Below are 41,690 nucleotides of genomic sequence, written 5' to 3'. Positions count from 1 at the left end.
CCTAATTTAAAGGCTAAGGTGTAATCTCGTTGTGTGCGCTTACGGCTTGAGTTAATTGATGTTGTCATAAAGAAATCCTCTTTATGTCAACGTATTTCAGGACGAGACAATAGATAGAAAAAAGCCCCATCTTTCGATGAGGCTTATTCTATTTGGCGGAGCGGACGGGACTCGAACCCGCGACCCCCGGCGTGACAGGCCGGTATTCTAACCAACTGAACTACCGCTCCAAACTTTTTTATTATACCGCTACTACAGCACTATAATTTTAACTTTCAACAACTTGACTGGCGGAGCGGACGGGACTCGAACCCGCGACCCCCGGCGTGACAGGCCGGTATTCTAACCAACTGAACTACCGCTCCACTCAAGTTGCGGTGAATAATACGGTTGAGCGTTCGAAGCGTCAACCGTTTTTTTCACTCATTTGCATCGTTTAGTTAAAATTTCGCCAAACTTAACAAAACCCCATGATAAATGAACAAAATATCTTCAAACTGGCGTCTAAAATGCCTGACTGTTGGCCATTGATTTAGCGACGATGATCCGGCTCGTCTGGCATGGTCAAATCAATCTCATCGAGCGATGGCGCCTCTGCCTTACTCTGCCCTGCTTCGTCTAACATCCGTTGCTCTGCGGCGGCCAGTGCCTGCGCGAGACTTTGACGCTTACGCCAGACTATCAGCCCCACAACCCCAAGCAGTAGTAACACAGCATTGATGGTGATGATCCAAAACAGTGCATCCTGTTTTGCCACGGCTTCTTCTTCAGCGGCCTTTTGCGCTGCAACGGCGGCTAACTCCTCGGCACTCGGCGGCGGTTCGGGTGGCTGCACTAAGTTAAAGAAGAGTTCTGGCAAATCGAGCAGGATTTCACGGCCTGTGACTGTGGTGGTCGCCACAGTGCCTTTAATTCGATAACTGCCAAACTCGGTCACAGGCGGTATTGGCAGTTCAGTGTCGCTCTCTTTAAGCCCATGAACGACGAGGGGAAGTTGCAAACCAGCTGGTCCAACAAGCTCGAATGAAAAATGGGTTTCAGCCAATTGCAGCACATTGCTATCGGCGTGCAACATTATTTTCCATCGCCCCGTTAACGGATCATCTGGGGTGATCACTTCGGCATTCACTGGGCGTGGCGATAAGGTAAAGGGAAAAGAAACCTGTCGTTCAAACACATTATTACGGGCTTGGACCACAAAGTCGTACTCGCCCCAGGGCTGTTTTAGATTGATGTCGCTGGTAAACATGCCATCGTCGGGTCTTTCATCAAACTTTTCGCCATTATCTTTGTAAGAGCCAACAATAATGTCACCGGCGGCAAAGTTTTCATCCCCGGCGCGATGTTTACTCACAAAATGCGCGGTCCACTCAACAAGATAATCGAGCCCCGGCATGCGCACCCGCTCCGCATCCCCCATCAATTGAGCAACGACTTTGGTTTCTTCACCTTGGAATAACGGCTGCGGCAGTTGCTGCACTTCAATCTCAAGTTTAGAGACACGTTTGAGTTGCGAACCTGGAACCACCTTACCCACCAATTGCCAAGGGCCAGGCTGAGGCGATTCGATATATATAATGTCGCCTGTAATGCCATCGACCCATTTAACCGTTTCAGGATGACGGTTGGCGTACCACTTGCTGCCGTCGGGCAATACGATGACCACAGGCGCAGAACCGTACTCCCGCTGGATCAACAGCGTCATGCTGCTGACCATATGATCCACCCGAAAGCGATTTTTAAGCTCAGAGGCGGTATCGACAGGGACTACTTTTCGAGTAGCAGGCTTGGTTGGCTTGGCTTGAGTGGTTTGACTCGGCTTGGCATCAACTGGCTTTTCGGCGCTCGCTTTCACGTCAGCCGGCTTATCTGCATTCGCTCTAGCCTCAGTGACTTTTGGCTCACTGACTTTGGGCTCACTGACTTTGGGCTCACTGACCTTAGACGCACTGACTTGAGCATCATCGGGTTTTACGGCACTGGGCTGCGCCTCTTGGGCCTTTGGCGCCATAGTGGCGGGCGGCTGAGCGGTATTAACGGCAGGTTCGGTATCGGCCGCCAGCAAAGAGGTGCTCAAGCAGAGGCCGCCGAGCACTAACGTGGTATTTCGTAGGGATTTTCGCAGCGACATCGTCATAGGCAATAAATTATCCTCTCCAGAGGCATTTTCCTGATTTTGCGACTAAATCAAGACGCTTTTCATGCATAACGAGTTCATCGGCCGATGCGCTGATCACTTTAAGATTAAGTGATGCGGGATCAAAGCGTTGGATCCCCCCCGCCTCTTGACCGACTTCATCATTAGAGAGATTGAACTTGGTTTGTCCGCCTGTCATCGCCAAATACACATCGGCTAAGATCTCGGCGTCGAGTAATGCCCCGTGGTACAGACGGCGGGAGTTATCGATACCGTAGCGCTTACACAGCGCGTCTAAGTTGTTCTTTTGCCCGGGATGCAAAAATTTTGCGATATCGAGGGAGTCTAAGATCTCACAGATTTCACTGGTCTTTGGCCCTAATGGCTGCAACAGCGAAAATTCATGGTCCATAAAGCTCACGTCGAAGTTTGCGTTATGGGCCACAATTTCGGCGCCACTGATAAAATCGATAAACTCTTGCGCTATCTGATGGAACCTAGGCTCATTGGCAACGCGCTCATCGGTGATGCCGTGAACCGCAATCGCTTCTGGGTCAATCGCTTGGCCGGGATTAATATATTGATGGAAATAACGGCCCGTTAAACGGCGGTTGATCACCTCAACACACCCTATCTCAATAATTCTGTGGCCTAAATACACTGCACCACTGCCTTGGTTCATACCCGTGGTTTCAGTATCCAAAATAACCTGACGGCTTGCGTTTGAGATAATATTCATACTTTTATGCGCTTCTTATGACATTTTTTGGTTATACTCGCCAGTATTTACGCTGCGGATAACCATTTGATGACTGAACTAAAACTGATCCACATCTTCACCGATGGCTCTTGCTTAGGCAACCCTGGCCCCGGTGGCTATGGCATTGTAATGAATTATAAGGGCCATACAAAGGAGATGTCCGATGGTTTTGCCTTGACGACCAATAATCGCATGGAATTATTAGCCCCCATCGTTGCCCTCGAGGCGTTAAAAGAACCTTGCAAGGTTATTTTAACCAGCGATAGCCAATATATGCGCCAAGGGATCACCACTTGGATCCATGGTTGGAAGAAAAAAGGCTGGATGACCTCGAATCGTACACCGGTGAAAAATGTTGACCTCTGGAAACGGTTAGACAAAGCCGCCCAGCTGCATCAAATTGATTGGCGTTGGGTTAAAGGCCACGCCGGACACGCCGAAAACGAGCGCTGCGATCAACTCGCCCGCGCCGCCGCTGAAGCAAGCCCTACCCAAGTCGATGAAGGCTATCAGGCAGAGTCCTAATACCTGTAGCCACTTCGGCGCTCATTTCGCCGCTTAACGTTGCGCCGTTTATTCCCGAGATAAATGGAAAAAATTACCGCAAAACTGCACAAAGGCTAGACCTAATGATGTGGCTTGGCGGCTCTTGTGGGTAATGCGATAAAACTGTCGCTCCAGCACAAGGCCTTCAATGGTGACTAGGGCCAGCTCTTTTCGGCTGATGTCTTTATCCAGTGCCAGTTCAGAGAGCACACCCAATCCAGCGCCTTGTTTAACCGCAAGCTTAATGGCATCGGGCGTGGTAAAACAAAATTTTGCCTCGGGCTGCATACCTAATTCATTGGCTGCATTGACAAAATATTCACGCGTGCCGGAGCCTTCTTCCCTTAATACCCAAGATTGGCCTTTGACCGCTGCGGGTTTAACCGTCTGCCCCGCGAGGGGATGCGCCGGATGACAAAAGACTAATAGTCTGTCCTTATGCCAAGGCTCAATATTCAAGCGGTTATCGGTGCAATGTCCTTCGATAAACCCCATTTCGGCGCGAAATTGCGCGACCGATTGGATCACTTCTTGGGTATTGGTAATGGCCACATCCACATGGGTCTGCGTATGTTGCTGACAAAAGGCCACCGCCGCTTTTGCTAACAAATAGTTACCAATCGTGGAACTGGCGCTCACGCTTAAATGCCCGACTAAATCGCCGTCTTGGCGCGTGAACGCTTGCTCGATTTGCTCGACTCGATGTAACAAGTCCGTCGCCAGTGGCAGTAACAAATTCCCTTGGGAGTTGAGCTGTAATCGATTGCCAATCCGCTCAAATAAACGGGCGTTGAGCTGCTTTTCTAATTCGGCCAAGGCCATGGAGGTCGCAGGCGGCGACAGATTAACTTGCTCCGCCGCTTTTGCCACTTGTCCACTGCGTGCAACGGCTTCAAATACCGCAAGTTGCCTTAAGGTTATTCGCATAACAGACTCATCAATGAATGAAATTATTTGGTATGTTCGGATAAATGCCCAGTTCGACCCGCGCTCGGGGCCGTGGTCCAATTCGGCTGTAACACTTTACGTTTGTCGCGGATGGGCGTTAATGGCGACTCTAATTTACGCGCTACAATTAAATATAAGCTGCCTGCACTGGGTAGCCATGAGGCCAAGGTTTGCTGCATAAAACGGCCGTCATTAAACTCACCAATTAACGGGTGGTAGACTAAACGTTCATCGCTGACCACTTGATAGCCCAATAATCCTAACCAGTCTCGTACTCGAGAGGGCATGAAAAAACGCCCACACCAGGGTAGATTATCCTGATACTTTGGCCATAACTTACCGAGAAACACTGGGCTTAAGGGATTAAAACCTACAATAAATAAGTATCCGCCAGCGATCAGCACCCTGTCGGTTTCCCGCAGGATACGGTAAGGATCGGCTTCAAATTCGAGCAACAGACTCATCAGCACGGCATCGATCACCCCATTCTGTAGGGGTAAATGGCAAAAATCGCCAATTAACGAGGCATTAGGTTCTGAGCACAGAGAGAAATGGTGCGCAACGGGGGATGCCATACTCGAGAGATCGGCGCTTAAAGGGCCGAGTTTGAGTAAGTGGTAGCCAAACACCCTTGGCCACCAATCGGCAAGCTTATCGGCAACGGCTTGTTGGAGTGCAGGACCATTGGGCAAATCGTCCCATTGTTCGGGTTTGCGCATAGCACTGTTATACGACACAAGTCTCCTCCCTTCCCGTTACTCTTAACTTAATGGTGGATACAATCACCCATCTTACCCTTTGCCGCCTTAGCGTTGTCCCTAATGTTTGTCATGAGCAATTATCATGCACTGTCGCCAAGTGAGCCCCTCTTATGGATAATAACCTTATCTTCAAAACGAAATACAGCGATCGGCGGTGCTATGCTCACTATATCAGCGATTAATGCCTTTAATGACAATTATATCTGGGTGTTGCGACAAGACTCCCAGGAAGCCGTGTATGTGGTTGACCCGGGCGATGCCAATGTCATGCTCGACTACTTGCGCGCCCAGCAACTCTCACTAGCGGGTATTTTGATCACCCATCACCATAAGGATCACACAGGTGGGATCCCCGCCCTCGCGGCCCATGTTAAGCAGACCACAGGCCATGACTTAACCGTTTATGGTCCACGAAGTGAAGATATTCAAGGCATCAATCTGCCAATTGACCCAACGCTGAGTGATACACTCGTCCTGCCTTTTGTTGAATCGCCCGTACGTATCCTGTCCGTTCCCGGGCATACCGCTGGGCATATCGCCTATCTAGTAGATGACGCACTATTTTGCGGTGATACGCTTTTTAGCGCAGGCTGCGGCCGCTTATTTGAGGGCACGCCAAGCCAAATGTGGCAATCCTTAAGCCAGCTCGCGGCGCTGCCCGATAAAACCCGAGTGTATTGCGCCCATGAGTACACCCTCGCCAACCTGAAATTTGCCCAAGCAGTCGATGCGGATAATGAAGCGCTCAACGCCTATGTGGAGCAGGCAAACAACCTTCGCGCGCAAGGCAAAGCCACCATTCCCTCCACGATCGGATTAGAGCGAGCCATAAATCCCTTCCTCAGGCCGTTGGCGCCCGCCATAGTCAACAGCATAAAAAATCAGTTTTGTGATCAAGATCTGACTAAAGCAGACGAACTGACCTGTTTTACCCTACTCAGGCAGTGGAAAGATATTTTTTAGTAAAAAACGATCTATTTATGGCTGAAATTTATACAGTTTTTTCCATTTTTGATGATGTAAATCAAAAGTGACCCTACAAGATGTACGATAATTTAGGGACAAGATCAAAAAGATCCCATAGAATGGCTCGTTTTTGCGTGAATACTTTGCGCTCTGTGTTGCCACTATTTACATAATAATCAATTCGTTAGCTCATTATAGCTAGATGAGATTGTGCAGTGGCAATGCACTAACAGAGGACTATCGTTTTCCATGAGAGTATCACTTTATGTTGTAGTAGGGGGATTTGCCCTACTCACAGGTTGTCAGACTTTAGACAACCATCAGGTGACCAAACCTGAAGCTGAAACCGTCACAACCGAAAATACCGTCCCACAGTATTATCTCGCAACCGAACCCGAGACGGCGCAAATTACTGATGTGTGGGAGCGAATTCGTCAAGGAATGCAACTCCCCGTTCCTGACAAAAAATTAGTTAATTATTATCGCGATTGGTACATCAAGAACCCTAAACACCTCGAAGTAATTTCTGAGCGTGCGGCACCTTACATGTATTTGATCGTCGAAGAGCTTGAAAAGCGCCATCTGCCGATCGAGATCGCGTTGCTGCCGATTATCGAAAGCGCTTTCGATCCCAGTGCATCTTCTGCCAGTGCCGCCTCCGGGCTTTGGCAATTTACAACCCCAATGGCCAGCCATTTTGGGTTAGAGATGAACTGGTGGTACGACGGCCGTCGTGATGTGCCCGCCTCCACGGTGGCCGCGTTGGACATGCTCGAATACCTGTACGACAAAACCAATAATAATTGGCTTTATGCGATTGCAGCCTATAACTCGGGCGAGTCTCGCGTCCTCAATGCGATTAAACGCAATGAAGATAAAGGCCTTAAAACCGACTTTTGGTCACTGGATCTGCCAAAAGAGACAGAGCGTTATGTGCCACAATTATTGGCCCTCGCCGAAGTGATCAAACATGCCGACGAGTACGGCATTACGCTAGCGCCAATTGAAAACAGCCCTTCTATCGAAGTGGTTGATATCGATAGCCAAATTGACTTGGCCATGGCGGCAGGGCTCGCCAATATGACGACCCATGAGCTATTAAAACTCAATCCTGGATACAACCGCTGGGCCACTGCACCGACGGGACCCCATACGCTGGTATTGCCGATTGATAAGTCAGAAGAGTTTAAAAAAGCACTGGCCGAAACCGAGAGTGAAGCCCGTGTAAGTTGGCTCAGATACACCATTAAATCCGGTGATAGTATCGGCGCCATTGCCAAGAAACACCATACCACGGTCAATGCGATCCGTGCGGCTAATGGTATGAAAAATAACACTATCGTTGCGGGTAGACACCTGATTATTCCGGTCTCTGCCGACGATAAACAGCTGTATGCGATGTCAACCAGCCAGAAGTTACCTAAAAAAGCGGCAACTTCGACCTCCGGTAATAAGTTGACTTACCAAGTGAAATCCGGCGATACCCTGTGGCAAATCGCACAAAATCATAAGGTATCGGTGAAACAGCTCACCGCTTGGAACCATTTAAGCAAAGACAGTAAATTGCAGATGGGCCAAAAACTGACCATAGTTGCGCCGCCAACCCAAGCGGAAGTGGAGCAAATTCGCACCGTCAGCTACAAGGTGAAATCAGGCGACTCCTTAGCGCGTATTGCTAGCAAATTTAAAGTGACGGTTGCAGAGCTGCTCGAGTGGAACAGCTTAACTTCATCGCAATACATTCAACCCGGCCAAGTGTTAAAGCTGGTGGTGGATGAAAGCAATTTAAATGCCTAATGCCGAGTTTGAAAACGGCTTAGATATTGAGTAAAGCCCGACTTATCGGCGAAAGAGCCACAAGCATTCACATTTAAGCCTGTTCTTATAAGGCAAACAAAAAGGCAGTAACCCTGGGTTACTGCCTTTTTTATTCGCAAAAAAATCGTCCTAAATAGCCTCGGTACTCGCCCTTGTAGCCCGCTGTCTTTCAATCTGCAATCTTAAATACACTGCAGTTTACAAGAATCACGCAATCTTTAACTCGCATTACTCAAGGGTTAGCAAGTACACGACGGGCGCCATTGCTGGCAATTCGCTTTCCAGCGCCTTAGCGGCAAATTGCGCCTCAAGATGGGCTCCTTCATTTGGGATCCCTGCCAAGGCTTTTGGCGGGATCGCAAACTTGACCACCAGCTCCTCACCGGAGGCTAACTGAGTATCACGCAGAGCTTGAGTAAACATCATATCGTCAGACCAAGCCCAAAGACGCTTTCCTTGCACTGTGGTCAGTAACAAATCGGCAGTCATGCCCGAGTGATAACGCAGTGCAACCGCCTGAGTCGAGGGATTGCGAACCGTTAATGTCGCCTTAAGCGGTTGTTTAAAATCCACAAAAGTATCGAGGGAAAGCGTCCCCGTGAGTAAAGCCTGAGACGGTTTGTTCGATACCTGTTCCACTTTTAAGCTGGATTTTGCTTCAATTCCCTGTAGTTTCGCCGCTAAATCGGCGGTCTGTACCACTTCAGGTTGTTTAGCTGCCTCGGTACGAATATCGGTTTTTGGCACATTAGTCTGGGCTTGCGGGGCAAAGCAGCCAAACAGCTGCCCCGCCACCAATGCCATCCCAAGCGGGCGCGCAATACGCGTTAATGCCTGCTTAGGTTGAAGCTTACTCCCTGACACTTGCTTAGCGGTGTGTTTTCCCATGCCTAAAAACCACCGAGTTTTTTCAGTAGGGAGTCCTTTAATTTATCTTTGGCTTTATCCGTTTCTTCCTTCAACTGATTGTTCAGCAGCGCTTGGGTATCTAAAGCATATTCAGGTTTTTGGAAGGTGCCGGTGATCGCAAGTGGAATATCAATGCCAGCCAAGGCATTTTTCTCGCTACCGCCCTGACCTTTGAGGGAGTTCACTAAGGTCGTGGTCAATCGGTAATCCAAGCCTTCGGTCAGCAGGTTTGCACTGCCCTTACCCGCCACCCGTAATAGCGGTGATGACATGGCAAGATCAGGATTTGTCGCCACACCGTTCTCTAGGCTGAAGTTACCCGTCAGGCTCGAGAAGTCGGTTTTACGCTCTTCTTTGGTGTCGGCGGACATATCCCCCTTTAACTTGGCCTGCGCGCTACGGATCATTTGCGGAATATTCACCCCGTAAAGGGCACCGTCGGTAATATCAAAACGGCCATTAGCAAGTAGGTTTTTCTTCAACTGCTCGGGAATTAAACTCTTACCTTTACCCTTAACGTTGAAATTGGCTGTACCGGCCAGAATTTCCAGCTCGGCGGCATCCTTGAGTAATGGACGGATCTGAACACCCGAGATTTGCTTATCAAATTGATAACTGGCAACTTTTGAGCGGGCATCAACCTGCGCATTTAGCATCAACTTACCTTGGTAAAGATCCGCAGTCAGTTGCTTAAGATCAACCACACCATTCTTAATGCCTAAATCCATCAACCAGTTTTGCGTTGATAAGTTCGCCACCTTGATGGATTTGACCGCTAATGTCAGTTTGGCATCTAAGCCATTGAGCGCGGTAAGGTCGGGCTCTACCGCCTGAGCCTGTGAAGGCGTGGCAGCAGCTTGCTTTTCCGCCGTATCAGATTTTGGCAATAAGGCATCGAGGTCAATGTCACCCAGTTGGAAATCCGCGTTAATTTGCGGCACTTTACCGCCGTAATTCACCGCCAACTTACCCGCTGCATTAATATCCATCGCCGTTAATTTACTGATGTCTGCCGACAGCTGCTTTTTATCTAATGCGATTTGGCTGTTTAGGCTAACCTCAGCAGTCAATTTTTTATTGGGGATCCCCTCGCCTTCAACTTGAGTCTCAATATCCAGCTTCTCAATCACCAGCTGATTAAAATCATGGCTTAAATTGATTTGTCCTTCGCCTTTGCTGCTCACAGTCATATCCGGCAGGGTCGCGGCAAATTCGTAGGCCATAGGCGCAAATTTATCGAGTGAAAATGCCCCCAGCGTAAATTGCTTCAAGGTTAAGGTTTGGGTTTGTCCCTTGGCTTCATCAATCAAATTGATTTCGGTGTTGGTAATCGAAACGCCGCCCACATCAATGCTCGTTAATTGTGCTTTGGCGCTTGGCTCGGCAGGCGTTGCTGGTTTTTCAGCGCCCTTGCCCGTTAAGCCATCGAGGCTCGAACTGCCATTTTTACGGGTGACCAGATTGATTTTTGCACCATCAAGGCTTAGCTGCGCAATTTCAATTTGCTTGCTAAACAGTGGCATAAGCTCTACTTCTGCCACAGCCTTATTCACTTCAAGCATAGATTTGGGTGTAAATCCATCGGGATTAGAGAGTGAAATCCCCCCAAGATTAATCCCTACCGTCGGGAAAAATGTCCACGACAAATCATCACCGATGACAAGCTCACGCCCTGTCTGCTTTTTAACGGCGTTGACTATTTCTGGTTTAAAATCATTAGGGTCGAAAAATACGGTGAGATATAAGGTGACTGCAACCACTAAGGTCACCAGAAGAGCTAAAAGCCACTTAATGAATTTCATAGAAACATCCTTATCAATAACATCTTGAATTTTTGATAACACTTAACTTAGAAAGGCAAAGTTTAATGACGCCTCGCTAATGGCAATGCCATTCTCATCGGCATAAAGCATCATGCCGGGTTTTACTGTCACAGCGCCAAACTCAATCGGCACATCGATTTGACCTTGGTTTAATTTTTCGGTCTTGATGGGCATAGCCCCTAAGGCATAGACGCCAAGATTAAAAGTAGAAAGTCTTGCCACATCACGGACATAGCCATTAATCACCACACCTTGCCAACCGTTATCGAGAGCACTTTGCGCAATCAAATCCCCTAATAACGCCCGCCGGGGTGAGCCGCCACCATCAACGACCAATACTTTTCCATGACCGGGCTGGGCCAGCACTTCTTTCACTTTGGAGTTATCTTCAAAACATTTGACCGTTACAACTTCACCCCAAAACAAACGCTTACCACCAAAACTGCGAAATTCGAGCGGTAACAGCGACAGTTTTGTAGGGTAGTGATCGAACAAATCAGGCAATAGATCAAGCATTTGGATCTCCGCGAAGTGAAAAGTTTAGACTAACCATTATTGTAGACCCCTACAAGCCTAATGCGAAACTCGACTTTTTAATGAGGTTTACACTTTAAATAGTTTATGAGCATTGGCATAAACATGATAATCTGCGATAGTTAACCTCCTATGACACCCGCTTGGGTACGTTAATTCATTATTTAGCTTCTCAACTTCTTGTAATAAAGTGAACACCAAATGACAACAGATCTTGATTTGCAAAGCGCTATTGCCGCGCTGGATGAATATGGATATGAGAAAAAAGCCTCAACGGATCTTGAGCAAGCCCGTAATAAACAACAAATGGGGAAATATATCAAATCCCTAGACTACAGTTTACGTCGATTATTGATATTGCAAGAAACTGTTAACGAATTAGTAGAAGAAAAGAAACATCAGCTCGCACAACAAGAAAACATTCAAACCTATAAAACCAAAATCATCAACCTCTCTCGCGAATTAAACCTTTCCTACGAAGAAGTTTTAGCCATCATGGCAGAGTCTAGCACTAAGAAATAACCCTCTTCGATAATCAGCACTTCTTACCCTTTCCGCGAACATCTCGATTCAGTACGGAATATCAGGATTTTTGCTTGAGTGATTTTGGCGGTCTTAAGGACATCATGAAATATCATTCATGATTAATGCATGATGTTAGCGAATGGCGTTTAGAGAACAGATATAAGGCGCTCAGTTAGCGCCTTATATCTGGGTGATGGATTACTGCTCTAACATTAATTGGCGAATATATTTCACCGGTGCACTGCCATAACTTAAAAACTTCTCATGGAATGCTTTTAGGTCAAAATCCTTGCCTTTGAGCTGCTTATATTCTTCGCGGAAATCGTAAATTTCGCGGTATCCCGAGTAGTAACTTGTCAGCTGCACTTGGCTTAGGGTGGCACGGCGCCATTTACCTTCCGCCTCAGCACGTTGCTGGAACGCTTCATCCATCATCAGACTAATGGCTTGCTCTTCAGTCATGCCTTTAACATGAATGCTGTAGTCTAAGATGGTGTTACAGATAACACGTAAATTCCACTTGTAATACATCAACCACATTTCAGGCTCGAAATTACCATAGCCCTCTTCAAGCATCATGCGTTCGGTATAAACGGCCCAACCTTCAACCATAGCGCCATTACCAAATAAGCTTTTCACTAAGCTTGGTGACTCATTGGAATAAACTAATTGGGTGTAGTGTCCAGGAATCGCCTCATGGATATTTAAAATCTGTAATATCCAGTGGTTATATTCGCGTAAATAGCTTTCTGCGGATTCATCACTCATACCATCGAGTGGCGTGACGTTATAATAGGTATTGCCTAATTTATCATAGGGGCCAGGCGCACTAATCGAAGCTCCCGCATAACCACGCATATACTCCGGGGTTTCACGCACGACTAATGGTTTTTTAGGATCTAAGGTCACTAAGTCTTTTTGATTTACAAATTCAATCAACTCAGGAATTTGTTTACGGACTTCGCTCACAAAGTCATCACGTTTAACGTGCTCTGTCGATAATTTATCAATCAATTGGCGAATGGCGATTTTATTATCACTTGGTTTTGGCGTAGTGAAATATTTTGGCCACAGCTTGTCGGTGATCTTCGCCATTTCACCTTGCACTCTTTCTTTATCCGCCATGGCTTTTTGATAGAGCTGTTTTGCTGTCATGCCCGCTTGGATATCAAAGGCAAACTTTTGCTCGTATAATTCTTCACCAATTCTAAAGCTGCGAGCACCGTCTTTTTTCAGTTGGCTAACCTGTGCATTTAACCAAGTAATATGTTCGTTAATCGCTTTGGTTGCCGTATCGAAACGGGATTTAAACAGCGATTTTTCCGCATCTGACAGACCAGAATCCGCCACTTGCTTCAATAAATCATCGGAGAAGACCGAAAACGCACCTTGGTTTTGCATCACAGCCAATTCAGTGTGTTCTAGGGTTGGCTGCTGAATATTGCTGCGCGCCGCGGCGTAATAAGCAGGGATATTTTCCATTCTGGCCAATACGGAACGTAATCTGTCATCCAGTGGCGCAAAGTTTTCATTGATGATTTGTGCAAAACCGCCCGCCACGTTATAGCTCGAGGGATCCCATTGCCATGATTTAAAGTCGGTGATTTCCCACGCCATGCTGTTTAGCAGATTATCAATCAAGTGATAATCGATGGTTTCGTTAGAGCTCAGAGACTTAAGTTCAAACTGTTTCAGCTTTGCCTGCTGGGCTTTTACAAAGGCAAGCGTCTTAACACGGCTGGCTTCATTGGGGATTTCTAAATAGCCATCATTAACGTGTTTGCCGCTGTAGAGCGCCCAAGTTGGCGCTAATTGCCACAGATCATCGATAAAAGTCTGGCTAAATTGTGCAAAGGCGCTGGTCTTCACATCAGCACCGACCACGCTTGATTTGGCGGTATCGGCTGACGCTTGAGTTGATTGCGATTGGCAACCCGCAAGGCCTGCGAGCGATAACAAGATCGCAAGAGAGATGGCGGTTTTCTTCATTCTTTTTCGTCCTTTTTATATTTATGCGTTAATTCCAGTGCCTCGAGGCGACCGTAAGCGTCTAAAAACTTAACTCATCAGACGCCAATAAAAGGACTTAAGTTAATCATATCAGCCGCCTAATTGCAGCTGTGTTGCAAGCGAATACATGCCCAGTTACAAATTTGTAAGCTCGAGTGCCGATAGCGCTCAGCTATCAACCTGCGTGAGATAATCCCCTATTCCACTATTGCTACTGCTATAATAGCGACCTGCTTCGCTGTTCGCCTCAGGCCTACAGTTTGCCAATAAATCATTTAGTTGAGACTCTCAATGCCATTCTCCCAACTTGGATTACACAGCGCGCTTGTCAAAGCGGTGACTGAACTGGGTTACACGAACCCCACGCCGATACAGACAAAGGCCATACCCAGCATTTTAGCGGGCAAGAATGTGCTTGCCGCAGCGCAAACGGGCACAGGTAAAACCGCCAGTTTTGTGCTGCCGCTGCTACACAGATTCGCCGATGCCCCCAAGATCCGCCCTAAGCGAGTGCGCGCCATCATACTCACCCCGACACGTGAGTTAGCGCTTCAGGTCGAAGAAAATATCAACCAATACGCCAAGTATTTACCTTTAACAGCCATGGCCATGTACGGTGGTGTCGACGCCGCGCCGCAAAAGAAACGACTGATTGAAGGCGTGGATTTACTGGTGGCCACGCCTGGGCGTTTGCTCGACATGTATACCCAAAGGGCCATCCGTTTCGATGAAGTCTCAGTATTGGTGCTCGACGAAGCCGACCGCATGCTCGATATGGGCTTTATCGAAGACATTAATAGCATCATCGAAAAGCTGCCCGAGCAGAGACAAAACCTCTTATTTTCTGCCACTTTATCAAAACAGGTGAAAGCGCTGGCGAAATCCGCTATTCCGGACGCCATCGAAATTGAAATCAGCCGTAAGAGCGCGGCGTCGACTCATATTGACCAATGGTTGACCACGGTCGATAAAGATAAAAAGTCGGCGCTGCTGAGTCATTTGATCCAAGAAAATAACTGGTCACAGGCATTAATTTTTATCCAAACCAAACACGGCGCAGCCAAATTGGTTAGCCAGTTAGAAAAGCGTGGCATTGTTGCGGAGGCTTTTCACAGTGGTCGTAGCCAAGCGGTACGCGAGCAACTGCTTATCGATTTTAAAGCGGGTAAAGTCTCCTTCTTGGTCGCCACAGGCGTGGCCTCACGCGGTATTGATATCGATGCCTTAGCGCGGGTGATTAACTACGACTTACCCGATGAAGCCGACGACTATATTCACCGCATTGGTCGTACCGGACGTGCGGGTAACCAAGGTGAAGCGATTTCCTTTGTTTCTAAGGATGATTTCAGAAACCTATGTGCCATCGAACGTCGCTTAGGTCATGTTATCGTACGCAGGGAGATAGCAGGCTTTGAGCCGAAAAAAGTCGTGCCGATTTCCATACTCGATTTTGTGCCTAAATCGGCATCGACAACAGAGCGTAAACCCCATAAACCCGCCGACACAAGTGCTCAACCCCGCCCCTATTCGAGTGGCAAGCCGGGCACCTTTGAGGCGACACAAGCCAAGAAGCATCGCAGTGCCAAAGCAACTCCTGCGCCTAAAGCCCCAAAGACAGGGACGGATAGTCGCTCAGGTACTCGTTCTGATAGCCGCCCTGCGAATCCACTGCAAGCTAATCCATGGCAAAACAGCATCAAGTCGCAGGGGGATAACGAACCCCAAGCAAATCCTTGGTACAAAAGCACTAAGTGAATTAGCAGCGTATTAACGAATTAACTCAAAATAGCAGAAGCAAATATGACGATTATTTTTACAACCAACCTCGGTGATATCAGTATCGAACTCGATCTGGAGCGCGCGCCCGTTACCGCCAAAAACTTTATCCGCTACTGCCAAGAAGGTTTTTATGAGCACACGATTTTCCATCGAGTGATCAAAGGCTTTATGATCCAAGGCGGTGGTTTTACCGCCAAAATGAAGGAAAAGCCCACCCACGAACCGATTGTCAACGAAGCCAACAAAGGCCTATCGAATGTGTTTGGCACTATCGCTATGGCCCGTACCGATGCACCGCACTCGGCGACCGCGCAGTTTTTTATTAATACGGCCAACAATGAGTTCCTCGACCACACAGCAACCACGAACAACGGTTGGGGTTATGCGGTATTTGGTAAAGTCACCGCGGGACTCGAGGTCGTGCTGCAAATTGAAGGCGTAAAAACCACCCGTGTTGCAGGCCATGAGGACGTGCCCCGTGAGCCGATTATTATCGAAAAAGTAACTATCGTTGAAAAATAGTGATTATCGTTGAAAAATAGTCATTCTGGTTGAATAAGTTACTTTATCTAATCGAGGAATAGTGTGGTGTTACTTAGCTGTGGTACAGCTATCCCGCCAACATACATTGATAGATAAGGCTTTGGTTTTAAAGCCTAGAGAGAAAAAAGGAGCACTCAACCCAATGGTTAGTTGCTCCTTTTTGTTTATTAACGTCAGTTATTAGAGACAAAAGCTGCTGCAATGGCGTTAATCTAGATCTTTCAGTGGCCACAGCACGATATGATCTTCAATATCTTTCACCCTGCGCTCATCCACCACTTTGCCTTGAATCGACATACCCGCAAGGTGCATAGCTTCTTTAGACCCCGTAAGTAATGGATGCCAGCTTGGCAATTCTCGACCGGCGGCTAAACGACGATAGGCACAGCTATCGGGTAACCACGTCAGTTCATGGACGTTTTGCGGTGTGATCACTGTACATTGGGGAACATGGCTAAAACGGTCACTATAATGCTTGCAGCTGGCACTTTGATGATCGAGCAATAGGCAAGCCGCATTGGTGTAATACAACTCTTCAGTTTCATCATCGATCAACTTGTTTAAACAACACTTACCACAACCATCGCAGAGGGACTCCCACTCCTGCGATGTCAACTCGGTTAACGCTTTATTCTGCCAAAATGCCATGTTTACGCTTATCTTCATAATAAAAAACCCGCTTAATGCGGGCCATTTTACACCAATTTACTGGGGAGTCTTAATTCTCTCCGATAAATGCACCACAGAGATGCCAAAATAATCGCCCTCGCCTAAATAATTCACCGCTTGCCAGTGCATTAAGGCGCGGTAATTACCATAGACCAGATATTTTCGGCCCTTGGCACCGTCGGGCATGATAAGCGAAGCGTGAATATCCTCACGATTCGGTAAATCCGTATTATCGAAACGCCTGACACCTAGCTGTTGCCACTTGGCCAAGGTTTGGGATTGATTGAGTCCGATAAACTCGGCCTTCAGATCCGCCGGTGCTTGAACCTGACGTCCCCAGGTATCCTCCCCATTCCAGCCCTGCTGCTTAAGCAGATTCGCGGCAGAGGCAAAGGCATCGGCCACATTGTGCCAAATGTCTTTTTTACCATCACCGTCGCCATCTTGGCCGTAGGCTAAATATTCACTCGGTAGCAATTGGGTTTGCCCCATAAAGCCTTTGTCATTGCTTTTAAGATCATCAAACTTAAGATGCTCTTTATCCATGATGGAAAGCGCAGCCATAAACTCCCGCTGGTAACGCGCCGTATCTTCGCCCGTAAAGGCTAACGACGCCATCACAGACAGCACAGGATAATCCCCCGACGCATCACCAAAGTTAGACACTAAGCCCCAGAGCGCCACTAAAAACCGCGGCTGCACTTGATACTTATCAGCAATATTGCTCAATAGCACCTCATGCTCGTTAAAGAGCACGCGCGCCGTATCCACCTTCCATTCTGGAACGACTTCTGGCAAATAGGTTTCAAGGGTTTTAGATTGGCTTGGCGCTGCGGCCACATTGGCTTTTTTAAAGCGTTTTATCTGCGGGAAAGCGGCGTTGATCGTCGCTTGGCTAATGCCTTGGGCACTTGCCTCTTGTTTTAGCTTAAGGAGGTAATCGTTGAAGGAAGCATCTTGCCCTAGCGTGCTATGGCTTATCAAGGGCAAGAAAATCAATGTACATGCTGCAACGCGTTTAAGGAGGGTCTTTGGCATATACCTTTGTCCGCAGTTTATGGGCTAGTCTTTAATCCCAAGACTTTCTCTGTGTTCGGCCAATAAATTAACCTGCGGTGGCGGAATTTGTAAATAAAAACCCTTTTCCTCGAGTGCTGCTCTGACCTTTTGAATATCGGCGATACCGAGGGATTCACGCTTAGCAATGGGGAACACCATCACTAACTGAGGCACGCCAAACATATCCAACAGCGCTTGGGGAACATCATCAAAGCAGTCCCTTTTGTTCACAAATAAATAAGTTTCAGCCTTTCGACTACTTTTATAAACCGCACATAGCATAAGAGTATAAATATCCAATAGTTCAAACTTGCCAGTCAATGGGGCACACTATAACATGGTCGCCTAGTAATTTAATTGTAAAATCAGCGAACCGACTGATGATTTCTGGAGAATAGTGCCGGGATGTCAAAACCTAGCTTAGAGTTAAAAGGCGCTTCTTTTACTCTTTCAGTGCTTCATATCAATAGCAGCGACTTAAATGCTGTCATGGCTGAATTAGATAGCAAATTGGCACAAGCCCCTCAATTTTTTCTGGGTGCCCCTTTAGTCGTCAATCTCAGCGCCATCCAAGATAACGATTTCAATTTACATGGCTTAAAAGAGTTATTACTTTCCCGCCAGTTAGTTATCGTGGGGATCACTGGGGCAACAACCGCCCTCAGCAATCAAGCCAAAACCTTAGGACTTGCCATTGTCAAAGCCGGCAAACAAAGCGTGACGCCCCCTCCCGCGCCGCGTCAAACGAAGGTTTTGAAGCAAAATATCCGCTCTGGCCAGCAGGTCTATGCAAAAAATGGCGATTTAATCATATTTGGTGCCGTAGGTAATGGCGCTGAAGTCATCGCCGATGGTAGCATTCATATTTATGGCGCATTACGAGGAAAAGCCATGGCGGGCGCGGCCGGCGACAGCAGCGCGGTGATCATCGCCCATTCCCTCGAGGCTGAATTAGTTTCAATAGCAGGGCAATATTGGCTCGCTGAAAATCTACAACAACATAGCTCAGATAAAAGCGGCTGCATTCGCTTAAATGGCGAGTCGCTTATCGTTGAATCATTGCCCCTCTAAATGGCATAAAAAAGGATAGAGAGAAACATGGCACAAATTATTGTTGTCACTTCAGGTAAAGGTGGTGTTGGTAAAACCACATCCAGTGCGGCGATTGCAACTGGACTTGCAATACAAGGGCATAAAACTGTTGTTATCGATTTCGATATTGGTTTACGTAACTTAGATTTGATCATGGGCTGCGAGCGCCGCGTCGTCTATGACTTTGTCAATGTGATCAACGGCGAAGCCAATTTAAATCAGGCACTGATTAAAGACAAACGCTGTGAAAAACTGTTTGTACTGCCTGCATCGCAAACCCGCGATAAAGATGCACTGACCAAAGAAGGCGTGGGTCGTGTGCTCGATGATTTAGCGAAAGAATTTGATTTTATTATTTGTGACTCTCCCGCAGGGATCGAGCAAGGCGCAATGATGGCACTGTACTTTGCCGACATCGCCATTGTGACCACCAACCCTGAAGTGAGCTCGGTTCGCGACTCTGACCGTATTCTGGGCATGTTGCAGAGCAAGTCACGCCGCGCCGAACTGAATTTAGAGCCGATAAAAGAGTACTTACTGCTGACTCGTTATTCGCCGAGTCGCGTAAAATCGGGCGAAATGTTAAGTGTTGACGATGTAAAAGAAATCCTTGCCATTGAATTACTTGGTGTTATCCCTGAATCACAATCTGTACTCAAGGCCTCTAACTCGGGTGTGCCTGTGATTATCGATCAAGAGAGTGATGCAGGTGCGGCTTACAGTGATACAGTCGCGCGTTTACTGGGTGAAGATGTGCCAGTACGCTTCATTACGGAAGAGAAAAAAGGTTTCTTACAACGGATATTTGGTAGCTAATTATGTCTTTACTCGACTATTTCAAAAGCAAGAAAAAGCCTAGCACTGCGGTAATGGCAAAAGAGCGACTACAAATTATTGTGGCCCATCAACGTGGACAACGGGATACCCCGGATTATTTTCCACAGATGAAACAAGAAATTATCGCCGTTATCCGCAAATATGTGCATATTTCTGATGATCAAGTTTCTGTGCAGTTAGATCAGAACGACGATAACCTGTCGGTACTCGAACTTAACGTCACATTGCCTGACAGATAAGTCGAGCGTTGGCGTCATCCTCATCACGGGGATGACGCTTTCTGCTGCGTGTTTGTCGAATCTTAGGCGAAATAAGCTAAGCCTTGATATCAGAGGGAAAGGCCTTAACAACGCGCCAAGACCTCAATATTACTGCAGATTATGTATTAATCAGCCCTCAAATTAGACTTCAAGCTTTGCCAACGACTCGGCGGCAATGTGTCCACGCCAGCCACTTAAGACCGTCGGTAACTCACCCTGCTGTTTATCCCAACGCCATTGTAAATACTCATGAATATGACGTTTAGAGCCCAGCATCTCCATCGGGATGGCATGCTGCTCACACAGTTCAGTTAAGCAGGTTTTAATATTCTTAAAGGCCGATTTGTAGCCAGGTTTGAGCGCTAAGACATCCACTAATTCGGGTGGATTGCTTAAATCCGCGGTCTGCATCACCCGTAAAATATCTTTACCGTGAATGCGTTTCTCTTGCTCGGTCAAATCGTTCAGTTTAAGCAAATCGCCCATGCTCTTAGGCTGCTTCTTCGCTAGCGCGATCAGGCCGTGATCTTTAATCACAAAACCCAAGGCTAAATCCCGCGCTAAGGCTTTTTCTAAGCGCCACTTAGCCAACACTTTAAGGTAGGCCAACTGATGTTCAGTGAGCTGAAAGGCATTCTTCACTCTCAGGTACGCAGTATCTATATCTGGCGCAGCTAAGCGCCCTTCTGTCATTCGCTCGCCTTCTTCATACAGCCAGCCTAAGCGATCTTGCGCCTTAAGCTTGTCGGCAAGTTGCGGATAGAGTTGATACAGATACAACACATCGTTGGCGGCGTAGCTCAGCTGCGCCTCAGTCAAGGGGCGGCGCATCCAGTCGGTGCGCGACTCACCTTTATCAATCACTTCACCTAAGCAGGTTTCAACTAACTTGGCATAACCTAGGCCATGGCCCATGCCACATAAAGAGGCTGCGATTTGGCTATCGAACAAAGGCGTAGGTTGACGCTGACCATAGTGGGCGAAGACTTCTAAATCCTCGCTGCACGAATGCACCAATTTGATGATGTTGGGATTATCCAGCAAAGACCAAAATGCACTGAGATCTGGCAGCGCGACAGGGTCAATTAAGGCTAAGGTTTTACCATCATAGGCTTGAATGAGGCCAAGCTTAGCGTAATAGGTACGTGTGCGCACAAACTCGGTATCTAACACGAGTAGCGGACTCTGTTGATATTGAGCGACGAGGGCATTGAGGCTAGCTTCGTCGCTCACATACTGAAACACTGACAAATTCTTCTCCAGTTCCTGTGGGTTAAGCACCGTCCATAAAAACAAAAGCCGGCTCATTGCCGGCTTCAATCTTACGCGCGCTTCACTTCGTCTCGAAGTTCTCGTCGCAAGATCTTACCCACGTTGGTTTTAGGTAACTCGTCCCTAAATTCTACCAGCTTCGGTACTTTATATCCCGTTAAATGCGCGCGGCAATGCTTAATGATGTCATCAGCGGTTAAAGATTTATCTTTTGCCACCACAAACACCTTCACTAATTCACCGCTGGCGTCATTTGGCACGCCAACCGCAGCCACTTCAATCACTTTAGGATGTAACGCAACCACTTCTTCGACTTCATTGGGGAAGACGTTGAAGCCCGAAACCAAAATCATGTCTTTTTTACGGTCGACGATATAGAAGAAACCTTGTTCATCCATATTGCCGATATCACCGGTGGCAAGCCAGCCGTCTTTATCAATCACTTTGGCTGTTTCCTCTGGACGCTGCCAGTAGCCTTTCATGATCTGTGGACCTTTACCAAACAGCTCACCTGTCTCGCCCTGTGGCAACACATTACCCGCATCATCACGCACTTGAATTAAGGTTGATGGCGCAGGGAAACCGATAGAACCGTTGTAGCCATCTAAGTTATAGGGGCAGCATGTTAGTAGCGGTGACGCTTCGGTTAAACCGTAACCTTCGAGTAAACGGGTTTTAGTGATACTTTGCCATTTATCGGCTACGGCTTTTTGTACCGCCATCCCGCCACCAATGGATAATTTTAGGCGAGAAAAATCCAGTTCCGCAAAATCGCTGCTGTTCACCAACGCATTAAACAGGGTATTGACGCCAGTCAGCGCCGTAAAAGGATATTTTTTCAGTTCGGCCACAAAGCCTGGAATATCCCGCGGATTGGTGATTAACAAGTTTTGACTGCCCTTATGTAAGAACAATAAGCAGTTCACTGTTAAGGCAAAAATATGGTAAAGCGGCAAGGCTGTTACCACAAATTCGTTGCCATCACGCAGTGCCGGTGAATAGGCACCATTGGCCTGTAATACGTTTGCGACCACGTTTCTGTGGGTCAACATGGCGCCCTTTGACACCCCAGTCGTTCCACCTGTGTATTGCAAAAAGGCTAAGTCGTCGCCCGTAATAACGGGTTTGACATACTGCATTCTGCGCCCTCTGGAGAGGGTTTCGCGCATTGAAAGTGCATGGGGTAAGTCGTATTTAGGCACCAGTTTTTTGATGTATTTGACCACAAAGTTAACTAAGGTGCGTTTTGGCGCGCTCAGCAGATCCCCAAGCCCGGTGATAATCACGCTTTTAACTGGCGTCTGGTCGACAACTTCTTCCAAGGTACGGGCAAAGTTTGATACGACCACAATGGCCTTAGCGCCAGAGTCGACTAATTGGTGCTTTAATTCGCGGGGAGTGTAAAGCGGGTTAACGTTCACCACCACCATGCCTGCACGTAAAATACCAAACAGTGCAATGGGATATTGCAGCAGGTTCGGCATCATCAGGGCGACACGGTCACCCTTTTGTAGCTTTAATTCATTTTGCAGATAAGCGGCAAACGCACGGCTGCGTTCTTCAAGTTTACGGTAAGTTAGCGTGGCACCCATGTTGATAAATGCCGGTTGATCCGCATATTTGGCCACCGCCGTCTCGAACATATCGACGAGCGATGAATACTGATCCGCATTAATCTCAGCAGGTACATCTTTTGGCAAATGATTAATCCAAGGCTGATCCACTACTTTCTCCTAAATCCCCACAACTGCGGACACGGTATCCCTACTACCGTCAATACTCGACAAATACCGAGTTAAAATACCGACTTACATTTTATTGTTATTGATTGACCCGCATAAATCATACGGGCGTTTTAATTTTGATCATCATCACATAAAAAAAACAAAAAACCTAGCGTCTTTTTTATGTAAGCAAAAGCGATTATTCGACAAACTGCTGGATCAAGTGCGCGACCCCTTTGGCGTTATCCATGTGCACATGATGGTCGCCCTCGAGCATATGTTCCGACAAGTGTGTGAACCATTTCCTCGCCTTAGGCAGCGCCGCCTGCAACTGGCTAAAGCCCTGTTTACCGCAGATTAATAAGGTCGAGACCGAAATATGCTGCATCAATGCATCGACCTGCTCAAAGGTCAGCCGCATGGGCGAGTCGAGCCTTAATCTTGGATCACTGCGCCACGCAACACCATCGGTGGTAGGTTGCATATTGCGCTCGAGTAACAAGCGGCACCAAGGCTCGGCCAGCCCCGTTAAGTGCACTCTGGCTTTTACTGCGGTGTCCATGTTGTCGTAGACTTTTAGCTGTTTATGCTTTTGGGCTAAAAACTTCTCGTGCTGATAAAAACTCTTTCGCAGTCGCGTTTTCGCTTGAGTCACCGACTCAAATAATGGGCTTAACGCCTCAATCAAAATCAGTTTGTTGACCTTTTCAGGAAAGGTTGCGGTATACGCCGAGGCAATAATGCCCCCTAACGAATGCCCTATGATGGCCAACGGCTTTTGTGGCAACATCGCCAGTAACGCATCGAGATCGTATAAATAGTCAATCCAATGCAATGGATAATGTCCCGGCCGATGCGCTGAAAAGCCATGACCGGGCCAATCTATGGCAAGTATTTGATAATGAGGCAAATACTCAGCGAGAGGCTCAAAGCTGTTCGCATTGTCTAACCAGCCATGCAACGCGAGCAATAACGGCTTATCTTTCGCTCCCCACAATCGACCACTCAGCTTGATATGGGGTAACACAAACTCGACTTGATTTTTGGGGGCGAAAGATTGCCACATATTGCCTCTAATGTCAGGTGATTAGCGCGATTTTTTGATAAATTTAAGCGTCATGCGATCGCTCTCACCAATTGCTTGGTATTTTTCCTTATCGGTATCGCCTAAGGCAAACGAAGGTGGCAGCGTCCAAACTCCCTTCGCGTAGTCCTTAGTGTCTTTTGGATTGGCGTTGATTTCAGAGCTTTCGGCTAAGGTAAAACCCACTTTTTTGGCCAGCGCGATCATCTCGTCTTGGTCCATGTAGCCCGTGCTCATATTCATGCCTTTATTGGCTCTATGTTCGACCACGCCAAACACACCGCCATCTTTCAGCACTTTATAGGAGGCGGCAAACACGTTTTCGAGCTGATCGCTTGAGGCCCAGTTATGTAAGTTACGGAAGGTTAATACCAAGTCCGCACTGCCATCGGCACCTAAATTCATCTTGGCCGGAGGGTCGAGAACCACCATTTTTGCATTACCGAATAAGGCTTTATTGGCCGTCATCCAAGTATCGAATTTCACGCCCGCATTGGCGCGATAGCGATTACCTGGGGTGTCCGTGCTGGGGGTCGTTTCGAAACTGGCGGCAATATACTGCCCCTTAGGCGCTAAATAAGGGGCGAGAATTTCGGTGTACCAGCCATTGCCAGGCCAGAGTTCAATGACGGTTTGTGTCGGGGTGATACCAAAAAATGTGAGGGTTTCAGCGGGATGACGGTAAATATCACGGCTGGCGTTTTTCGCTTGGCGAAATTCGCTCTTAATGGCCTTATCCAAGCCTTCATCGGCATAGGCCATACCTGAACATAAACCAGCAATCAGCATACTGGCGACGAGTGTGACTTTTTTCATAATAATTCTCCTTGGATACCGAAGACTTAAGCTAGCAGTCTATATAAAAAAATCCAAGAATTAGCCGCATAAGTTGACTATTTAGGCTGTAAATATTTGTGAAGTCATAGTGGCAGGATGCCGCCATAGATTAGCGAGAGGTAGCGGAGTCCACCCGGCGCCAAGCCATGAACAAGGCGCAGATACTGCAAAATAGCCAAATGGCGACCCAAATCCATGCCGGGATCCATGAACGCTCGGCCAACAGTACCGCATCGCCCTGCCCTTCGAGCCCGAGCAATACCGTCGGGCTTGCCAGCGCATTGAGCATGATCATCAGGCCAATAATGCGTAAAAATTGCGTGAGGAGTTTATTTTTGCTGAGTTTTAGCGGCAGTAATAACACTATCGTCAGCAAAGCTAAAATGGCTAAAGTCAGTAAATCCCGCCCCCACAGCAGGCCACTTAACACCACTAAACCGCCTAAAAACGCAAAGCTTAGGCGAATGCCCTTAGGCCAAGTTGCTAGCAGATAAATAAGGTATCCCCAACAGGCTGCGCCAAAATAGCCCGCAAATCCAATCACCAGTGGCGAGCCTCCTTGGCTAAAGCAAAAACCCGCACCATTGGGAAAGAGTTGTATATGACTCACTATGCCGCCACTGAGCACTGTCGCTATCCCATGGGACAACTCGTGAAAATAGCTCTCTAACCACTTAAAAGGCACGCTAAGGTAAGGAATGCGCGTCAATATGAGTGCCAGCATCAGTTCGATGATAAACAAACCGCGGCTAGGAAGACCGCCAGTTAGACGAGGAGTTAAACGGGATTGAGAAGACACGGGCGCACTATCAGGCATAAATATCCACGCCGACCATCTGCTGAATTTCTTCACGTTTGGCGGCATGTTGCGTTTGAAGGTATTGGGCGATAGCCCCTTGATGACCTCGGGTGCTTTGTTCGTATTCGAGCTGGGCACCGAGTCTGGATTGTAGGTTTTGTGATGAACCTTCCGCGGTATCATCAAAGGCTAAGGCAGAAACCGCATCGAGCTCAATCACAGGGCGCGACGCTTCAGTGGGCGACATTCCCTGTATGACTGCGGGGCGATTACTCGCAACCGCTTGTGTCAAACTCGTTTGAAGCGAATTTACCTGCATCGAAATGCCCAGTTTATATCCTATTAGCCTAGTTAACCTTGTTAGGCGGTTGTGACGGATGCCTAACTAGGAATTAATGTCTGCATCGAGAACCCATGCAGACAGTTTAGATTCTAACGTATCACGGGGAAGAATGAACAGTTTATTCACGTCCCGGTAACTTTTTCCATGTCACAGTATCACGTAGGTACACTGGTTCGAGTTCATCGACACTGCTGGTTAATCCCGCTTTTATACCCGCTTCGGCCAGCGCTAACATGGCACGGGCATCGGGATACTTCACCGCCACTAAAGAGGTAATGCCGCTGCCTAACGCTAATAACTCGGGATAAGCATCAAACCCAGTGCCACAGCCGACAATGGCTTTATTAAGATCGAATGTCAGTTCAACATGCTCTGGCGCACTCACGACCTCTTTACCGACTAAGGTGGCAATGCCATCGACGGCAACGAATTGACCCCAGTACACTTCTCCCATGCGCGCATCGATACAACAGAGCACTTGCTCGGCAGCGTGCTCAGCAATCGCCATTTGTGCCATGGCCGCTAAGGTGGAAATGCCGATCACGGGTAAGTCTAACCCTAGGGCTAAACCTTGAGTCATGCTGGTGCAAATACGGATCCCCGTAAAACTGCCTGGCCCACGGCCGTAGGCAATGGCATCCAGTTTATCTAAGCCGACATTGGCTTGTTTTAATACGGCTTCCACCATAGGCAATAAACGCTGACTATGCTCCCGAGGCGCATCGGCTAACTCAGCAAAAACCTGTCCTTGATAATACAGGGCAGCCGAACAAGCTTCGGTACAAGTGTCGAGGGCGAGAATACAAACAGAGTCTTGGGGTGTTGTCATATAAAAACCGCGCTGTGGGTATAGTTGGACAGACGAAAAGTGACTTATTAGGTCCTGCACTATACCAAGTGTAAATTGGCGCAAATGATAACATCAAATAATCGAAAGCAAAGGCTTAAAAGCGGCGGCTAATAGATCGATTAGCTTAGCGCTCGGTTTGTGATCGCCATCACTAACTCAACAACCTCTTAGGCCTTTGTCCAAATACTTGGAAACTTTTACCCTATTTTAGGTCAGAGCAAACAGTGCTGAAGCTTTTGTCTCACTTAATCAAGTTCACCAAAACAAGCACGTCCTAAGCATCGTTTTTACTCTCTCCCACTTACGCGAAGCTTCGCGTGATGCTTTGCACTCTTTAAATAAGGAAATTCAATGAGCAGTACATTCAAAACAAACCTTAAACCCCTTCGCCGTTTAAGACGCCTGCGCCGCACCGAGGCCATGCGTGACCTAGTGCGTGAAACCCAGATTTCCCTAAGCGACTTGGTTCACCCACTCTTCATCGAAGAGCACATCAGCCAAGCCGTACCCATTTCAACCTTGCCGGGGATCTGCCGTCTGCCCGAGAGTGCGCTTTCCGATGAGATCCAAAGGCTTTACGCCCTAGGGATCCGCTATGTGATGCCCTTTGGAATTTCGCACACCAAAGATGCACAGGGCAGCGACACTTGGGATGACAATGGCTTACTCGCGCGAATGATCCGCACCATCAAAACCGCCGCACCAGAGATGATGGTGATCCCCGATATTTGTTTTTGTGAATATACCGACCACGGACACTGCGGCGTATTGCACCATGACGAAGTCTGTAACGATCAAACCGTGGCTAACTTAGTCAAACAATCCATTACTGCCGCCAAAGCCGGAGCCGATATGCTGGCGCCATCGGCCATGATGGACGGCCAGATTAAAGCCATCCGCCAAGGGCTGGATGAAGCAGGCTTTGAGCACATTGCCATTTTGGCCCACGCTGCCAAGTTCGCCTCCTCCTTCTATGGGCCTTTTAGGGCCGCGGTAGATTGTGAACTTAGCGGAAACCGTAAAGGCTACCAGCTCGATTACGCCAATGGTCGCCAAGCCTTGCTCGAAGCACTGCTCGATGAAGAGGAAGGGGCGGATATTTTGATGGTCAAACCCGGCACGCCCTATTTGGATGTGTTAAGTCGCCTTAGACAGGAAACCCACCTTCCCTTAGCGGCTTATCAGGTTGGCGGCGAATATGCCGGCATTAAGTTTGCCGCTCTGGCTGGCGCCCTCGATGAGCGCGACGTCGTCACCGAAGCCTTTATCGGATTAAAGCGTGCGGGCGCCGATTTAATTGTCAGCTATTACGCGAAACAATATGCCGAGTGGTTAGCGCAATCCCGCTAACTCGCTGAGTTTTCAGCCAAGCATTAACGAAAACGCCACCCTATCGGTGGCGTTTTTTATCCATCAATTTGCCCGCACATTAAGCTTATACTTGTAGCTCGGCAAATAGGGCTCTTACCTTTTCAACCTTTGGCCGCACCACAATCTGGCAATAGGGCTGCTCGCCATGCAGGGCGAAATAATCATTGTGGTAATCCTCAGCGGGATAAAAAGACTCAAAGGCCACCACTTGGGTGACGATCGGCGCATCAAATACCCTTGCCTCGGTTAACTTTGTAATCATGGCGTTAGTCTCTTCAATCTGCGCCGCATCGTGGGCAAATACGACGGAGCGATACTGCGGCCCTTTATCGTTGCCTTGGCGATTAAGCGTGGTGGGATCGTGACTCTCAAATAACACCTGCAGCAGCGTTGTAAAGCTTATTTGCGCGGGGTCAAACTCGATGTGCACCACTTCAGCATGCCCAGTTAATCCCGAACACACCGACTTATAATCGGCATCGCTCGCCTCGCCGCCCGAGTAACCAGAGCTGACATTCAGCACGCCCTTAAGGCTCTTAAAAATCGCTTCAACACACCAAAAACAACCCGCACCAAAGGTCGCAAAGGCCGTTTTATGCGTCGATGTTGTCACCTCATCGGCGGCTTGAAACACCATGGAGACAGAATTAACGCAGTGACGAATATTCTTCGGCGTTAAATATTCCCCTTCAAACACATGGCCTAAATGACCGCCACACTGGCTACAAACGATTTCAGTACGGCGACCATCGGCGTCGACATGACGACTCACTGCACCCGGAATTTCATCATCGAAGGCTGGCCAACCACAGTGGGCATTAAACTTATCTTCTGAGCGATACAAAGGTGCATGGCATTTTTTGCACAAATACACGCCTTTAGCGTCATGTTTATAGTACTCACCGCTAAAGGGACGTTCTGTGCCCTTTTCTTCTATGACATAGCGTTCAAAATCAGTCAGTTTGTTCATAAAAGTCTCCTTTAGCTCCTAAGGTATTCGCCTGCATAAGACCGTTTATTCCTCAGGTTTATTGCGCCTCGGCCTGAATTGGCTTTTTGGCATAGTAGCCGCTTTAGTCGATAAAATCCTGTTGATTGAGCCATTGCTTAAATAACTGGAGGAAAATTCAGCAATGCTCTACGCCTATCGTTTTCAATGTTTGCACCAAGCAGAGTGCAAAGCTACACTTGCTGCGGGTCAATTCTCTACCCAAATGCTTTCTATTTTGGCCGCTTTGCACTAGGGCTTAGCGCACCATACCGATAATGAGATAAGTGGCAACGACTCCTTACCTTTATCCTTAGAAAGTGTTTGGTTAACAACCATATATAACAAGTAGAAACAATATGAAATTAGAAACCATTGATTATCGCGCAGCCGATAGCGCCAAACGCTTTGTCGAATCCCTACGTGAAACGGGCTTTGGTGTGCTCTCTAACCACCCTATCGATAAAGAGCTGGTCGAAAGCATTTACACTGAGTGGCAAGCCTTTTTCAATTCTGACGCTAAGAACGAATTTATGTTCAATCGTGAAACCCACGATGGCTTCTTCCCCGCGTCGATTTCTGAAACCGCAAAAGGTCACACGGTTAAAGACATCAAAGAGTATTACCACGTGTACCCTTGGGGTCGTATTCCAGATTCTTTGCGTGTCAATATTCTGGCCTACTATGAAAAAGCCAATGCGCTGGCCGCTGAACTGTTAGAGTGGATTGAAACCTACTCGCCAGACGAGGTTAAAGCCAAATTCTCTATCCCGCTGCCAGAAATGATTGCCGACAGCCACAAAACCCTGCTACGCATTCTGCATTACCCACCGATGACGGGCGATGAAGAAATGGGCGCTATCCGCGCTGCGGCCCACGAAGATATTAACCTTATCACTGTGCTGCCCGCGGCCAACGAGCCAGGGCTGCAAGTCAAAGCCAAAGACGGCTCTTGGTTAGATGTGCCAAGCGATTTTGGCAACATTATCATCAACATTGGTGATATGTTGCAGGAAGCCTCGGGCGGTTACTTCCCATCGACCTCACACCGCGTGATTAACCCAGAAGGCACGGATAAGACTAAGTCGCGTATTTCACTGCCCTTATTCTTACACCCGAATCCTTCGGTCGTGCTGTCTGAGCGTTACACCGCCGACAGCTACTTAATGGAAAGATTGCGCGAGCTGGGCGTCCTGTAATTTCAACTACGCGTTAGCGAAATGAGTGATAAGCTCAAATTCGCATCAAGATTAAGCAATTAAAGCGCCTTCGGGCGCTTTTTTTATGACATTCGTCGCCTTCAAGGTAGAATAAGCGTCTTTAGGTCATTTAGAACAAGGCGCTATCATGGCAATTCAATGGTATCCGGGGCACATGCACAAGGCACGCAAAGAGATCGAAGAGGCTATGCCTCAGGTCGATCTGGTGATTGAGGTGCTGGACGCTCGTATTCCCTACAGTAGTGAAAACCCCATGGTGTCAAAGCTTCGCGGCGACAAACCTTGTATTAAGCTACTGAATAAATCCGACTTAGCCGATCCTGAGATCACCGCCCAATGGATTGAATACCTTGAGCGTGAACAAGGGGTAAAAGCCACTGCGATTACCACACTGCAACCGGGTATGTTGAAAATGCTGCCGGATCTTTGCCGTAAGTTAGTGCCGAGTCGTGATAAGACCGAAAAGGACATTCGCACTATGATTATGGGGATCCCTAACGTGGGTAAGTCCACCATTATCAATACCTTAGCCGGTCGAGTTATCGCCAAAACCGGTAACGAACCCGCCGTCACTAAAAGCCAGCAACGTATTAACCTACGTAATGGCATTGTGCTCTCGGACACGCCAGGGATTTTATGGCCTAAAGTCGATAACGAAGCCAGTAGCTATCGCCTCGCCGTCACGGGTGCCATTAAAGATACCGCCATGGAATACGAAGATGTGGCACTGTTTGCCGCAGGTTATTTCTTAAAGGCGTACCCGAAGGAAATTTGCGAGCGTTATAACATCAGCGAGTTACCTAAGGATGATATGGCCCTACTCGAAGAAATCGGCCGTAAACGCGGTGCCCTGCGTCCCGGTGGTCGCATCGATTTGCATAAAGCCTCGGAAGTCGTGTTACACGATTACCGCTCAGGTCGAATTGGCCTGTTATCCCTCGAAACCCCAGCGATGGCCGAAATCGAGAAAGCCGAAGTGGAACGTATTCTGGCTGAAAAAGCTGCCGAGAAAGCCGCTAAGCTAGAAGCGGAAAAACTGAAACGCTCAGGTAAACGACATAACGTTTAAGCGCTGTTTTTATTCACTTTACCCCGTTAATAGCGGGCTAAAGTGACTCATTAAAGTGATGATTTAGATTAAAAGTGATGATTTATATTAAGAATTATCGCACAGCAGAATGTATTCACCGCCCTCAGCTTGACTGATAAGCCAGCGCAATCTCAGCGCTGGCTTTTTATTTGCTCCCACGTATTCATGGTTGGCTGGAGCAATCCCACTCAATCTACAGCAAAAATTAACTGTGAAGTGGGCAAGCATCTATTAGCCACAATATAAGCCTTAAGCCATTTATGCTTAGGGGCCATTCAATCAGTACAAACCAGAAGCACTATTGGCTTCGAACACTGGGGCTTGGCCTGCCGCTATCATGTTGTAACTCAACATAAAGGGCACTCCACCCTTCGAGGCCATAATATTATCCATCCAGCCAATCGGATTATTGAACAAGGAGTTATCGTGATTTAATACCCCAATGGCGCCGTTGGCTTCATCAAAGTCCCACACGACTGAGCCCCAGTGCCAGTTGAGCCCTCTCACATATTGCCAGCCAAGTAAGGCACCGAGTGCGTAAAGTACATCATCATCCATCATTCGTTGATTTGCCCGATAGTCACGCGTCAGTTCCGTAATGGCTGCCACTATCTCCTGCGGTGGAGTCGTCTCCGTCAAACTGAGTAATGCGAGTCCTTTTTCGGCTAAGTGTTCGAGTTCTTTGTGTATTTCCTCAGATATTGCATTAATTTCGGCCATAATACCTCCCTTAGAATGGGCCAAATGTCCATGGCAAGATACGGATAAACCCCGTTGGTGCCCATACCACCTAGGGATGAAATACTAAAAGTGGAAATAGTTGGGATAAAAAATTAGGCATATACCCCAAAGCAGCGACATCCATCCGCAGCCGATTTATCCGTCTGACATCACGCATGTTGTTAATCGCGCCTCTCCAACAAACTCGGTAGAACCATAAAACGCAGCCTTAATCCGAAAAAAACCCTTGGATTAGCGTGTTCCACGTTAAAAAACTTGCCTGCGATTGAGTGCCTTTATTGTGCAACTTGCGTTAGGTCACGGTTATCTGCTGACTCAGTGAACTTTTGATTAATGCTATAACCTTCACACTTTAATAATGAAATAAACCCAAATCCTTCATAAAGTTGAACTAATATGTAACATGCATAATGGCAGGAATGGGAATCAACACAGGGAAAGCGAATGCCTCAAACATTAAATAAGGTGTCGGCTATCCTGTCGCGATGAAGTAGTTACCCTCCTAACCAACACTGTAACATTAGGGATCTGCCGTTCTGTATTCATGCAGGTGATTCAAGTTATCGGCTTATAACTCGTTGAGGTAACAACGGAATGGAAAACAACGAATTAATCGCGGTTGAAAATCGTATCGTCACTAAGTTTTTGGACATGTTCATTAAATTTGGCATGCTCCTCGCGCTAGCATCCTTCTGCTATACCATCTTCTCCCCATTTTTAAATATCATGCTCTGGGCCGTAATTTTAGCCGTGGTCATTTATCCCTTTCATCAACGTATAGCTAAACGACTGAGTGATAAGCAGGGCCGAGCTGCTACATTATTGATTGTTTTAGGATTAATGCTACTGGTGCTACCAACTATTATGATGGTCAGTTCCATGACCGATAATATGGGCAGCCTAGTAGAAAGTGTTAATCAAAACACCCTTGAAGTCCCTGCACCAAAGGAAAGCATTGCCAATATTCCCTTTGTTGGAGCAAAAATTTATGATGTTTGGCAGAAAGCATCGACCGATTTACCCTCGTTAGTCAAAAGTTTACAACCGCACTTAGGCGAAGTAACAAAGCAAGTCATTCATGCATTGGCAAGCATCAGTGGCAGTCTGTTGATGAGTATGTTTTCCTTCATCATCGCTGGCATCATGATGGCGTATGGCCGCGCCGGTGAACAAAGTTCGACTCGTATTGCCACTCGAATAGCAGGCCCTGAACGCGGCGCAAAATTGGTCAATATCTGCTCTTCTACCATTCGTGCAGTGGCGCTTGGAGTTATAGGTGTTGCCTTTATTCAGGCATTGCTGATCGGTATTGTTATGACCCTTGCGGGTATCCCTTTGGTGGGTATCTTCTTTATCTTGGTCTTGATATTAGGGATTGCACAAGTTCCCGCGCTATTAGTGACTCTTCCAGCGATAGCTTATATCTGGATGACGGGCGATAACGGCACGGTAGGAAGCATTATCTATACAGTGTTGCTGATTCTTGCGGGTGCGGTGGATAACGTGCTCAAGCCAATTTTGCTGGGCCGCGGAGTCGATGCCCCAATGCCTGTGGTACTGATAGGCGCGTTAGGCGGCATGGCCACCAGCGGCATTCTGGGGATGTTTATTGGCGCCACACTCTTATCGATCGGCTACCGTATCTTTATGGCATGGGTGGACGAAGGTCTCGAAGAGCCGTTGAGAGAGCAAGATGACAATTGACCATTTCGTTCCCCGCTTAATCTTGGGCGGGGTATGCGCTCTGCTCGGCGGTTGTACTGTGCTTGGCCCTGACTATCAACGGCCTGACGTGCCAGAAATCAAAACCTGGCAAAGCGCCAGTTCGAAGCTGTTTAGCACGGCTTCTGCAGCTAGCGATTATCAGCAATGGTGGTCGCAGCTTAACGATCCCGTGCTCAGCGGTTTGATTGACGAAGCCTTGCTGAAAAATCCGGATGTGCGGATCGCAGGTTTGCGGATACTCGAAGCGCAAGCGCAGCTTGGTATCGCCGAAAGCCTGCGTAATCCCCAATTAACCCAAGCCACGGCCCAGTGGCTCGGTGCGGGACAAACCCAAAGCGGCAACAGCACCTCGGGCAGCAGTTACGGCGCGGCATTTAATCTCGGCTGGGAACTCGATTTTTGGGGTAAATTTCAGCGCAGTATTGAGTCTGCCGATGCCAATTACTTTGCCACTATCGCCCAATACGATGATGTGCAAGTGTTGATGATTGCCCAAGTGGCACAGCTGTATGTCACCATTCGCACCTTGGAGGCTAGGCTGCAAATTGCCCATGAGAACGCGCAAATCCAAAAGCGCAGCTTAGAAATCACCCAGCACCAGTTTCACAGCGGTAATACGGCTGAGCTCGATGTGCAACAAGCCAAAACCCAGTACTTGAGCACGCTCTCAACCATTCCAACCTTAGAGACGAATCTGCGCCAAAGCCAAAATGCCCTCAGCACTCTGCTGGCCAGATCGCCCGGCCCCTTAGCCGAAATGGCAAGCAATACCGGCGTGATCCCAGAAGGGCAATTAACCTTAGTCACTGAGATGCCTGCCGATTTATTACGTCGGCGCCCTGATGTACGCACCGCCGAGCGCCAGCTTGCGACCCAATCAGGGCAGATTGGCATTGCCGAGAGCGATTTGTATCCCTCTATCACTTTGGCTGGGACTCTGGGATTAAATGCCACGGGCAGCGGCCACAGTATTTTCTCTTGGGGTGTAGGGCCATCGATTAGCTGGAATATCCTCGACAGCGGTCGGTTGAGCAATCAAATTCTGGTGCAAGATGCACGCTTTGAGCAATTACACGAAGTCTACCGTGAAACCGTGTTCAAAGCGGCGCGTGAAGTCGATGATGCCGCCATTGCCTATGCCAACAGCGCGACGGAAATCACCTTACTGACACAAACTGGTGAAGCCGCGAGTCGCTCACTTGAGATAGCCAACACTCAATACCGTGAAGGCATGGCGGATTTCCAACGGGTACTCGACTCTCAACGTGCCCTCTTCAGCCAACAAGAACGTCTGGTTAACAGTCGTGGCGCCCATATCGGCAACCTCATTACCCTCTACAAAGCCTTGGGAGGTGGATGGGAGCAAGGCCGACAACGCCCACTCGTGAGCCCCGAGGTAGATAAAAAGCTTCGCGCCCGTGATGAATGGGTGCCGCTATTGGATGCGAACCCGCCCCAAGCCGGCACTGCACCAACTCCCCAGCCACCAACGACTATTCAAAAGGGAATTGTGAATGACTGACAGTACACCCACACCAGGAAAGGCCAGCAAATATGCCACGCTTGGCCTGCTGGCACTCATCGTTATCTTACTGATCTGGTATCTGTTGGCCGACAGAATGACGCCCTATAGCTCACAGGCAAGGGTGCAAGCCTTTGTCGTGCCGATAGCCGCCGAAGTCACGGGACAGATTTTGAAGGTCTATGTGCAGGATAATCAGGATGTGACGGAGGGCTCTCCCTTATTCGATATCGACCCTGAACCCTATGATATTGCTCTCGCCAAAGCCAAATCTGATTATGAAACCATGCTCAATAGTGTCAAAGCCAATAACGAGGGCGTAAAAGCGGCCAAGGCGAAACTACAAGCCATGCGGGCCTCTTACAGTAATTCGGTAAAAGATGCCGAACGGCAAGAGCGCCTCTATCGCCAAGACCCAGGCGCCATTTCAGTACGTCGACTCGAAATTGCTCAGGCATCACGGGAAACCGCCAGCAGCCAAGTCACCGCCGCCGAAGCCGATGTTAGACGCGCCATTGAGGCCGCGGGTGTGAATGGTGAAAATAACTCACAGCTGTTAAGCGCCCGTTCGGCAGTGAATAAAGCAGAGCGCGACAGACAAAATACCCATGTGGTTGCTCCCAGCCGTGGGATTATCACGGATTTACATACCGATGTGGGGCAATTTATCAATGCAGGCGCCCCGGCGATGACCCTCATCGCCATTCACGATGTGTGGATTTCGGCGGATCTCACTGAAAACAACCTCGGCAATATTCAAGTAGGTGACCGCGTCGCTATCTTACTCGACAGCATGCCAGGGCGGCTCTTTAGCGGACAAATACGCAGTGTCGGCTACGGGGTGGACGATGGTAAAAAACAGGCAGTTGGATCACTCCCCACCGTCAGCAATAGTCGCGATTGGTTAAGACAGGCGCAGCGCTTTCCGGTCAAGGTGTCGTTCTCTACCGATGATATGCCACCCGCGGCCAACTTACGGGTGGGGGGTCAGGCGGATATCTTAGTGTATACCGAAGAACACAGCCTGATGAACCCACTCGGCGCCCTCTATATTCGGATCATGAGTCTCTTCTCATACCTGTATTGAGGCCAGACATGCATCACGCCGACAGCACAGTATTCAGAATTGGCCTTGGCACTGCTCTTGCGGTGTTTGTGTGTTTTGGTCTCGCACTGCCGATGCCGCACCTTGGCTGTATTATGGCGTGGGTCATCCTATGTCGTCCCGGCGAGGCACTGAGTTTAAAAAAGGGCATAATCGGCGGCGTGATGTTATCGCTCATGATGACCGCTGGCGTATTGTTAGTCCCGCTATTGAACTATTACACCTTTGCCGCCGTGCTGCTGGTTGTGCTCTTTCTCTATATCTTGATGCTGATGTCGGTCACAGGCAAAGGCGTGTTAGCCATGTTGCTGACAATGGCGATTACCCTGATCCCGGTGGCGGGATTAATCGAACAAGCATTGGCGCTGGCCATCGCCCAGTTGATTGCCATTGGGGTATTGATTGGCACGTTAGTCAATGGCATCGCCCACACGTTGTTTCCGCCCTCGCCCATCGCCGCCGCAGAGCAACCAACACTCTTACCGCCAGAGCGTCCAAAGCGCTTGGCCCTTCGCGCCACCATTATTGTTATCCCAGTGTGGCTACTGGCGCTGAGCGATCCATCGTTTTACATTCCCGCCGTGATGAAAACGGTGATGCTCGCGCAGCAAAGCACGTTACTCAATGCCAAACAAGCGGGAAAAGAACTGGTGCTCTCGACCCTTATGGGCGCTCTGTTGGCATTCGCCCTATGGATGGGGTTAAGTATTTGGCCCTCGCTCTTAATGTTAGTGCTTCTGCTGACGCTAATGACGATATGGCTGGCACAACGGCTTATTCAAGTCGTGCCGACGAGCTTTCCGCCCTCGTTTTGGAGCAATAGCTGGATCACTGCCCTCATCCTATTTGGCCCTGCTATTGCCGACAGTGCGAATGGTAAGGATGTGTGGCTAGCTGCCGCGATGCGTTGCAGCCTGTATTTATTAGTCGCAGGCTATGGTTGGTTGTGTTTTATGGTACTCGAGCAGCGCTGGCCCGCGGGTCGGCCCGCATCAGAAACCCCGGTTGGAGAATAAAATGTTATCAGCATTAGTGGTTGGCCTACCCATCATCCTAATCAATATGTTGCTGCAATCGCTCGCCACCATGTGGTGTATCCGTTTCTACAACAAGCGGGTATTGGACCGCGATAGCTTAGTCGCAGGGGTTTTAGGCCTATTTGGCATTACCACCATTGTGATACTGGGCAATCTGTTACAGATAGTGACCTGGGGCAGCTTGTTTGTCTTTTTAGGCGAGTTCGATAATCTGCACGATGCCATTTATCACTCAGGAGTTAACTTCGCCACCTTAGGTTATGGCGATATTGTGATGAGCGAAAAATGGAAATTACTGGGGCCAATCGAAGCCGTAAATGGCGCGCTAATGATAGGTTTATCGGGTGCTTCTATGCTGGCAGTATTACAGCAATACGTTCAGAAAAAATAACACAAAGGGGCGCTTGGTAGCGCCCTTTTGTCATCCCCCATTAAAGTGCTTAGGTAAGATTATTAGCGCGCAAGAGACTTTGTATCGCCCTCACCCGCAAAAGTAACAACGAGCATTCCCTTGATTAGCTCGCCTTAATGAGCCTCAAATCGACAGTGAACTCAAGTTCATCATTCACTTTCAGGAACGCTCTAACACTGTGGCTTTGCGCAGACTTATCGGCGAATGATTAACACTCGACCGCCCTGTTTGATGTGGATCAATTCACTAATACCGCGATGGCATGGGAATCCAAAGCGCCATAGAGCGGACGATCAACTCCCGAAGACCATGGTGGACCTTTTTAGCTGCGGCGTAATCTTTACGTTTTAAAGAAAATATGTAACTCGTTTGGGGACATTTTCGAGTTAAAGCCTTAACTCAAACGCGTTTGTTTCAGATAAAAATATCTATGGCTAACGCTTTGCTAATTGGCTGCCGCAGCGAAGCGTAGGCAGTCCAGTGGAGGCCACGCTTTTTGTGGCCGGAACGAAATTAAGCAACTTGTTAAATTGCTTCTATGTATTTCCTGATTTCGTTACAAAAATTGTCGTATTGAGCAGTTAAATTATCCATTTCTCTATTAGTTGTTTTTTCTGCTAAGTAAAAGTCATAGTCTAAGTTGCCGTCTTTAAGGTGCTTTTCTTTCATTTGCATACAAGCTCTAAAACACCTAATTTGCCACCAAGAGGCTCTATTCAATTCACATCCTTGTTGATAAAACTCTTCTGAAAATAGGAATGGTCTATGTTGGCGCAAATATTCCATATATTTAATGACTGAATCCTCGGCTTGAGAAACATAATTTTCATCATCAAGTGAAAGCTTGGTGGTGTAAAGGTGGCCTAATCGAACAACATCATCTATAGCTTTATCACAATAACCCCAAAGCTCTCTATATACAGAGTTTTTTGCTTCAATGATTTTTACATCTCGCTCATTTCGAAGTGCCAGATAAATTAAGTTATGAGTAGCGCCCAAAACCATCAGAATAGTTCCGGTTATGTAAGCTTTAGTATCTGGCACTTCAATGCCAAGATCTATATTTAGCCAATGTTTAAGAATTGCACCAAACAACAGGTGTTCTAGTAATGGTGTTGCTACGATTAGTGCGCCTGTGTATAGCAATACCTTTGTTACACCATTTGAAAATGGACTTTGAATTTTTCTTTTGATCCAGAGAATTCCCAGTGACCATAATTCCTTTCGAAACTTCATAATTGAGACTGCTTCCTTTGCAATTTAACGCCCGCATTTGCGGAAAATTGGAGCGAAGCGTAAATTTTTCCGTAACATGCGCTTGTTATATAAATATTAGTTGTAGTTGATAGCCAGTAGCTCTTCCAAGTTAACAACTTTAGTATCTACATTCATAAATTTGTATATTTGAATTGCGCGAGATTGAAGCTTGCGGTCATTTGTTACAAATATGTCTGCATCTAACCCATAAATGATATGCTCAATGTCATGCAAGCTACTTTTCTGTGTTTTTTCTTTTGTGTCAACCTTGTAGCCCAGAAGATCAAGCATGCTCGATAATGTATACACCGCGTGCAATGCCTCTGCTCTTGATGTGGTATTACTGAAACATTCTTTATCGTAGAGACTGGAATGCGATAACGAAACAAGCTTCCCAAACTCTTCATCAGTAAGAGATTCAAAAACACTTTGATTGTTGGCAATATCCTGTCGGTGCTCTGCAGTATCATACTTTTCTAAATACATTTTCCTATCTCGACTTGAAACAAGTTTCAATTCCTCAAGAGCCTCTGTACTGCCCTCATGATTTTCAATTCTTTTCAATCCATAGCAAGGATCTTCGATAAAGAAGGAATTTGTATTTTCATCCGGTAGGATCACTATATTTCCGGTAAGCTCAGACAATGCTGAAACAACCAATAGCTTTTGATCTAAATAAGGAATCTTATTTATCTCTTCTAGATTAGATGGACTATAAAAAAATATAAATTTACCACTTTCTTTTAAGTGATCTATTTTTGATTTTATTTCTTCATCTTGTGCATATAAAGAGAGAACGTTTTGGTCGAAATACACTTTGGTGCCTGACGCATCAAAAGGTCGCTTATTGAAATCCTCTCTACTATTTCCACGTTTAATATATGTTAAAGCTTCGTCTCTAAGTTGAGTTTTTCGCCATACATGCAACTCATTTTTTAGTGATTCTCTTGAAATAGCGCCGTCAAATACTTTTTGAATAGTTCGTGAGTAGAAAATAAAATCATAGCAAGGGGCGCATTCCATACAAGGAACAATATTATCGGCACCCATTAACCTTAAATTATTTAATATATTCTCTATCTCTTCCGCTGAGCTATTTGATAACACGGCTTGTAATAGTCTCTCCATGAGAGCACTTGCAAGGTACGAATCTATACAGCTACTCATAACATTCCTTTTTCATATAACGCCCGCAGCACGCGTGGCTTTGCAGTGAAGGCGAAGCCGCAACGGAAAAGCCATCGCTGTGACTGCGTTTGTTATGTGCTGGCTTAAAATGGAATGTCATCCCACTCCTTCTCCTGCTCTGCCTTGCCTATTACTATTTTCTGAACATTAAACTTGCTAAGCATCGAATTAAGGCTATCCAGGAACTCTTTAGACTCAACAAGTCGGGAATTATCGGAAACTTGTTGCTTAAGGTTTTCCAAAATATCCGAAGGCACCCCTTCTAGAGACTTGAAAATAGCAACTTTTTCTATAGCCTCCTCACTTGTGGTTGCATTTGAAAGAGCACCAGAAAGTGAAATCAATATTTTATTTCTGGTTTTTGGGGACTTGAACAGCGTTTCAAATATCGCCTCGGCAACGTCACCTATCGTTTTTCCTTGAGCTTGGATTCCTTGATACTTGCCAATAAATCCGTAAGGGTCTAGCCCTTTACGGATTGGGATGATTAAAACGTCACGGCCAACAGCTACTCCAACTTCTTGATCGCACCACTTGCTTTCTTGAAATCCGGGCATAAGAATCGCTGCCAGCGCATCCATAGTTTTTAAGCCTGCTTCTATCTCGCTTTGCCACTCTTTTGTTGGCTCAATATCTTCATGAGCGACAAAACTGGATATAGCATATTTTCTAAGCGCAGTTTGCAGGTGTGAAGTTTGTACTTTGAAGGAAGCTAAATGACTCAAAAACAACCTGAAATGCCCTGCTTTCCAGAAACCAACCTCTCTGACCACCTCAGTACCATTTGGAACGTCAACAAGCCCCAGCTCGCCTGCGATTTTGAAAAGCAATTCCTCATCGACTTTAGCAAGCATGTCCTTTGAGTACGATCTTTTACTATTGTGGGGGTAGTTATCCTGCGTTGGAACACCATGCCCACGGAAGTAGGCATCTATATCCGAAAATGTCATTCTAGATTGTAGCTCTGAGCCGATATCGTCTAAGAATTTAATTTTTTCCAATCCATTCATAATTGTCTGATTTTACTCCTAGAGCACATAACATCTATGGACACCCCATTTTTTGCAAGAAAAATCAACCGATAACAAATGTGGTTTTGCAGCCATCTATTCGGATTCCTTGTAAGAGACTCGCTCTTGATCCCCGATG

The 41,690-nt window shown here is 47.5% G+C and carries 40 protein-coding genes, 2 tRNA genes and 1 pseudogene; 17 read left to right on the top strand and 26 right to left on the bottom strand.

All coding sequences use genetic code 11. From position 1 onward, the window contains the following. The 5 genes and pseudogenes from L2713_RS19940 to dnaQ form a co-directional block, all read right to left on the bottom strand. Nucleotides 1–68 (bottom strand): annotated as a pseudogene (locus L2713_RS19940) (valyl-tRNA synthetase); the annotation flags it as partial. Between the two features lie 85 nt (nucleotides 69–153). Next, nucleotides 154–230: transfer RNA gene (locus tag L2713_RS19935), tRNA-Asp, on the bottom strand. A 58-nt stretch (nucleotides 231–288) separates the two neighbouring features. Continuing rightward, nucleotides 289–365: transfer RNA gene (locus L2713_RS19930), tRNA-Asp, on the bottom strand. Nucleotides 366–532: 167 nt separating this feature from the next. After that, the gene (locus L2713_RS19925; protein WP_248969069.1) at nucleotides 533–2,137 is read right to left on the bottom strand and encodes a TIGR03503 family protein; all 1,605 of its coding nucleotides are present in this window, start codon (nucleotides 2,135–2,137) and stop codon (nucleotides 533–535) included. A gap of 10 nt (nucleotides 2,138–2,147) precedes the next feature. Then, nucleotides 2,148–2,876 carry a DNA polymerase III subunit epsilon gene (gene dnaQ / locus L2713_RS19920; RefSeq protein WP_011717296.1) on the bottom strand — a complete coding sequence of 243 codons (729 nt, stop codon included), beginning with the start codon at nucleotides 2,874–2,876 and terminating at the stop codon, nucleotides 2,148–2,150. Nucleotides 2,877–2,945: 69 nt separating this feature from the next. On the opposite strand from dnaQ, the gene rnhA reads away from it, so the two are divergent. Continuing rightward, the gene (gene rnhA / locus L2713_RS19915; RefSeq protein WP_109285850.1) at nucleotides 2,946–3,422 is read left to right on the top strand and encodes a ribonuclease HI; all 477 of its coding nucleotides are present in this window, start codon (nucleotides 2,946–2,948) and stop codon (nucleotides 3,420–3,422) included. 48 nt (nucleotides 3,423–3,470) lie between these two features. Here rnhA and L2713_RS19910 read toward each other — a convergent pair whose 3' ends face one another. Further along, a complete protein-coding gene (locus tag L2713_RS19910; RefSeq protein ID WP_011717298.1) occupies nucleotides 3,471–4,370 on the bottom strand; it encodes a LysR substrate-binding domain-containing protein in 900 nt (299 codons plus the stop codon). Nucleotides 4,371–4,393: 23 nt separating this feature from the next. Beyond that, the gene (locus L2713_RS19905; RefSeq protein WP_088211290.1) at nucleotides 4,394–5,128 is read right to left on the bottom strand and encodes a class I SAM-dependent methyltransferase; all 735 of its coding nucleotides are present in this window, start codon (nucleotides 5,126–5,128) and stop codon (nucleotides 4,394–4,396) included. A gap of 183 nt (nucleotides 5,129–5,311) precedes the next feature. Here L2713_RS19905 and gloB point away from each other — a divergent pair, with 183 nt between their 5' ends. After that, nucleotides 5,312–6,115 carry a hydroxyacylglutathione hydrolase gene (gloB, locus tag L2713_RS19900; RefSeq protein ID WP_248969067.1) on the top strand — a complete coding sequence of 268 codons (804 nt, stop codon included), beginning with the start codon at nucleotides 5,312–5,314 and terminating at the stop codon, nucleotides 6,113–6,115. Between the two features lie 252 nt (nucleotides 6,116–6,367). After that, nucleotides 6,368–7,915, top strand: coding sequence for a lytic transglycosylase (locus L2713_RS19895; RefSeq protein ID WP_248969066.1), 1,548 nt, complete (start codon nucleotides 6,368–6,370; stop codon nucleotides 7,913–7,915). A gap of 249 nt (nucleotides 7,916–8,164) precedes the next feature. On the opposite strand, the gene L2713_RS19890 is transcribed toward L2713_RS19895, so the two are convergent. Genes L2713_RS19890 through L2713_RS19880 form a run of 3 tightly spaced genes read right to left on the bottom strand, consistent with a single transcriptional unit; the run spans nucleotide 8,165 to nucleotide 11,184 of the window. Beyond that, a complete protein-coding gene (locus L2713_RS19890; RefSeq protein WP_248969065.1) occupies nucleotides 8,165–8,824 on the bottom strand; it encodes a BsuPI-related putative proteinase inhibitor in 660 nt (219 codons plus the stop codon). A 2-nt stretch (nucleotides 8,825–8,826) separates the two neighbouring features. Continuing rightward, nucleotides 8,827–10,647, bottom strand: coding sequence for an AsmA family protein (locus L2713_RS19885; protein WP_248969064.1), 1,821 nt, complete (start codon nucleotides 10,645–10,647; stop codon nucleotides 8,827–8,829). 42 nt (nucleotides 10,648–10,689) lie between these two features. Further along, entirely contained in the window at nucleotides 10,690–11,184 is a 495-nt protein-coding gene (locus tag L2713_RS19880) for a putative 4-hydroxy-4-methyl-2-oxoglutarate aldolase (protein ID WP_248969063.1), read from the bottom strand. 219 nt (nucleotides 11,185–11,403) lie between these two features. On the opposite strand from L2713_RS19880, the gene L2713_RS19875 reads away from it, so the two are divergent. Beyond that, entirely contained in the window at nucleotides 11,404–11,724 is a 321-nt protein-coding gene (locus L2713_RS19875) for a hypothetical protein (protein ID WP_086904120.1), read from the top strand. Between the two features lie 201 nt (nucleotides 11,725–11,925). On the opposite strand, the gene L2713_RS19870 is transcribed toward L2713_RS19875, so the two are convergent. Further along, on the bottom strand, nucleotides 11,926–13,716 hold the full coding sequence (locus L2713_RS19870) for a DUF885 domain-containing protein (RefSeq protein ID WP_248969062.1): 1,791 nt from the start codon (nucleotides 13,714–13,716) through the stop codon (nucleotides 11,926–11,928). A 312-nt stretch (nucleotides 13,717–14,028) separates the two neighbouring features. Here L2713_RS19870 and L2713_RS19865 point away from each other — a divergent pair, with 312 nt between their 5' ends. Both L2713_RS19865 and L2713_RS19860 read left to right on the top strand, forming a co-directional pair. Next, nucleotides 14,029–15,492 carry a DEAD/DEAH box helicase gene (locus L2713_RS19865; RefSeq protein ID WP_248969061.1) on the top strand — a complete coding sequence of 488 codons (1,464 nt, stop codon included), beginning with the start codon at nucleotides 14,029–14,031 and terminating at the stop codon, nucleotides 15,490–15,492. Nucleotides 15,493–15,537: 45 nt separating this feature from the next. Beyond that, complete coding sequence (locus tag L2713_RS19860; RefSeq protein WP_248969060.1) at nucleotides 15,538–16,038, top strand: peptidylprolyl isomerase; 501 nt, start codon at nucleotides 15,538–15,540, stop codon at nucleotides 16,036–16,038. A gap of 228 nt (nucleotides 16,039–16,266) precedes the next feature. On the opposite strand, the gene L2713_RS19855 is transcribed toward L2713_RS19860, so the two are convergent. The 3 genes from L2713_RS19855 to L2713_RS19845 are packed head-to-tail and all read right to left on the bottom strand — an operon-like array spanning nucleotide 16,267 to nucleotide 18,069. Beyond that, nucleotides 16,267–16,707: a YcgN family cysteine cluster protein gene (locus L2713_RS19855; RefSeq protein ID WP_041416862.1), complete on the bottom strand. Its 441-nt coding sequence runs from the start codon at nucleotides 16,705–16,707 to the stop codon at nucleotides 16,267–16,269. 57 nt (nucleotides 16,708–16,764) lie between these two features. Next, the gene (locus L2713_RS19850) at nucleotides 16,765–17,766 is read right to left on the bottom strand and encodes a lytic murein transglycosylase (protein WP_248969059.1); all 1,002 of its coding nucleotides are present in this window, start codon (nucleotides 17,764–17,766) and stop codon (nucleotides 16,765–16,767) included. 24 nt (nucleotides 17,767–17,790) lie between these two features. Further along, a complete protein-coding gene (locus tag L2713_RS19845) occupies nucleotides 17,791–18,069 on the bottom strand; it encodes a YcgL domain-containing protein (RefSeq protein WP_089067656.1) in 279 nt (92 codons plus the stop codon). Nucleotides 18,070–18,192: 123 nt separating this feature from the next. On the opposite strand from L2713_RS19845, the gene minC reads away from it, so the two are divergent. The 3 genes from minC to minE are packed head-to-tail and all read left to right on the top strand — an operon-like array spanning nucleotide 18,193 to nucleotide 19,955. Then, nucleotides 18,193–18,858 carry a septum site-determining protein MinC gene (gene minC / locus L2713_RS19840; protein ID WP_011717312.1) on the top strand — a complete coding sequence of 222 codons (666 nt, stop codon included), beginning with the start codon at nucleotides 18,193–18,195 and terminating at the stop codon, nucleotides 18,856–18,858. Nucleotides 18,859–18,885: 27 nt separating this feature from the next. Then, nucleotides 18,886–19,695, top strand: coding sequence for a septum site-determining protein MinD (gene minD / locus L2713_RS19835; RefSeq protein WP_011717313.1), 810 nt, complete (start codon nucleotides 18,886–18,888; stop codon nucleotides 19,693–19,695). 2 nt (nucleotides 19,696–19,697) lie between these two features. Next, on the top strand, nucleotides 19,698–19,955 hold the full coding sequence (minE, locus tag L2713_RS19830) for a cell division topological specificity factor MinE (RefSeq protein WP_011622938.1): 258 nt from the start codon (nucleotides 19,698–19,700) through the stop codon (nucleotides 19,953–19,955). 162 nt (nucleotides 19,956–20,117) lie between these two features. On the opposite strand, the gene rnd is transcribed toward minE, so the two are convergent. The 7 genes from rnd to tsaB all read right to left on the bottom strand — a co-directional run bounded on the left by rnd (nucleotide 20,118) and on the right by tsaB (nucleotide 26,864). After that, on the bottom strand, nucleotides 20,118–21,227 hold the full coding sequence (gene rnd / locus L2713_RS19825) for a ribonuclease D (RefSeq protein WP_248969068.1): 1,110 nt from the start codon (nucleotides 21,225–21,227) through the stop codon (nucleotides 20,118–20,120). 71 nt (nucleotides 21,228–21,298) lie between these two features. After that, a complete protein-coding gene (gene fadD, locus L2713_RS19820; RefSeq protein ID WP_086904114.1) occupies nucleotides 21,299–22,972 on the bottom strand; it encodes a long-chain-fatty-acid--CoA ligase FadD in 1,674 nt (557 codons plus the stop codon). Between the two features lie 199 nt (nucleotides 22,973–23,171). Further along, a complete protein-coding gene (locus L2713_RS19815; protein WP_248969058.1) occupies nucleotides 23,172–24,038 on the bottom strand; it encodes an alpha/beta hydrolase in 867 nt (288 codons plus the stop codon). Nucleotides 24,039–24,059: 21 nt separating this feature from the next. After that, a complete protein-coding gene (locus L2713_RS19810) occupies nucleotides 24,060–24,872 on the bottom strand; it encodes a class I SAM-dependent methyltransferase (RefSeq protein ID WP_011717317.1) in 813 nt (270 codons plus the stop codon). A gap of 130 nt (nucleotides 24,873–25,002) precedes the next feature. Continuing rightward, nucleotides 25,003–25,710 (bottom strand): M50 family metallopeptidase, encoded by a 708-nt coding sequence (locus L2713_RS19805; protein ID WP_248969057.1) that lies wholly within the window; start codon nucleotides 25,708–25,710, stop codon nucleotides 25,003–25,005. Next, nucleotides 25,703–26,011 (bottom strand): hypothetical protein, encoded by a 309-nt coding sequence (locus tag L2713_RS19800; protein ID WP_248969056.1) that lies wholly within the window; start codon nucleotides 26,009–26,011, stop codon nucleotides 25,703–25,705. The genes L2713_RS19805 and L2713_RS19800 overlap by 8 nt, the downstream gene beginning before the upstream one ends. Nucleotides 26,012–26,153: 142 nt before the next feature. Further along, nucleotides 26,154–26,864, bottom strand: coding sequence for a tRNA (adenosine(37)-N6)-threonylcarbamoyltransferase complex dimerization subunit type 1 TsaB (gene tsaB, locus L2713_RS19795; protein ID WP_248969055.1), 711 nt, complete (start codon nucleotides 26,862–26,864; stop codon nucleotides 26,154–26,156). 372 nt (nucleotides 26,865–27,236) lie between these two features. Between tsaB and hemB the strand changes: the two genes are divergently transcribed. Next, on the top strand, nucleotides 27,237–28,235 hold the full coding sequence (hemB, locus tag L2713_RS19790) for a porphobilinogen synthase (protein WP_248969054.1): 999 nt from the start codon (nucleotides 27,237–27,239) through the stop codon (nucleotides 28,233–28,235). An 85-nt stretch (nucleotides 28,236–28,320) separates the two neighbouring features. Here hemB and L2713_RS19785 read toward each other — a convergent pair whose 3' ends face one another. Then, nucleotides 28,321–29,226: a bifunctional methionine sulfoxide reductase B/A protein gene (locus tag L2713_RS19785; protein ID WP_248969053.1), complete on the bottom strand. Its 906-nt coding sequence runs from the start codon at nucleotides 29,224–29,226 to the stop codon at nucleotides 28,321–28,323. A 377-nt stretch (nucleotides 29,227–29,603) separates the two neighbouring features. Here L2713_RS19785 and L2713_RS19780 point away from each other — a divergent pair, with 377 nt between their 5' ends. Continuing rightward, nucleotides 29,604–30,443 (top strand): isopenicillin N synthase family dioxygenase, encoded by an 840-nt coding sequence (locus L2713_RS19780; RefSeq protein ID WP_248969052.1) that lies wholly within the window; start codon nucleotides 29,604–29,606, stop codon nucleotides 30,441–30,443. 148 nt (nucleotides 30,444–30,591) lie between these two features. Continuing rightward, the gene (gene ylqF / locus L2713_RS19775) at nucleotides 30,592–31,533 is read left to right on the top strand and encodes a ribosome biogenesis GTPase YlqF (protein WP_011717324.1); all 942 of its coding nucleotides are present in this window, start codon (nucleotides 30,592–30,594) and stop codon (nucleotides 31,531–31,533) included. Between the two features lie 300 nt (nucleotides 31,534–31,833). Here the strand turns inward: ylqF and L2713_RS19770 are convergent, their stop codons facing one another. Further along, nucleotides 31,834–32,274 carry a hypothetical protein gene (locus L2713_RS19770; RefSeq protein ID WP_248969051.1) on the bottom strand — a complete coding sequence of 147 codons (441 nt, stop codon included), beginning with the start codon at nucleotides 32,272–32,274 and terminating at the stop codon, nucleotides 31,834–31,836. Between the two features lie 615 nt (nucleotides 32,275–32,889). Here L2713_RS19770 and L2713_RS19765 point away from each other — a divergent pair. From L2713_RS19765 to L2713_RS19745, 5 genes are read left to right on the top strand one after another with little or no spacing between them, the layout of a single operon-like run. Continuing rightward, nucleotides 32,890–33,999: an AI-2E family transporter gene (locus tag L2713_RS19765; RefSeq protein ID WP_248969050.1), complete on the top strand. Its 1,110-nt coding sequence runs from the start codon at nucleotides 32,890–32,892 to the stop codon at nucleotides 33,997–33,999. After that, nucleotides 33,989–35,542, top strand: a complete 1,554-nt coding sequence (locus tag L2713_RS19760; RefSeq protein ID WP_248969049.1) for an efflux transporter outer membrane subunit — start codon at nucleotides 33,989–33,991, stop codon at nucleotides 35,540–35,542. Before L2713_RS19765 ends, L2713_RS19760 begins: the two co-directional genes overlap by 11 nt. Then, the gene (locus L2713_RS19755; protein WP_248969048.1) at nucleotides 35,535–36,629 is read left to right on the top strand and encodes an HlyD family secretion protein; all 1,095 of its coding nucleotides are present in this window, start codon (nucleotides 35,535–35,537) and stop codon (nucleotides 36,627–36,629) included. The genes L2713_RS19760 and L2713_RS19755 overlap by 8 nt, the downstream gene beginning before the upstream one ends. An 8-nt stretch (nucleotides 36,630–36,637) precedes the next feature. Beyond that, complete coding sequence (locus L2713_RS19750; RefSeq protein WP_248969047.1) at nucleotides 36,638–37,663, top strand: aromatic acid exporter family protein; 1,026 nt, start codon at nucleotides 36,638–36,640, stop codon at nucleotides 37,661–37,663. A gap of 1 nt (nucleotide 37,664) precedes the next feature. Beyond that, complete coding sequence (locus L2713_RS19745; RefSeq protein WP_248969046.1) at nucleotides 37,665–38,075, top strand: ion channel; 411 nt, start codon at nucleotides 37,665–37,667, stop codon at nucleotides 38,073–38,075. 546 nt (nucleotides 38,076–38,621) lie between these two features. Here the strand turns inward: L2713_RS19745 and L2713_RS19740 are convergent. The 3 genes from L2713_RS19740 to L2713_RS19730 all read right to left on the bottom strand — a co-directional run bounded on the left by L2713_RS19740 (nucleotide 38,622) and on the right by L2713_RS19730 (nucleotide 41,551). Next, nucleotides 38,622–39,332 (bottom strand): hypothetical protein, encoded by a 711-nt coding sequence (locus L2713_RS19740; protein WP_248969045.1) that lies wholly within the window; start codon nucleotides 39,330–39,332, stop codon nucleotides 38,622–38,624. Between the two features lie 96 nt (nucleotides 39,333–39,428). Beyond that, entirely contained in the window at nucleotides 39,429–40,520 is a 1,092-nt protein-coding gene (locus L2713_RS19735; protein ID WP_248969044.1) for a hypothetical protein, read from the bottom strand. A 104-nt stretch (nucleotides 40,521–40,624) separates the two neighbouring features. Beyond that, nucleotides 40,625–41,551 carry a toll/interleukin-1 receptor domain-containing protein gene (locus tag L2713_RS19730; protein WP_248969043.1) on the bottom strand — a complete coding sequence of 309 codons (927 nt, stop codon included), beginning with the start codon at nucleotides 41,549–41,551 and terminating at the stop codon, nucleotides 40,625–40,627. Between the last annotated feature and the right edge of the window lie 139 nt (nucleotides 41,552–41,690).

Source organism: Shewanella seohaensis (assembly GCF_023283775.1).
Classification (GTDB): Bacteria; Pseudomonadota; Gammaproteobacteria; order Enterobacterales; family Shewanellaceae; genus Shewanella; species Shewanella seohaensis.
This window is presented reverse-complemented; position numbering and strand designations above follow the sequence as displayed.

What these genes read in the sequence shown, in the direction of transcription:
- L2713_RS19760 (WP_248969049.1), top strand. Translation starts at nt 33,989, where the DNA reads ATGACAATTGACCATTTCGTTCCCCGCTTAATCTTGGGCGGGGTATGC.
- L2713_RS19855 (WP_041416862.1), bottom strand. Translation starts at nt 16,707, where the DNA reads ATGGCATTTTGGCAGAATAAAGCGTTAACCGAGTTGACATCGCAGGAG.
- hemB (WP_248969054.1), top strand. Translation starts at nt 27,237, where the DNA reads ATGAGCAGTACATTCAAAACAAACCTTAAACCCCTTCGCCGTTTAAGA.
- minE (WP_011622938.1), top strand. Translation starts at nt 19,698, where the DNA reads ATGTCTTTACTCGACTATTTCAAAAGCAAGAAAAAGCCTAGCACTGCG.
- L2713_RS19750 (WP_248969047.1), top strand. Translation starts at nt 36,638, where the DNA reads ATGCATCACGCCGACAGCACAGTATTCAGAATTGGCCTTGGCACTGCT.
- L2713_RS19845 (WP_089067656.1), bottom strand. Translation starts at nt 18,069, where the DNA reads ATGCTATGTGCGGTTTATAAAAGTAGTCGAAAGGCTGAAACTTATTTA.
- gloB (WP_248969067.1), top strand. Translation starts at nt 5,312, where the DNA reads ATGCTCACTATATCAGCGATTAATGCCTTTAATGACAATTATATCTGG.
- L2713_RS19740 (WP_248969045.1), bottom strand. Translation starts at nt 39,332, where the DNA reads ATGAAGTTTCGAAAGGAATTATGGTCACTGGGAATTCTCTGGATCAAA.
- L2713_RS19890 (WP_248969065.1), bottom strand. Translation starts at nt 8,824, where the DNA reads ATGGGAAAACACACCGCTAAGCAAGTGTCAGGGAGTAAGCTTCAACCT.
- L2713_RS19730 (WP_248969043.1), bottom strand. Translation starts at nt 41,551, where the DNA reads ATGAATGGATTGGAAAAAATTAAATTCTTAGACGATATCGGCTCAGAG.
- L2713_RS19865 (WP_248969061.1), top strand. Translation starts at nt 14,029, where the DNA reads ATGCCATTCTCCCAACTTGGATTACACAGCGCGCTTGTCAAAGCGGTG.
- L2713_RS19870 (WP_248969062.1), bottom strand. Translation starts at nt 13,716, where the DNA reads ATGAAGAAAACCGCCATCTCTCTTGCGATCTTGTTATCGCTCGCAGGC.
- dnaQ (WP_011717296.1), bottom strand. Translation starts at nt 2,876, where the DNA reads ATGAATATTATCTCAAACGCAAGCCGTCAGGTTATTTTGGATACTGAA.
- L2713_RS19910 (WP_011717298.1), bottom strand. Translation starts at nt 4,370, where the DNA reads ATGCGAATAACCTTAAGGCAACTTGCGGTATTTGAAGCCGTTGCACGC.
- L2713_RS19925 (WP_248969069.1), bottom strand. Translation starts at nt 2,137, where the DNA reads ATGACGATGTCGCTGCGAAAATCCCTACGAAATACCACGTTAGTGCTC.
- minD (WP_011717313.1), top strand. Translation starts at nt 18,886, where the DNA reads ATGGCACAAATTATTGTTGTCACTTCAGGTAAAGGTGGTGTTGGTAAA.
- L2713_RS19745 (WP_248969046.1), top strand. Translation starts at nt 37,665, where the DNA reads ATGTTATCAGCATTAGTGGTTGGCCTACCCATCATCCTAATCAATATG.
- L2713_RS19850 (WP_248969059.1), bottom strand. Translation starts at nt 17,766, where the DNA reads ATGCCAAAGACCCTCCTTAAACGCGTTGCAGCATGTACATTGATTTTC.
- L2713_RS19735 (WP_248969044.1), bottom strand. Translation starts at nt 40,520, where the DNA reads ATGAGTAGCTGTATAGATTCGTACCTTGCAAGTGCTCTCATGGAGAGA.
- tsaB (WP_248969055.1), bottom strand. Translation starts at nt 26,864, where the DNA reads ATGACAACACCCCAAGACTCTGTTTGTATTCTCGCCCTCGACACTTGT.
- L2713_RS19875 (WP_086904120.1), top strand. Translation starts at nt 11,404, where the DNA reads ATGACAACAGATCTTGATTTGCAAAGCGCTATTGCCGCGCTGGATGAA.
- L2713_RS19880 (WP_248969063.1), bottom strand. Translation starts at nt 11,184, where the DNA reads ATGCTTGATCTATTGCCTGATTTGTTCGATCACTACCCTACAAAACTG.
- L2713_RS19885 (WP_248969064.1), bottom strand. Translation starts at nt 10,647, where the DNA reads ATGAAATTCATTAAGTGGCTTTTAGCTCTTCTGGTGACCTTAGTGGTT.
- L2713_RS19780 (WP_248969052.1), top strand. Translation starts at nt 29,604, where the DNA reads ATGAAATTAGAAACCATTGATTATCGCGCAGCCGATAGCGCCAAACGC.
- L2713_RS19800 (WP_248969056.1), bottom strand. Translation starts at nt 26,011, where the DNA reads ATGCAGGTAAATTCGCTTCAAACGAGTTTGACACAAGCGGTTGCGAGT.
- L2713_RS19860 (WP_248969060.1), top strand. Translation starts at nt 15,538, where the DNA reads ATGACGATTATTTTTACAACCAACCTCGGTGATATCAGTATCGAACTC.
- rnhA (WP_109285850.1), top strand. Translation starts at nt 2,946, where the DNA reads ATGACTGAACTAAAACTGATCCACATCTTCACCGATGGCTCTTGCTTA.
- L2713_RS19815 (WP_248969058.1), bottom strand. Translation starts at nt 24,038, where the DNA reads ATGTGGCAATCTTTCGCCCCCAAAAATCAAGTCGAGTTTGTGTTACCC.
- L2713_RS19755 (WP_248969048.1), top strand. Translation starts at nt 35,535, where the DNA reads ATGACTGACAGTACACCCACACCAGGAAAGGCCAGCAAATATGCCACG.
- ylqF (WP_011717324.1), top strand. Translation starts at nt 30,592, where the DNA reads ATGGCAATTCAATGGTATCCGGGGCACATGCACAAGGCACGCAAAGAG.
- minC (WP_011717312.1), top strand. Translation starts at nt 18,193, where the DNA reads ATGTCAAAACCTAGCTTAGAGTTAAAAGGCGCTTCTTTTACTCTTTCA.
- L2713_RS19770 (WP_248969051.1), bottom strand. Translation starts at nt 32,274, where the DNA reads ATGGCCGAAATTAATGCAATATCTGAGGAAATACACAAAGAACTCGAA.
- L2713_RS19765 (WP_248969050.1), top strand. Translation starts at nt 32,890, where the DNA reads ATGGAAAACAACGAATTAATCGCGGTTGAAAATCGTATCGTCACTAAG.
- L2713_RS19895 (WP_248969066.1), top strand. Translation starts at nt 6,368, where the DNA reads ATGAGAGTATCACTTTATGTTGTAGTAGGGGGATTTGCCCTACTCACA.
- L2713_RS19785 (WP_248969053.1), bottom strand. Translation starts at nt 29,226, where the DNA reads ATGAACAAACTGACTGATTTTGAACGCTATGTCATAGAAGAAAAGGGC.
- L2713_RS19810 (WP_011717317.1), bottom strand. Translation starts at nt 24,872, where the DNA reads ATGAAAAAAGTCACACTCGTCGCCAGTATGCTGATTGCTGGTTTATGT.
- L2713_RS19805 (WP_248969057.1), bottom strand. Translation starts at nt 25,710, where the DNA reads ATGCCTGATAGTGCGCCCGTGTCTTCTCAATCCCGTTTAACTCCTCGT.